60 protein-coding genes and 2 pseudogenes (1 of these 62 running past the window's edge) are annotated in these 56,078 nt (G+C 50.7%); 20 read left to right on the plus strand and 42 right to left on the minus strand.

All coding sequences use genetic code 11. The features are described from left to right. A pseudogene (locus OGX92_RS11460) lies at positions 1-315 on the plus strand (IS1-like element IS1B family transposase); the annotation flags it as partial. Here OGX92_RS11460 and OGX92_RS11465 read toward each other — a convergent pair. The 5 genes from OGX92_RS11465 to OGX92_RS11485 form a co-directional block, all read right to left on the minus strand. Continuing rightward, a complete protein-coding gene (locus tag OGX92_RS11465) occupies positions 250-828 on the minus strand; it encodes a fimbrial biogenesis chaperone (RefSeq protein WP_286586567.1) in 579 nt (192 codons plus the stop codon). The pseudogene OGX92_RS11460 and the gene OGX92_RS11465 sit on opposite strands and share 66 nt — an antisense overlap. Before the next feature lie 22 nt (positions 829-850). After that, positions 851-1,336 carry a Csu type fimbrial protein gene (locus tag OGX92_RS11470; RefSeq protein ID WP_286586569.1) on the minus strand — a complete coding sequence of 162 codons (486 nt, stop codon included), beginning with the start codon at positions 1,334-1,336 and terminating at the stop codon, positions 851-853. A gap of 255 nt (positions 1,337-1,591) precedes the next feature. Further along, a complete protein-coding gene (gene trpS, locus OGX92_RS11475; RefSeq protein ID WP_032943285.1) occupies positions 1,592-2,596 on the minus strand; it encodes a tryptophan--tRNA ligase in 1,005 nt (334 codons plus the stop codon). Positions 2,597-2,811: 215 nt separating this feature from the next. Beyond that, positions 2,812-4,596 (minus strand): diguanylate cyclase, encoded by a 1,785-nt coding sequence (locus tag OGX92_RS11480; protein WP_193133963.1) that lies wholly within the window; start codon positions 4,594-4,596, stop codon positions 2,812-2,814. 118 nt (positions 4,597-4,714) lie between these two features. Then, the gene (locus tag OGX92_RS11485; RefSeq protein ID WP_003832733.1) at positions 4,715-5,824 is read right to left on the minus strand and encodes an AI-2E family transporter; all 1,110 of its coding nucleotides are present in this window, start codon (positions 5,822-5,824) and stop codon (positions 4,715-4,717) included. 288 nt (positions 5,825-6,112) lie between these two features. Here OGX92_RS11485 and OGX92_RS11490 point away from each other — a divergent pair, with 288 nt between their 5' ends. Next, positions 6,113-7,072, plus strand: a complete 960-nt coding sequence (locus tag OGX92_RS11490) for a YbgA family protein (RefSeq protein WP_149335366.1) — start codon at positions 6,113-6,115, stop codon at positions 7,070-7,072. A 12-nt stretch (positions 7,073-7,084) separates the two neighbouring features. Here OGX92_RS11490 and OGX92_RS11495 read toward each other — a convergent pair whose 3' ends face one another. The 7 genes from OGX92_RS11495 to OGX92_RS11525 form a co-directional block, all read right to left on the minus strand. Then, the gene (locus OGX92_RS11495; RefSeq protein WP_126956289.1) at positions 7,085-9,013 is read right to left on the minus strand and encodes a putative bifunctional diguanylate cyclase/phosphodiesterase; all 1,929 of its coding nucleotides are present in this window, start codon (positions 9,011-9,013) and stop codon (positions 7,085-7,087) included. A 17-nt stretch (positions 9,014-9,030) separates the two neighbouring features. Then, positions 9,031-9,525, minus strand: a complete 495-nt coding sequence (locus OGX92_RS11500) for a putative pterin-binding protein (protein WP_286586570.1) — start codon at positions 9,523-9,525, stop codon at positions 9,031-9,033. A gap of 410 nt (positions 9,526-9,935) precedes the next feature. After that, positions 9,936-10,577, minus strand: a complete 642-nt coding sequence (locus tag OGX92_RS11505) for a helix-turn-helix transcriptional regulator (RefSeq protein ID WP_008784655.1) — start codon at positions 10,575-10,577, stop codon at positions 9,936-9,938. Between the two features lie 127 nt (positions 10,578-10,704). After that, positions 10,705-11,673 (minus strand): threo-3-hydroxy-L-aspartate ammonia-lyase, encoded by a 969-nt coding sequence (locus tag OGX92_RS11510; RefSeq protein WP_003832743.1) that lies wholly within the window; start codon positions 11,671-11,673, stop codon positions 10,705-10,707. Positions 11,674-11,700: 27 nt separating this feature from the next. Then, positions 11,701-12,096: a RidA family protein gene (locus OGX92_RS11515; RefSeq protein WP_003832744.1), complete on the minus strand. Its 396-nt coding sequence runs from the start codon at positions 12,094-12,096 to the stop codon at positions 11,701-11,703. 248 nt (positions 12,097-12,344) lie between these two features. Then, positions 12,345-12,653, minus strand: a complete 309-nt coding sequence (locus tag OGX92_RS11520) for a monooxygenase (RefSeq protein WP_003832746.1) — start codon at positions 12,651-12,653, stop codon at positions 12,345-12,347. Positions 12,654-12,687: 34 nt separating this feature from the next. Beyond that, positions 12,688-13,479 carry a PhzF family phenazine biosynthesis protein gene (locus OGX92_RS11525; protein WP_126318226.1) on the minus strand — a complete coding sequence of 264 codons (792 nt, stop codon included), beginning with the start codon at positions 13,477-13,479 and terminating at the stop codon, positions 12,688-12,690. A gap of 129 nt (positions 13,480-13,608) precedes the next feature. Here OGX92_RS11525 and OGX92_RS11530 point away from each other — a divergent pair, with 129 nt between their 5' ends. Next, positions 13,609-14,307, plus strand: coding sequence for an RluA family pseudouridine synthase (locus OGX92_RS11530; RefSeq protein ID WP_284961669.1), 699 nt, complete (start codon positions 13,609-13,611; stop codon positions 14,305-14,307). A gap of 37 nt (positions 14,308-14,344) precedes the next feature. Here the strand turns inward: OGX92_RS11530 and mdtK are convergent, their stop codons facing one another. Then, a complete protein-coding gene (mdtK, locus tag OGX92_RS11535) occupies positions 14,345-15,718 on the minus strand; it encodes a multidrug efflux MATE transporter MdtK (protein ID WP_003832751.1) in 1,374 nt (457 codons plus the stop codon). Between the two features lie 217 nt (positions 15,719-15,935). Here mdtK and OGX92_RS11540 point away from each other — a divergent pair, with 217 nt between their 5' ends. After that, a complete protein-coding gene (locus tag OGX92_RS11540) occupies positions 15,936-16,583 on the plus strand; it encodes a riboflavin synthase (RefSeq protein ID WP_003832752.1) in 648 nt (215 codons plus the stop codon). A gap of 41 nt (positions 16,584-16,624) precedes the next feature. Here the strand turns inward: OGX92_RS11540 and cfa are convergent, their stop codons facing one another. After that, the gene (gene cfa, locus OGX92_RS11545) at positions 16,625-17,773 is read right to left on the minus strand and encodes a cyclopropane fatty acyl phospholipid synthase (protein ID WP_003832753.1); all 1,149 of its coding nucleotides are present in this window, start codon (positions 17,771-17,773) and stop codon (positions 16,625-16,627) included. Between the two features lie 290 nt (positions 17,774-18,063). After that, positions 18,064-19,269 carry a purine nucleoside transporter PunC gene (punC, locus tag OGX92_RS11550; protein ID WP_286586589.1) on the minus strand — a complete coding sequence of 402 codons (1,206 nt, stop codon included), beginning with the start codon at positions 19,267-19,269 and terminating at the stop codon, positions 18,064-18,066. A gap of 112 nt (positions 19,270-19,381) precedes the next feature. Between punC and punR the strand changes: the two genes are divergently transcribed. Next, positions 19,382-20,314: a DNA-binding transcriptional activator PunR gene (punR, locus tag OGX92_RS11555; protein WP_003029215.1), complete on the plus strand. Its 933-nt coding sequence runs from the start codon at positions 19,382-19,384 to the stop codon at positions 20,312-20,314. On the opposite strand, the gene purR is transcribed toward punR, so the two are convergent. Continuing rightward, positions 20,311-21,336, minus strand: a complete 1,026-nt coding sequence (purR, locus tag OGX92_RS11560) for an HTH-type transcriptional repressor PurR (protein ID WP_003832757.1) — start codon at positions 21,334-21,336, stop codon at positions 20,311-20,313. The genes punR and purR overlap by 4 nt on opposite strands. A 297-nt stretch (positions 21,337-21,633) precedes the next feature. Here purR and cydH point away from each other — a divergent pair, with 297 nt between their 5' ends. Beyond that, positions 21,634-21,723, plus strand: a complete 90-nt coding sequence (cydH, locus tag OGX92_RS11565; RefSeq protein ID WP_003029209.1) for a cytochrome bd-I accessory subunit CydH — start codon at positions 21,634-21,636, stop codon at positions 21,721-21,723. A gap of 175 nt (positions 21,724-21,898) precedes the next feature. Next, a complete protein-coding gene (locus OGX92_RS11570) occupies positions 21,899-23,068 on the plus strand; it encodes an MFS transporter (protein ID WP_003832758.1) in 1,170 nt (389 codons plus the stop codon). Positions 23,069-23,107: 39 nt separating this feature from the next. Here the strand turns inward: OGX92_RS11570 and sodB are convergent, their stop codons facing one another. Beyond that, complete coding sequence (gene sodB / locus OGX92_RS11575) at positions 23,108-23,689, minus strand: superoxide dismutase [Fe] (protein ID WP_003029205.1); 582 nt, start codon at positions 23,687-23,689, stop codon at positions 23,108-23,110. Between the two features lie 127 nt (positions 23,690-23,816). Then, a complete protein-coding gene (locus OGX92_RS11580; protein ID WP_003832759.1) occupies positions 23,817-24,647 on the minus strand; it encodes a C40 family peptidase in 831 nt (276 codons plus the stop codon). 334 nt (positions 24,648-24,981) lie between these two features. Here OGX92_RS11580 and grxD point away from each other — a divergent pair, with 334 nt between their 5' ends. Further along, complete coding sequence (gene grxD, locus OGX92_RS11585) at positions 24,982-25,329, plus strand: monothiol glutaredoxin 4 (protein WP_003832760.1); 348 nt, start codon at positions 24,982-24,984, stop codon at positions 25,327-25,329. Positions 25,330-25,382: 53 nt separating this feature from the next. On the opposite strand, the gene rnt is transcribed toward grxD, so the two are convergent. From rnt to OGX92_RS11605, 4 genes are all read right to left on the minus strand, one after another. After that, positions 25,383-26,030, minus strand: a complete 648-nt coding sequence (gene rnt, locus OGX92_RS11590; protein ID WP_003029200.1) for a ribonuclease T — start codon at positions 26,028-26,030, stop codon at positions 25,383-25,385. A gap of 95 nt (positions 26,031-26,125) precedes the next feature. Further along, positions 26,126-26,533, minus strand: a complete 408-nt coding sequence (gene gloA / locus OGX92_RS11595) for a lactoylglutathione lyase (RefSeq protein ID WP_003832762.1) — start codon at positions 26,531-26,533, stop codon at positions 26,126-26,128. 97 nt (positions 26,534-26,630) lie between these two features. Continuing rightward, positions 26,631-27,728, minus strand: a complete 1,098-nt coding sequence (locus tag OGX92_RS11600) for an alkene reductase (protein ID WP_063941544.1) — start codon at positions 27,726-27,728, stop codon at positions 26,631-26,633. Between the two features lie 54 nt (positions 27,729-27,782). Beyond that, a complete protein-coding gene (locus tag OGX92_RS11605) occupies positions 27,783-28,382 on the minus strand; it encodes a TetR/AcrR family transcriptional regulator (RefSeq protein WP_003832766.1) in 600 nt (199 codons plus the stop codon). A 71-nt stretch (positions 28,383-28,453) separates the two neighbouring features. Here OGX92_RS11605 and OGX92_RS11610 point away from each other — a divergent pair, with 71 nt between their 5' ends. From OGX92_RS11610 to sodC, 3 genes are all read left to right on the plus strand, one after another. Continuing rightward, a complete protein-coding gene (locus tag OGX92_RS11610; protein WP_257661698.1) occupies positions 28,454-28,723 on the plus strand; it encodes a DUF1289 domain-containing protein in 270 nt (89 codons plus the stop codon). Between the two features lie 49 nt (positions 28,724-28,772). Next, complete coding sequence (locus OGX92_RS11615) at positions 28,773-29,669, plus strand: aldo/keto reductase (RefSeq protein WP_126956301.1); 897 nt, start codon at positions 28,773-28,775, stop codon at positions 29,667-29,669. A gap of 81 nt (positions 29,670-29,750) precedes the next feature. After that, entirely contained in the window at positions 29,751-30,275 is a 525-nt protein-coding gene (sodC, locus tag OGX92_RS11620; protein WP_003832772.1) for a superoxide dismutase [Cu-Zn] SodC, read from the plus strand. Here sodC and OGX92_RS11625 read toward each other — a convergent pair. The 3 genes and pseudogenes from OGX92_RS11625 to OGX92_RS11635 all read right to left on the minus strand — a co-directional run bounded on the left by OGX92_RS11625 (position 30,251) and on the right by OGX92_RS11635 (position 33,390). Beyond that, a pseudogene (locus tag OGX92_RS11625) lies at positions 30,251-32,291 on the minus strand (FUSC family protein). The gene sodC and the pseudogene OGX92_RS11625 sit on opposite strands and share 25 nt — an antisense overlap. Further along, the gene (locus tag OGX92_RS11630; RefSeq protein ID WP_032934449.1) at positions 32,288-33,151 is read right to left on the minus strand and encodes an efflux RND transporter periplasmic adaptor subunit; all 864 of its coding nucleotides are present in this window, start codon (positions 33,149-33,151) and stop codon (positions 32,288-32,290) included. The pseudogene OGX92_RS11625 and the gene OGX92_RS11630 overlap by 4 nt, the downstream one beginning before the upstream one ends. 2 nt (positions 33,152-33,153) lie before the next feature. Continuing rightward, positions 33,154-33,390, minus strand: coding sequence for a DUF1656 domain-containing protein (locus OGX92_RS11635; protein WP_126318212.1), 237 nt, complete (start codon positions 33,388-33,390; stop codon positions 33,154-33,156). Between the two features lie 192 nt (positions 33,391-33,582). Here OGX92_RS11635 and slyA point away from each other — a divergent pair, with 192 nt between their 5' ends. Then, entirely contained in the window at positions 33,583-34,023 is a 441-nt protein-coding gene (slyA, locus tag OGX92_RS11640) for a transcriptional regulator SlyA (RefSeq protein ID WP_122973940.1), read from the plus strand. Positions 34,024-34,069: 46 nt separating this feature from the next. Here slyA and slyB read toward each other — a convergent pair whose 3' ends face one another. Beyond that, positions 34,070-34,537 carry an outer membrane lipoprotein SlyB gene (slyB, locus tag OGX92_RS11645; protein ID WP_286586571.1) on the minus strand — a complete coding sequence of 156 codons (468 nt, stop codon included), beginning with the start codon at positions 34,535-34,537 and terminating at the stop codon, positions 34,070-34,072. Between the two features lie 274 nt (positions 34,538-34,811). On the opposite strand from slyB, the gene anmK reads away from it, so the two are divergent. The 5 genes from anmK (at position 34,812) to pdxY (ending at position 39,392) form a co-directional block, all read left to right on the plus strand. Continuing rightward, entirely contained in the window at positions 34,812-35,933 is a 1,122-nt protein-coding gene (gene anmK, locus OGX92_RS11650) for an anhydro-N-acetylmuramic acid kinase (RefSeq protein WP_003832781.1), read from the plus strand. A gap of 87 nt (positions 35,934-36,020) precedes the next feature. After that, entirely contained in the window at positions 36,021-36,350 is a 330-nt protein-coding gene (mliC, locus tag OGX92_RS11655; RefSeq protein ID WP_003029170.1) for a C-type lysozyme inhibitor, read from the plus strand. A gap of 59 nt (positions 36,351-36,409) precedes the next feature. Next, positions 36,410-37,066, plus strand: coding sequence for a pyridoxamine 5'-phosphate oxidase (gene pdxH / locus OGX92_RS11660; RefSeq protein WP_003029169.1), 657 nt, complete (start codon positions 36,410-36,412; stop codon positions 37,064-37,066). A gap of 126 nt (positions 37,067-37,192) precedes the next feature. Next, positions 37,193-38,467 (plus strand): tyrosine--tRNA ligase, encoded by a 1,275-nt coding sequence (gene tyrS, locus OGX92_RS11665; RefSeq protein ID WP_003029168.1) that lies wholly within the window; start codon positions 37,193-37,195, stop codon positions 38,465-38,467. Between the two features lie 64 nt (positions 38,468-38,531). Beyond that, positions 38,532-39,392, plus strand: a complete 861-nt coding sequence (gene pdxY / locus OGX92_RS11670; protein WP_286586572.1) for a pyridoxal kinase PdxY — start codon at positions 38,532-38,534, stop codon at positions 39,390-39,392. Between the two features lie 83 nt (positions 39,393-39,475). Here the strand turns inward: pdxY and gstA are convergent, their stop codons facing one another. The 12 genes from gstA to blr all read right to left on the minus strand — a co-directional run bounded on the left by gstA (position 39,476) and on the right by blr (position 49,827). Beyond that, positions 39,476-40,081, minus strand: a complete 606-nt coding sequence (gene gstA, locus OGX92_RS11675; protein WP_286586573.1) for a glutathione transferase GstA — start codon at positions 40,079-40,081, stop codon at positions 39,476-39,478. A gap of 104 nt (positions 40,082-40,185) precedes the next feature. Beyond that, on the minus strand, positions 40,186-41,691 hold the full coding sequence (dtpA, locus tag OGX92_RS11680; protein WP_003832789.1) for a dipeptide/tripeptide permease DtpA: 1,506 nt from the start codon (positions 41,689-41,691) through the stop codon (positions 40,186-40,188). A gap of 613 nt (positions 41,692-42,304) precedes the next feature. Then, positions 42,305-42,940 (minus strand): endonuclease III, encoded by a 636-nt coding sequence (gene nth, locus OGX92_RS11685; RefSeq protein WP_286586574.1) that lies wholly within the window; start codon positions 42,938-42,940, stop codon positions 42,305-42,307. After that, a complete protein-coding gene (locus OGX92_RS11690) occupies positions 42,940-43,632 on the minus strand; it encodes an electron transport complex subunit E (RefSeq protein WP_008784678.1) in 693 nt (230 codons plus the stop codon). The genes nth and OGX92_RS11690 overlap by 1 nt, the downstream gene beginning before the upstream one ends. Positions 43,633-43,634: 2 nt before the next feature. After that, positions 43,635-44,255, minus strand: coding sequence for an electron transport complex subunit RsxG (rsxG, locus tag OGX92_RS11695; protein WP_286586575.1), 621 nt, complete (start codon positions 44,253-44,255; stop codon positions 43,635-43,637). A gap of 9 nt (positions 44,256-44,264) precedes the next feature. Next, the gene (gene rsxD / locus OGX92_RS11700; protein ID WP_003832796.1) at positions 44,265-45,317 is read right to left on the minus strand and encodes an electron transport complex subunit RsxD; all 1,053 of its coding nucleotides are present in this window, start codon (positions 45,315-45,317) and stop codon (positions 44,265-44,267) included. Then, entirely contained in the window at positions 45,318-47,435 is a 2,118-nt protein-coding gene (rsxC, locus tag OGX92_RS11705) for an electron transport complex subunit RsxC (protein WP_286586576.1), read from the minus strand. It lies immediately after the preceding gene. Beyond that, on the minus strand, positions 47,428-48,006 hold the full coding sequence (rsxB, locus tag OGX92_RS11710) for an electron transport complex subunit RsxB (RefSeq protein ID WP_164562823.1): 579 nt from the start codon (positions 48,004-48,006) through the stop codon (positions 47,428-47,430). Before rsxB ends, rsxC begins: the two co-directional genes overlap by 8 nt. Next, complete coding sequence (gene rsxA, locus OGX92_RS11715) at positions 48,006-48,587, minus strand: electron transport complex subunit RsxA (protein WP_003029144.1); 582 nt, start codon at positions 48,585-48,587, stop codon at positions 48,006-48,008. The genes rsxB and rsxA overlap by 1 nt, the downstream gene beginning before the upstream one ends. Positions 48,588-48,663: 76 nt before the next feature. Next, positions 48,664-49,104, minus strand: a complete 441-nt coding sequence (locus OGX92_RS11720; protein WP_003832803.1) for a DUF2569 domain-containing protein — start codon at positions 49,102-49,104, stop codon at positions 48,664-48,666. Positions 49,105-49,195: 91 nt separating this feature from the next. Next, positions 49,196-49,411 carry a transcription modulator YdgT gene (ydgT, locus tag OGX92_RS11725; protein ID WP_003832804.1) on the minus strand — a complete coding sequence of 72 codons (216 nt, stop codon included), beginning with the start codon at positions 49,409-49,411 and terminating at the stop codon, positions 49,196-49,198. Positions 49,412-49,701: 290 nt separating this feature from the next. Beyond that, positions 49,702-49,827, minus strand: a complete 126-nt coding sequence (gene blr / locus OGX92_RS11730) for a division septum protein Blr (protein WP_003029134.1) — start codon at positions 49,825-49,827, stop codon at positions 49,702-49,704. A 241-nt stretch (positions 49,828-50,068) separates the two neighbouring features. Between blr and OGX92_RS11735 the strand changes: the two genes are divergently transcribed. Further along, positions 50,069-51,109 (plus strand): oxidoreductase, encoded by a 1,041-nt coding sequence (locus tag OGX92_RS11735; protein ID WP_286586577.1) that lies wholly within the window; start codon positions 50,069-50,071, stop codon positions 51,107-51,109. 104 nt (positions 51,110-51,213) lie between these two features. On the opposite strand, the gene add is transcribed toward OGX92_RS11735, so the two are convergent. After that, the gene (add, locus tag OGX92_RS11740; RefSeq protein WP_149335359.1) at positions 51,214-52,215 is read right to left on the minus strand and encodes an adenosine deaminase; all 1,002 of its coding nucleotides are present in this window, start codon (positions 52,213-52,215) and stop codon (positions 51,214-51,216) included. Here add and OGX92_RS11745 point away from each other — a divergent pair. Together OGX92_RS11745 and OGX92_RS11750 are read left to right on the plus strand one after the other, a co-directional pair. After that, positions 52,214-52,438, plus strand: a complete 225-nt coding sequence (locus OGX92_RS11745; RefSeq protein ID WP_126318202.1) for a hypothetical protein — start codon at positions 52,214-52,216, stop codon at positions 52,436-52,438. The two genes, add and OGX92_RS11745, sit on opposite strands and share 2 nt — an antisense overlap. A gap of 219 nt (positions 52,439-52,657) precedes the next feature. Then, positions 52,658-53,074 carry a DNA breaking-rejoining protein gene (locus tag OGX92_RS11750; protein ID WP_286586578.1) on the plus strand — a complete coding sequence of 139 codons (417 nt, stop codon included), beginning with the start codon at positions 52,658-52,660 and terminating at the stop codon, positions 53,072-53,074. 44 nt (positions 53,075-53,118) lie between these two features. Here OGX92_RS11750 and OGX92_RS11755 read toward each other — a convergent pair whose 3' ends face one another. The 3 genes from OGX92_RS11755 to malX all read right to left on the minus strand — a co-directional run. Then, positions 53,119-54,468 (minus strand): sensor domain-containing diguanylate cyclase, encoded by a 1,350-nt coding sequence (locus OGX92_RS11755; protein ID WP_286586579.1) that lies wholly within the window; start codon positions 54,466-54,468, stop codon positions 53,119-53,121. A 197-nt stretch (positions 54,469-54,665) separates the two neighbouring features. Then, on the minus strand, positions 54,666-55,838 hold the full coding sequence (locus tag OGX92_RS11760; RefSeq protein ID WP_003832814.1) for a MalY/PatB family protein: 1,173 nt from the start codon (positions 55,836-55,838) through the stop codon (positions 54,666-54,668). 10 nt (positions 55,839-55,848) lie between these two features. Beyond that, positions 55,849-56,078 carry the 3' portion of a maltose/glucose-specific PTS transporter subunit IIBC gene (malX, locus tag OGX92_RS11765; RefSeq protein ID WP_286586580.1) on the minus strand. The gene runs 1,363 nt beyond the window's last position, so only the last 230 of its 1,593 coding nucleotides appear in the window; the start codon falls outside the window, past its right edge; it ends in the stop codon at positions 55,849-55,851.

A 56,078-nucleotide genomic window follows, 5' to 3' on the forward strand; every position in this document is an offset into this window, starting at 1 on the left:
GACAGGCTCCGGAAGACGGTTGTTGCGCACGTATTCGGTGAACGCACTATGGCGACGCTGGGGCGTCTTATGAGCCTGCTGTCACCCTTTGACGTGGTGATATGGATGACGGATGGCTGGCCGCTGTATGAATCCCGCCTGAAGGGAAAGCTGCACGTAATCAGCAAGCGATATACGCAGCGAATTGAGCGGCATAACCTGAATCTGAGGCAGCACCTGGCACGGCTGGGACGGAAGTCGCTGTCGTTCTCAAAATCGGTGGAGCTGCATGACAAAGTCATCGGGCATTATCTGAACATAAAACACTATCAATAAGTTGGAGTCATTACCCATTAATGGATGAACTGAACGATCGATTGATACATCTAGTTGACTACTGATGGGTTGGGTATCTTTACAATTAACAAATACCGGGATGGAGTAACGCAGCAAGAAACGAACCCCATCTTTATCAGCCATATTATTTTCACCAGGGAGTTCATCAACGATAATACGGTAGGCCTGCTCGGTATCACCACTACCTGGCGTTGCTAAGATAACCCGGATCAATTGCTGGCGGGAGACCGGGATTGTGGTCATAGGAGGGCTAACCATTACATCCTGGGTATCGGTCAAGTTGTCTTTATTATTTTGCTGTTTCCACGCATAGACACGGATCTGTGCCCCGATAGTGGCGCTACCCGTGTTACGTACATAGATAGCCTGGGCGGATTCTTTACCACAGAATCCCAGGGTGACCGGGTACACCTGCAAGGTGGCAGCGTATGAATTTATTGTGCAGGCCAGGCTCAAGACGCTAACACCAACCCATAAAATAAATCGTTTCATATGCTGCACCTTTAATATTAAATCAATATGTAACTGTTAATGTAACGGTATCGGTATAGTCCCCAGCAGAGGCCTGTTTCAGGGCATTTGCCGTTACTTTCCCGAAGATGGGCAATGCTTGCTGTTCACCGGTACCGATAGCTGAAATACCATTATCAGCCAGAGAAGTGCCGCCAGGATGGTCGGTAGAAAGGGTATAGGCTACTTTTTTTGCATTGGCGGTGTCGTTAGAACTCATTTCGAAATCGTGAGTTTTATCCGTTCCGAGCATATACCCTGTGCCGTTTGTACAGGTTACATAAGCTTTGGCAGAGGCTGTAACAGCCCCATCATTACTACCGTGTGAGCCAAAATCCATATCATCAACGCTGACCTTGCATGATTTTTCGTCGGTCAGTTTTACCGTCATTTGGTCGCTAACGCTGCCTGAATCATCTGCAAAGACAGCGGATGAAAATAAAATGCTAATCGCAGTCAGAGATAATGCAGTGGCTTTACGGTTAATCATTTTAAAACTCGCTAAGGTTATATAATCGATTTTATAAGGGTGGGGAAAGGCGAGGAAGGATAGAGATTAATGGTTAATTTTGATTATGTAATTGTGCTATGTGTAAATCATGTAAATGGCTGGAAAGGGTATTTACATTCAGTAGGGAATCGTTGAATCACAACCTCGGGTGTCACGTGATATGAGTTGAATTAGCGCCATAAAGAGTCATCCCTCCCGGTGGTTATTTCCCACCGGGAGAGACATCAATCCAGATTAGAACACCGGCAAACCCAGCCCTTGCTTCACTTCTCTTAATGTCTGCTGCGTAATCTCGTGCGCCTGCTCGCTTCCTTTTTTGAGCATCGCCATCAGCATGCCTTTATCCTGAATGTAGGTTGCACGCCGCTCGCGCATTGGCGCGATGAGTTCTTGCAAGCACACTTCCAGCTCGTTTTTGCATGTCCGGTCACCCAGTCCACCCCGTTGGTAATGCGCTTTCATTTCCGCCACTTTTGCTTTATCCGGATGAAAAGCATCGAGGTAAGTGAATACCATATTGCCGTCTATTTGCCCTGGGTCGGACACTTTCAGATGATTAGGGTCGGTGTACATTGCGCTGACCGCGCGGTGAATGGTTTCTTCGCTGGCTGACAGGAGCAATGTGTTACCAAGCGATTTTGACATTTTAGCGTTTCCGTCGATCCCTGGAAGGCGGCTGGTTTCACTCAGCAGCGCTTTGCAGTGCGATAGGACGGGGGCCGGTAACAGGCTATTCATCTTATGCACGATTTCGTTAGTCTGCTCAATCATTGGCAACTGATCGTCGCCGACGGGAACGACTTCGGCTTTGAAGGCCGTAATATCTGCCGCCTGACTGATGGGATAAACCAGAAAACCAACCGGTAACGAGCGGGCGAACCCTTTCTGCGCAATTTCGTTTTTGACCGTAGGATTACGCTCCACGCGAGCCACGGTAACGATGTTCATATAAAGCGCGGTTAACTCTGCGAGAGCAGGCAGTGCCGATTGCAGACAGATGGTAGTAAGTGACGGGTCTATTCCTGCGGCAAGATAGTCGGCAAGTACTTCGGGAATATTGTTGCGGATCTTTTGCGGTGTGCTGCCGTTATCGGTTAACCCTTGTAGGTCAGCCACCAATATAAACTGCTGATAATCGTGTTGCAGCGTGGCGCGCTGGCGCAATGACCCCACATAATGGCCAAGATGCAACGGGCCGGTGGGACGATCGCCAGTGAGGATGATGGTTTTATTGTTCATGTAAGACTCCTTAGTCATAAAACCGAAAGGGGTCTCTAAATGCAAATAACCGCCTTTCGGCGGTTATTTAAAATGAGGAAAACACATTCTGACCGCCTTTAAGAAGGCAGCCACCACAGGTTGTGATTAAAAGCGGTGATATCGTTGTTTGTGTTCATCCAGTTAACATACCACCTGGCGTAGAGGTAAAGCAATGCCCGAAGTGCTGGCCCATATCAGCTCGCTTCCAGCATGCCAAAGCTCACAATGCGCGAACGACCTAACTCTTTCGCGCGGTACAGTGCGACATCTGCGGCGCGTAACAGGTTGTCGCTCTGGGCGTGCTGCGGGTAACTGGCAACGCCAATAGAGACATCCACGTGTCCAATATCGGAAACGCCAAAGCGCAGCGACAGTTCGCGTACGCCGTTGTAGATTTCTGTTGCAAAGCGGTTAGCTGCCTGTTCATCCGTATTGGGCAGTAGTACCAGAAACTCTTCACCGCCGTAGCGGAAGGCCATACCGCTGTCGTGGACAACGCGCTGAATAGTCGCAGCGATACTTTTGATTACACTATCGCCAGCCTCATGGCCAAAGCGGTCATTAATACTTTTAAAATGATCGATATCGATCATCAGGCAACTGATTGGTTCTTTGTTACGCACTGCCTGGCTCATCTGGGTACGCAGTGTATCTTCAAGATGATGACGGTTGCGCAGTCCGGTTAGCGGGTCATAGAGCGCTTTCTCCAGCAGGGCGTCACGCAGACGCTGGTTGGCTAATGCGAGGCCGAGTGCTTCTGCCATCAGCTCCAGATATGCACGGGAGGGGGCGGAATCATCGCTAAGGTTCTGGAATGAGAGCAGACCGATGGCTTCGCCCTGGGCAATCAGCGGAACACACAGGGTGTGGTGCTGGCATGACTCTGGCAGATGGTAGCAGGCGATATCGGGTTCACCTTGTACCGGAGGATGACTCTGGCCGCGGCGCACAGCCCAGCATTCGTCCGGGTGGAACGCATCCGCTTTACCCTGCGGAGAAAGCCATTGTGCAACGCAGCGCATTTGCCAGGGTTCCTGGTCCAGTATGTAAAGCCGCCCGGCAATACCTGGAGCAATATTCGGTGCAAACAGCTCTGCCACATTGATGACATCGGCAAAACCCTCGCAACCCTGCAGACGCTGCGTCATACGCGCCAGCAGATCGCGGATTGCCCAGTCGGCATCTCGTTCTTTCTCAAGTCTCTGACGCGCCAGACCGTTCTCGCGAAATATCCGGATCGCCTGCGCCATGTCGCCTATTTCATCTATCTGGTTAAAGCTGGGCGTCTCAACGGCATAATCCTGCGATGCGAGACGGTTTACGACATCGCTCAAACGCACGACGGGGCGCAGGACGCGACGCTTTAGAATGAAACCGAGAACGAATAAAAACAGCAGCGCCGTCAGGCCGACCATCACTTCAGAGGCTGTCCGCAGCATGCGGGATGACTGGGTTGCATCTTCAATTGTATTGCGTACGCGGTTATCGAGCAGTTGGCGGAAATGATCTATCCGGTCCTGGGCGCGTTCCAGTTCCTGTTCATAGCTTTTCCCATAGAGCAGGGCAATAGCCTGCGACTCTTCTGCGCGCGCGACGCTGGCAAGCGCCGCAGCTTGCTCGTCCTGCAGGGCATCAACAATCTGTAGCCCTTCGTGCAATAGCGCCAGCTCTTCATCCGTTGCCCCAAGGTCTTTGAGCTTTGACAGCCGATGCTCAACAGCTTTCAGCGTCGCTTCTTTCTGACGGTAGGCGTTAAGCACCTCAGGATCTTTTGCAATAACATAGTCGCGCGCCAGGTCGGACAGCGACCAGGCATCGAGTTCGACTTCTTCGGTAAGTTGATCGAACTGATAACGCTGTTCTACCACCTGGCGTTCTGTGTTATCGGCGCTGGATGCCATCAGCATGACAACGCCTGAAGCGATGGTCAGGCATACCGTCGCGCTATAGGCCCAGTTGGTGATTGTGGCAATTCGCACTGATTAGTTCCTTCTGCGACGATTAATGAATACGCATGATTGCAATTATAGGAAACACATGATTTTGCGTGAAAATAAAAAAGGCGGTCCCGAACCGCCTTCTGTTATCGTCCTGCAATCATAAATCTGGAGGATTTTTTCCTTCCTCCATAAAGGCTTCGTCGATTCCTTCCACGTTACCTTCATGGTCACGCCCGGAAAACAGGTTCCAGCAGGTTATGAATAGTGCAGCAATCAGGGGGCCAATCACAAAGCCGTTAATGCCGTAGATCTCCATGCCGCCGAGAGTGGTAATCAAAATCAGATAGTCCGGCATTTTGGTGTCTTTACCTACCAGCAGCGGGCGCAGGATATTGTCCACCAGCCCAACGATAATCACGAAGAAGCCAACGATAAACAGCCCTTGCCATAGCTGGTGGGTGGCGAACAGGAATATTGCTGCAGGTACCCAGACGATCGCTGAGCCCACTGCAGGCACGAGCGAGAGAAACGCCATCAACGCCCCCCACAGAACGCTGCCGTCGATATCCACAATTGCAAACGCGATGCCGCCAAGAATACCCTGAACCAAAGCGACGACCGCCGTGCCCTTGACGGTTGCCCGCGTCACGCCGACGAATTTGGCAAACAGGTGCTGTTTGGCAAAGTCAGAAAGGGGTAATGAGTCCAGAATCTGGCGCACCAGATACGGTCCATCCTTCAGTAAGAAGAACAGCAGATACAGCATGATGCCAAAACTGATAGCAAAGCCGAATGTCCCTTTCCCAATCAGAAATGCACTGCCAGCAAGGTACTGCCCGCCTTGCAGCACGACATCGGACAGTTTTTTCTGGATCTGCGCGACATCATCCAGATTGTGTTCTGCCAGAAACCCTCTGGCCCAGTCAGGAAGGTACGAAAGAATAGAAGTGACGACTTCCGGGAACTGCGTGTCATTCTGTTGCAGTTTGGTGTACACCACGTTCAGTTCAATGGCCAGCGATGACAGGATTACCATCAGCGGGATAAAGACAATCAGACAGATAATGACGATGGTAATCAACGATGCCAGCCCGTTGCGTTCGCCAAGCGCGCTACGCAGTCTGTTTTTTACCGGGTTAAAGATAGTCGTTAATATCGCGGCCCACAAAATGGCGGAAAAGTAGGGGGACAATACATCGAAGAACGCCCAGGTCACGAGGGCAAGTATGAAAATGAAGAAGCCTTTAGTCAGTCCGTTAAATCGCATTAGTGAACCCTGTAATGAGAAGCAGTCCCGACTATAGAACCGTTCAGGGGATTTACCAACTTTAGCTGCAGATATTTAGAATAAAGATGTTGCACTAAGGCTACATTCTTATTGTCCTTGCTTCACTGGCGGGAGAGCTATCCTTGATCTCCTCCCTGAAAACAGTACCAGTCTAAACTGAAGTCTCCGGTCTTTCTTCCATCTCACAGCAGATAACGTACGCTATGATTTAATAGTGAAACCGTCATTTTTTCCCGAAAAGGGTCATCAATTAACGAGGGGGGCGTTATGAACAATCAGCCTGTCATTGGGATTAGTGGATGTTTAACTGGTTCAGCCGTGCGATTCGACGGTGGGCATAAACGGATGGGGTTTGTGATGGACGAGCTGGCTCAGTGGGTGACTTTCAAACCTGTCTGCCCTGAGATGTCTATCGGTTTGCCTGTACCACGTCCCGCGTTGCGTCTGGTTCAAACCGCCCAAGGGAATGTCCGCATCTGTTTTAGCCATGCGCCTGGTGAGGATGTAACCGATAAAATGTCCGATTTCACCAACTCATATCTTCAGGGACTTGGTGGCCTCTCGGGTTTTATCGTCTGTGCTAAATCACCGAGTTGCGGTATGGAAAGAGTGAGACTGTATGACGAGAAGGGAAATCGTGGGCGAAAAGAAGGGACTGGTCTGTTTACTGGCGCATTAATGGAAACCTACCCATGGTTGCCAGTCGAAGAAGATGGCCGCTTGCACGATCCGGTGCTGAGGGAGAACTTTGTCGAACGCGTGTTCGCATTGCATGAGCTTAATAGGCTGCGGGCCAATGGTCTTACTCGCCATGGCTTACTCAACTTTCACAGTCGCTATAAGCTCCAGCTTCTGGCTCATCACCAGGCCGGTTACCGGGAAATCGGCCCATTCGTAGCCTCGCTTCACCAGTGGGATGATTTGGACGCTTTTTTCGTTGTCTATCGTGAAAAGCTCATGACAATCCTCAAAAAGCCCGCCTCACGGAAAAATCACACCAACGTACTGATGCATATCCAGGGCTACTTCCGCGAACGGTTGAACACCCGCCAGCGCGGAGAGTTACGTGACGTTATCCTCAACTATAGCGGTGGGCTGCTGCCAATATTGGCGCCTCTGACGCTACTCAAGCACTATCTGGCTGAATACCCAGACAGCTATCTGCTTACCCAGAACTATTTTGATCCTTATCCGAATGATTTAGCGCTACGGTTGATGATCAAATAGTCTGAGAGCGATTCAACCGTTTCTGATTTTCTCATCGATACAAGGCTGAGGTTTACCAAACAGATATCCTTGGGCGAAATCGCAGCCCAGCGCCTGAAGGCTTTTTAGTTGTTCCTGCGTTTCAACACCTTCAGCAACAGCCTTCATATTGAGGGATTTCGCCATGCCGGTGATCAGTTTGATGATATTAAGTGCATCTTCCTGTGTGGATATTGAATGGACAAACGACTTGTCTATTTTAATTTTATCGAAGGCAAGCCTGCTCAGGCGCGAAAGGGAAGAATATCCGGTGCCAAAATCATCGATGGAGATTTTTACACCCATGGCTCTGAGTTTGTTAAGTGTGTTCATCGGCGTCGTACTCTCAGTGAAGAGAGAGGATTCTGTTACTTCCAGTTCAAGACGATCGGCTGGGAGTCCAGTTTCTTTCAGAATAGACAGTACGATACCGACAAAGGCTTTGCTGCTTAGCTGGACAGGAGAGACATTCACTGAAATTTTAGCCGGAACCGCCCAACAAGCCGCTTCCCGGCAGGCAATTTCAAGCACAGCTTTCCCCATCTCATTAATCATTCCGGTTTTTTCAGCAACAGGAATAAAGTTATCCGGCGACAGGAGGCCCTTTAGAGGATGGAGCCAACGAATTAGGGCTTCATAGCTATAAATTTCCTGACTGAAGGAGTCAACAATGGGCTGATAATAAACCACGAATTCTTTGTTCACTATTGCCAATGCCATATCATGCTCAAGCGTTCTGCTTTCTTGTAGCTTTTCTAACATTCGTTGTCGGAAGACTTTTATCTTACCAGAGCCTTCACCTTTGGCTTCATAAAGGGCCAGATCGGCAAATTTATAAAGATAGTCGGAACGACGTTCAGTGTCTGAGATAACAATGCCAACACAGGTGGTTATGTTGATAATCGTGTTATAAATAGTGTAGGGCTGGCTGATAAATTCACATATTTTCTGGGCGCGCGAAACGGCGTGGCTTTCTGTCAGGCCGCTTGAGAGAAACGCAAATTCATCTCCACCCAGGCGATACAGCGTATCCGAGGTAAGGCTCATCGAAACCAGTCGGTCAGATATCTGGCGTAGCAACATATCACCGGCATCATGACCATACGTATCATTTACTTCTTTGAATCGATCTAAATCAAACAACATCACAGTCACAGAATCGTGATTTTTTTCTGCTCTCTCAATTGTTTTATTTAAATCGCTCCAGAATAGCTGACGGTTATTCATCTCGGTAAGAGAGTCATGGTAGACGTCATATTCCAGTTTAGCATTCTGCATTTGCAGTTTTTCTTTAGATTTCTGCAGTTCTTCGGCAAGACTCTTGACCTGCAGGTGCGCCCGCAGAATATTTCTGTTTTGATAGAAAATGAGCACGCCCAGAATCGCACTCAGTATTATCAGCAGCACAGAGGTTGCAGAATAAATATAGTACAGCGTCTGAATTTTTTGGTTGGCGTTATTGATCGAGTTAACATCTTTGTTTAACGCACCAGATGAAAGACGACCCAGTGGCGCATCCAGAGTATGCATTTTTTTCAGATAAGCCTGGAGTGCTAAACGGTTCATTTTCTCTAGATTAACATCCAGAAAACTAAGGGTATTTTCAAGTTTTACCGCCAGTTCACGGTGCGCTATATTGCTTTCGATGTAGCGCCCCAGGTCTCCTTCTTTTATCAAATCACTCTGGCTAAGCATAATGTCGAGGCGCATGCGTACATCATCGAGATTCATCGTATCATCGATAGTGTAAAGACCAAGCAACGATTCAAATCGGTAATATTGTGATACCAGCTGAGCAGCAGACCAGGAATCGGTGTAGTGAGTCAGTTTCTGTAACTCTTGTTGCCGTTCATGCACGAGGAAAGAGATATACCCGGTAGATATAAAAAGAAAAAAGATGATGCCAGCCAGTATTCTGTTCATGATGTTCCCCTGAACGCTTACTCAATATCCATACTACTGGCCTGCCATGCAGACCTTGAATAATAAATCTGATTATTCAGTTCTGGCATGCTGTCATAGGGGTACACAATGAATAACGGGCCTTTGTCACGGATGCGCATATATTTTCCGTTGATTTTTAACGCAAGGATAGCATTGTATTTTTTGAAATCACTAAGAGGGATTACGGTGGTGTAGTCATTGAGTGCAGTGACCTTAACAACAGAGCCGTTAGCCCCGACATAATCCATGAGCTTTTGTAGCGGAATACCCGTAAAGGTAGTACGCCCATTATACCAGGGGGAGGTGGTCTGGAAACTGACCATGCCCAGCTTCTCAAGGCTGGCGGTATCAAAAACGGCTTTCCCGTCTGCATTTGTATTTTCAATATTACCCGACAGCGTTAAAAGCACTTTACCGGTGGGCCTGGAAAGTTCACCTGCCCATAGCTGGGTGGAGAGTACAAAGCTTACCAACATGACCATTAACCGCATTCTTACCTCACCAATCAGCCGGATGTTAAAGAATTATAATTTAGATATCACGCTATTTATATATATTGCATGGGTATTATTGGTGTAATAACTTCAATGGCTTTTTAACTCTTTTAAATCAGTGGGTTATTTGTTGTCCGTTCTGCTGTGGTGCATTAAAAATGCTGGTGTGTTATTTGAGTAAAGCTAAATTTCACTATGTATGTACAAAAATAAATCATCTATTTACTCAGTGCCAATAAATACGCACGAAAATAAAGGTTTATTTTTTCACTGCGGCTGGATTTGGTTGTTTACTGGTAGGTAACTATATCGGGCACGAAGCCGCCTTTAGTGGAGCGGGAACGCTTCGTGTCGGTAATCAAGGACAGAAATTCTATACGCGGCAAGTGTGGTCTATCTGAACCCGTTTATTCACCCGCCTGAGCTGACTGGCGGGCATACAGATAGGCGGTGGCCCTCGATACGCCCAGATGCTGCGCTACTGTGTCCATAGATTTGCGTACGTTCAGCAAACCGTCCTGGCGTAATTGTTGAATCAGCAGCTTACGGTCTTGAGGTTTAAGGGCTCGGGCCGTCGTCGCGCGTTTAGCGGCAAAGTCATCAATACGCTGGCGGATGACTTCATTACTGCCGGGATCGATATGTTCCTTAATGGGGGAATTTTCAGTTTCAGTAAAACGCGCAAGAGCACTCTGCATACCACGGAACAGCGTCATATCGACATTCAGGCAAAGTGCCGCTACGTATTTGCCGTCTTCGTCCTTGATGCCAATGGAGGTACTTTTCACCGGGCGGCCATCGGCAAACTGATTACTGTAGTTCGCAATGATGCTGGGAAAGTCAGGTGATGCGATTCTCGCCAGGCCAAGCTCGGTTGCTGGCTGGCCGGGTTGACGTCCGGACAGATTATTATGGATGGACAAAATGGCATGTTCAGGATTTTTGAGGTCATGAACCACCACTTCGCAAAATGGAGAGAAGGTCTCACTCAATCCCCTGGCGATAGTATCAATTTGGCTGAGAAGCGAGTTATTGTCGGTTTTTGGCATGCCAGTCTCCTGCGGTGATGTCTGTTGCCATGATTGCGAGCAGTTTACAGTGACCTGGGAGCGTTTTTCCAGACGGGAGTGTACAGACAGTAAAAGTAGGGTATCTGCATGGCAGATACCCTGTTTATCATCCGGCCAGAAATTCACTGTAGCGACTGATATCCACGTTTCCGCCGCTGATGATAATGCCGATTTTCTTGCCGCGAAGTTCAGCTTTACGCGCTCTGGCGGCAGCAAAACCCAGACACCCGGTCGGCTCTACGACGATTTTCATACGTTCAGCGATAAATTTCATTGAGGCAACTAACTCAGCGTCTGAAACAGTCAGAATATCGTTCACGTTTTGCTTGATAATCTGAAACGTATAGTTCCCGAGATGTTGAGTCTGAGCACCGTCAGCAATGGTTTTGGGCGTATCGATATGAACTATTTTTCCACTTCGGAACGACTGTTGACCATCGTTACCCGCCTCAGGTTCGACACCATAGATGATGCAGTCAGGAGACAGATGTCTGGCCGCCAGGGCGGATCCTGAGAGCAGGCCGCCACCGCCCAGACACACGAAAAGGGCGTCTAACTGACCCACTTCTTCAATCAGCTCTTTTGTGGCGGTGCCCTGGCCTGCGATCACGTGCGGATGGTCATAAGGGGGGATCAGCGTTAACCCCTGTTTCTCTGCCAGGTCCCGACCAATTTTTTCACGATCTTCAGTATAGCGATCGTAAGTTACCACTTTTCCGCCATAGCCTTTCGTCGCCGCAACTTTGGCCGCCGGGGCATCATGCGGCATGATAATTGTTGCTGGAATGCCCAACAACTTTGCCGACAGGGCAATGGCCTGTGCATGGTTGCCGGAAGAAAACGTCACGACGCCCGCAGCGCGTTGTTGTGGGGTGAACTGGCGTAGCGCATTCATAGCGCCGCGAAATTTGAAGGCGCCCATTCTCTGGAAGTTTTCGCACTTAAAGAAGACTTCCGCGCCAAATTCTTCGTTAACCGTTCGGGAGGTCATCACCGGCGTTTTGTTAGCATAATCTGCGATGCGCTCTGCCGCAGCGGCAACATCGTTATAATCAGGCAGTGTCATTTCAGTCATTGTTGTTCACCTGTATGTTGTTAAACGTCACGCTTGCGGGGCCAACGCAATAGCTTCAACTTCCAGCGCAAAACCATAATGAAGTTCCGCAACACCTGCTACTGCACGGGATGGACGGAAATCGCCGATCCACTCTCCATAGATTTTGTTAAACGTCGGCCACTGGTTCATATCCGTCACATAGACGCGAACAGACACCAGATGCTGACGTGATGCCCCAGCACCAGCCAGACAAGCATCAATATTCTTGAGTACCAGCCGGGTTTGATCTTCAAAAGAGGCATCCGCTTTTTTCTCGCCGTCGAAAGTGACCGGCAACTGCCCGGAAATGAAGACGAATCCGCCAGCCGTTGTACTGTGCGAGTAATGACCTGCTGGCGGGAAGCTTCCAGCAGATGAGTTCAGTGTAATGTCCGCGGTCATATGAGAATCTCCAGTCGCATTTTGTGATTCATTTTGTATAAAATAATACTGTTTGTATTATTTTATACGCCTTTATGCCACTTCCTGCTAGAGATAGTTTTCGCGAGTGATGATTTTGTGAACTATTGCAAACTTGGCACACGCTATAGCGCAATCGCGAGGTGACGAAAGAGGGGGATCGCTTTTGATGAGGGGAAAGCCGGGGGGAAATGAAGAAACGCCCCGGGAGGGGCGTCTAAGGCAAAAGTTTAGCTGATATGACCGTGGTTAATTTTACTTAACGGTTCATTGATATCGAAGATTTTGAACGTTACTTCCTCCACACCCAGGTGCTTCAGGCGGGCGGTATGCTTTTTGATATAGGCCTGAGCGGTGTCTTCGTTCTGGAACAGGTAGATGCCACCCGCTTCGTGATTTGCTTCGTTCTCGGTCCAGATTTTCCAGATGAACCCCGGCTCCTGGTTGATTGATTCGGCCAGTTCAACGAGCTGATTCGACATCTCAGCCCCAAACGGACCATGAAAATCAAAGTGTATCTGCACGAGTTTGTTCGACATAAATCCTCCATGGATTGGTTATTTTGGGTAAGCGCTAGCGCAACAGCACTTTACCGGTCAGATAAGTTATCGCCTGCCCACTGATATAAACACGCGTTCCTGCTAACTGACAGCGTAAATCCCCGCCGCGTTCAGAGACCTGGCGTGCCAGCATCTGTGTTTTATTCAGTTTTCCAGCCCAGTAAGGGATCAGCATGCTATGTGCCGAGCCTGTGACCGGGTCTTCCGCGACGGCTTCACCCGGGCAAAAGAAACGGCTGACAAAATCGTATTCACCGTCACCCGGCGCGGTGATGCATACCATTTTCCCCAGCGGCAGCATGGCGTGGATGTTTGGGCGCACAGCCTCAACCTGCTGTTGATTTTCCAGCACCACCATGTAATCTCTTGCCACACGCACCTCTTTGTATTCGGTGATGCCTAATGTTTCCAGCAGTAAAGCTGGCGGCACGGCAGATTCGCTTGGCCAGGCTGGAAAATCAAGCGTCAGCCATTCACCGCAGCGCGTGACCGTCAGCGGTCCCACAAAGCGGGTAGCAAATTGGATTTTCGTATCTGGGTAATCCAGATGTTCAAAGATGACATGCGCGGCGGCAAGCGTGGCATGCCCACAAAGATTGATTTCACCCTGAGTGGTAAACCAACGCAGCTCAAAACCATTCTCATCGGCGACAAAAAAAGCGGTTTCTGACTGGTTATGCTGCTGCGCCATCTTTAATAATGTTTCATCGGGCAACCAGTCCGTGAGCGGACAGACTGCTGCGGCATTACCGCCAAACGTCGTGGTGGTAAAGGCATCCACCATGTAAAAATTGATTTGTTGCACAGAGTAACCCTCTCATCGCACTCAGGATAAATCACACTCTACCATGCCAGCCATTGGGTCAATGCTCAGATTCGCCACTGTGGTGAAAATTCGTTATCATCCGTTCCCACACCTCATTCTGGCCGCCTGATGTCTACGATCCTCGATACCTTTATTGCCCCGCCTTGCCATGACGAGATAGAGACCCTCTATCAGGACGAGCATCTGCTGCTCATCAATAAACCCAGCAGGTTGCTTAGCCTGTCGGGCAAAAATCCGCAGAATCTCGATTCGGTACATCACCGGCTGGTACAGATTTACCCTGGCTGCACGCTGGTACATCGGCTTGATTTCGGCACTTCTGGGCTGATGGTGGTCGCTCGTAACAAGGCTATCAACGCCGCGCTTTGCCAGCAGTTCAGCCAGCGTACGGTCACTAAGGTGTACAGCGCGCTGTTATGCGGGCATCTGGAAAACGACGAAGGGGTTATCGATGCAGCGATTGCTAAAGACCCGGCGCTGTTTCCATTGATGTCGATTTGTGCTCTCAACGGCAAACCCGCACGCTCGCGCTATCAGGTTGTCGAGCGTTTTTATCATCGTCAGGAAGAGGGGACGCTGCTCCCCTTGACGCGGGTACAACTGACCCCTGAAACCGGGCGCACCCATCAACTACGGATCCATTGTCAGCAGTTAGGACATCCCATTTTAGGATGTGATTTGTATGGCGGGCGTTTGCTGCCTGGCACTGAACAAACGCCGCGATTGATGCTGCATGCCAGTGAACTGCATTTCAGGCATCCCATTAGTGAAGCGTGGATGAACGCCAAAAATGACAGCCCGTTTTGAGGCGAAAAAAAGCCGCCTGGCGGCGGCTTTTATGAGGTTATCGCGCAGCGCGTTGTAAAATAACCGCTGACGGCTGGCGTTGTAGAAACCGCATCCGCAGCATCATCAGTATCGCCGCAGAGGTCAGGCCGATAATAAAGCCCATCCAGAATCCCGCTGGTCCCATCCGGTCAACTACCAGATCGGTAAGCGCCAGAATATAACCGCTCGGCAGACCCAGCACCCAGTATGCCGTAAAGGTAATAAAGAAAATGGAACGCGTATCTTTATAACCACGCAGGATCCCGCTGCCAATAACCTGGATAGAGTCCGAAATTTGATACACCGCGGCCAGTAACATGAGCTGAGCCGCCAGGGCGACAACTTCCGGGTTATTGTTATAGAGCAGGGCAATATGCTCGCGGAATGTCACGGTGAAAATCGCCGTTACGACAGCCATGCAGACACCAACACCCAGACCCGTTCTGGCTGCAGTTTGCGCATCCAGCGTGGAGCCCTGGCCCAGACGATAGCCGACACGAATGGTGACGGCGGCAGCCAGAGACATCGGCAGGACGAACATTAACGAGCTGAAGTTCAGTGCGATTTGGTGTCCGGCTACGTCGACAATCCCCAGTGGAGAAACCAGTAGCGCGACCACCGCAAACAACGTCACTTCGAAAAATAACGCCAGCGCGATAGGTAAACCCAGCTGTACCAGACGCTTCATTACTGCGGTGTCAGGTTTCTGGAAACCACCCTCATTACGGATATCGCGCATTGAACGCGCACGTTTGATGTAAGAGAGCATGGCGATAAACATCACCCAGTAAACCGCTGCTGTTGCCACACCACAACCCACGCCACCCAGTTCCGGCATGCCTAAATGCCCATAGATGAAAACATAGTTAACTGGAATGTTCACCAGCAGGCCGAGAAATCCCATCACCATCGCCGGTTTAGTCTTTGCTAATCCTTCGCACTGGTTACGGGCTACCTGGAAGAACAGATAACCCGGTGCGCCCCACAGCAGGGCACGCAGGTAGCCAACGGCTTTATCCGCCAGCGCCGGGTCGATGTTATGCATGGAGCGAATAATGTACCCCGCATTCCATAGCACAACCATAATCAGCACGGAGACGCTGCCCGCCAGCCAGAAGCCCTGACGTATTTGATGGGCGATACGGTCGCGGCGTCCGGAACCATTGAGTTGCGCAATTACCGGCGTCAACGCCAGCAGTAGTCCGTGACCAAACAGAATGGCCGGTAGCCAGATGGACGTACCAATGGCGACTGCCGCCATATCCGTCGCGCTGTATCCGCCCGCCATGACGGTATCAACGAATCCCATTGCGGTTTGAGCGATTTGCGCAAGAATCACCGGAATTGCCAGAGCTAATAACTGACGCGCTTCACTTACATACTTTTGCACGTGTACACCACTATATTGTTGTTATTTGAGAGACTAAAAAAGCCGCCTTATATGGCAGCAAGGAGAAAAAGCAGGGGAAATTTCAGTCTATTGTAGCGAGGAATACGTAATTCTCCAGTGAAAAAACAGGCGCTGGTGGCGCATTGCTGGCAACCTGAATTTCCACCTGCTATTGTGCTGTGCAGAGATGTCTTAATTGAGTTCAGGAGTAGGAAGTATGTTTACGGGTATTGTGCAGGGCACCGCAAAATTGGTGTCCATTGATGAAAAACCAAATTTTCGTACGCATGTTGTGGAGTTGCCTGAATATATGCTGGATGCGCTGGAGACCGGCGCATCGGTTGCCCACAATGGGTGCTGCCTGACGGTCACCGAAATTAACGGTAACCAGATAAGCTTCGACCTGATGAAAGAAACGCTGCGTATCACCAACCTGGGCGATCTGAAGGTCGGAGATTTGGTTAACGTTGAACGTGCGGCAAAATTCAGTGATGAGATTGGCGGACATTTAATGTCGGGCCATATTATGACCACTGCCGAAGTGTCGAAAATTCTGACCTCGGAGAATAACCGTCAGGTGTGGTTTAAAGTCCAGGATCCGTCGCTGATGAAATATATCCTGTACAAAGGATTTATTGGTATTGACGGTATCAGTCTGACGGTCGGTGAAGTGACGCCGACGCGTTTTTGTGTGCATTTGATTCCGGAAACGCTGGAGCGTACTACGCTTGGCAAGAAAAAGCTGGGCGCGCGGGTTAATATCGAAATCGATCCCCAAACGCAGGCGGTGGTTGATACCGTTGAACGTGTCCTGGCGGCGCGTGAAAGCGCCATCAGCAACATAACGGGCGAAGCGGGAGCCTAAGCCTGAGAGTAAAGCCCCCGTTGCTACGGGGGCGAAAACGATTAGCGGGGAACGCGCAGACCGTGTTCAACACCGCGGGAAAATACCACTTGCCATAGCTGAATGTCACGAGCACGAAACGCCCCGGCGCAGGCGTTCAGATAATAGCTGAACATCCGTTTGAAACGTTCGGTATAGTTATCGGCGATTTCAGGCCAGGAGTTCATGAAACGCTCGTGCCATGCCATCAGCGTCGTGTCGTAATCCGCGCCAAAATTATGCCAGTCTTCCATCACAAAATGCGGTTCGCTGGCGTTGGCAATCTGGCGAACTGACGGCAAACACCCGTTTGGGAAGATATACTTATTGATCCACGGATCAACGTTATTGTCGGTTTTTTTGGAGCCGATGCTGTGCAGTAAAAAGAGACCATCCGGTTTTAAATTACGATCGACCACCTCAAAATAGGTGGCGTAGTTCTTCGGTCCAACATGTTCAAACATGCCGACGGAGACAATGCGGTCGAATTTGTCGTTCAGGTCGCGATAATCCTGCAGCAAAATGGTGACATCCAGCCCAGCGCAACGTTCCTGTGCCATTTTCTGCTGTTCTGCCGAAATGGTCACACCCACCACGCTCACACCATATTGCGATGCCATAAACTGGGATAAACCACCCCAGCCACAGCCAATATCAAGCACCCGCATTCCTGGCTTCAGTTGCAATTTTTCAGCAATCATTTTGAGCTTCGCCTGTTGGGCAGATTCCAGAGTGTTGGCATCTTTCCAGTAGGCGCAGGAATACTGCATATAGGGGTCAAGCATGCGGGTAAAGAGATCGTTGCCCAAATCGTAATGTTCTTTGCCGACCATCCACGCACGTTTTTTGGTCTGTAAATTGAACAGGCGAGCCGTGGCGATACGTAGCGTATCTTTAAAGTGGCGGGGGAGTTGGTTTTCAAGACCGGCACGCAAGACTTTACTAAAAAACATGTCCAGCCGGTCGCATTCCCACCAGCCATCCATATAACTTTCACCCAACCCTAACGATCCTTCCTGCAATACGCGTTTGAAAAAATCGGGGTTCTTTACTCGAATATCAGCCGGTGCAGGGCCATTAATGGCAATGCCTGCACGGCTCAATAATTCATTGGTAATGCGGTACCAGTCATCATCCGGTACGCTGACGTCTTCTATACATGATGAACTCATAGCTTCTCCATCACTGGTCGGTGATCAGAACCTTAAAACAGCGTAGACGCTTTTTTGGGCTTTGTGAGAAATCTCACGGAATTAATCCGCGAATCTATAATCCGACGTAGAACAGAGGAAGGGAGAAACCCTTGCCGAAAAGGCCATCCGTGGTAAAACGGGAACGTTCTTGTCCCCGTTAACGCATTAAAATTATCGTTTTTTTAACAACTGAAAATCAGTATATGCCTGAATTTTTGACGATTCAACCGATAATTGTTAGCGGGCTAACTAAATGCCCGCAACCATTATTAGTGCGACTCTCCGTGGGCAACTTGCGCATGATCATCTGTTTGCGGGGCGTCAGTTTTCTGCGATTGCATTTTGTAACCCACAGCAGCCAGCAATACTGTTGTCAGCATAACGCTGGTGGTGGTGAGCAGCGGGGTGGCAATCAACCAGGAAACGACAAGGCTTGCCAGGAAGCATAAACCCAGTTGCAGCGTATTCTGCAATGCGGCTGCGCGTCCCGTGGCCTGTGGGAAAGGGCGTAATGCCTGCGCGACAACGATAGGGTAGATTGCGCCGTTCGCAATCGCCATAACGCAGAATGGGATCAGGATTTCAGCCAATGCAACATGATGAATAAAACCGGTCGCCCAGGTGCCTACAACGCTGAAGGCATACAGGATGAGTAACCAGGGCAGCAGCTGATGACCCTGCCATTTTTGCAGCGCTGCACGACAGCCGTAACCACCAATTAAGAAGGCGATAGTTTGCGGAACATAGCTCAGACCAATTACCGCTGGGCTATAACCCATTTCGCTGAGGATGAACGGGGAACCCGTCAGCCATGCGAAAAAGCTCGCGGAACAGGCGGCATAAATCAGCACGTTTCCACGGTAAGTTTTCGAGCGCAGCAAGGTGGCGAAAGTCAGTTTATCCTGGCTGTCATCGCGTGCTTTAGCCGTTGGCTTTAGACGCAGAGCCGGAAGCATCAGAATCAGAGTAATGGCAAACAGAGTGGCAAAAATGGCCTGCCAGGAAAAATGTACCAGTATCCAACTGCCTAATAGCGGGGCGAGTGCAGGAGATAACCCGACCAGCGGCATAATGGTGGCAAAGATGCGGTTTACTTTTTGTGAAGGATAATAATCGGTAACCAGCGCTTGCCAGATAACCGATGCCGCACAGACGCCAACGGCCTGAACAAATCGCAGTACCAGTAGACCAGTGGCGTTTTCAACCCACAGCATGCCCAGGCTGCCCAGTGCGAAGATAGATAAACCCAGCAGCAAAATAGGCTTGCGACCATAGTGGTCCGAAAGCGGTCCCCACAGTAGTTGTGCGACGGCAAAACCGGCTAAGAACAAGCTCAGGCTGGCGCTGACGGCAGATGCAGGTGTTTGCAGATCGGACTGAATAGCAGCAAAGGCGGGTAGATACATATCCGTTGCCAGAAAACCAAGCACGCTAAGACCAGCCAGCCAGACTAAAAACCCTTTCCCAGGTTGCATCATCATTTCTCTTTTTTAGCAGTAGAACAATGCCGCTGAGTGTAGTGAGTGTAATTCTCGCTGTGAAACGCTAATATTTGCTTACTGATTTCAAATTTTTTGCAGGCAGAATATGTGGTCGGAATATTCACTTGAAGTGGTTGATGCGGTTGCGCGTAACGGTAGCTTTAGTTCGGCCGCGCAGGAGCTGCACCGTGTACCTTCGGCGGTAAGCTACACCGTGCGCCAGCTGGAAGAGTGGCTGGCGGTGCCACTTTTTGAGCGACGCCATCGGGATGTTGAATTAACGCCTGCCGGGGCATGGTTTTTAAAAGAAGGCCGCTCTGTTATCAAAAAAATGCAGATCACGCGCCAGCAATGTCAGCAAATTGCTAACGGCTGGCGCGGACAGCTGGCGATCGCCGTCGATAACATTGTCCGCCCGGATCGTACCCGACAGATGATCGTGGATTTCTACCGTCACTTTGATGATGTGGAATTGTTAGTTTTTCAGGAAGTGTTTAACGGCGTGTGGGACGCACTGTCTGATGGACGCGTGGAACTGGCCATCGGTGCCACACAGGCCATTCCGGTCGGGGGGCGCTATACCTTCCGCGATATGGGAATGCTGAGCTGGAGCTGCGTGGTAGCCAGCCATCATCCACTGGCGTCAATGCCTGGACCGCTAAGTGATGACACGTTGCGCAACTGGCCGTCACTGGTGCGCGAAGATACCTCCCGAACATTGCCGAAGCGTATTACCTGGCTGCTGGACAACCAAAAGCGCGTAGTCGTGCCGGACTGGGAATCCTCAGCGACCTGTTTGTCCGCGGGATTGTGCGTGGGCATGGTACCGACGCATTTTGCCAAACCGTGGATCGATAGCGGCAAATGGGTTGCGCTGCAACTGGAGAACCCTTTTCCTGATGCCGCATGCTGCCTGACATGGCAGCAGAACGATACGTCACCGGCATTGAGTTGGCTGCTGGACTATTTAGGGGATAGTGAAACGTTGAACAAGGAATGGCTGCGGGAGCCAGATGAGACTCCCGCACAACAGGCTTAACGGCGGTAATCGCGGAACGGACCGTCGGCAACGGAGCGACGCTCAACCAGGCGCGGATGCACCTCGATAGACTGTGACTCTTCACGTTTATTCACGATACGGTCTAACAGCATGTTGAAGGCCGTTTCACCCAGTGAATCCTTCGGCTGGTGAATGGTCGTCAAGGCCGGCGTGAAGAAGCGGGCGTTGCGCACGTTGTCGTAGCCGATGAGTGAGACATCCTGCGGTACGCGCAGTCCCATTTCGTCAGCGGCGCACAGCGCACCCATTGCCATAATATCGCCACCGCAGAAGACCGCGGTCGGACGATGAGACTGCGACAGAATTTGCTGCATGGCGCGATAGCCGGATTCAGGCTCAAAATCGCCCTGGACAATCCAGTTTTCAGGCACTTTAATCAGCGCTTCTTCCATCGCTTTCATAAAGCCAGCCAGACGCCCGGCCCCGGTGTTACGTTCCATTGGGCCAGGGATCACGCCAATCTCACGATGACCGCGTTCTACCAGATACCGGCCCGCCATGTAACCGCCTTCGAAGGCGTTATCAATGACCGTATCGGTAAAGTCGGCTTTTGCTTCGCCCCAGTCCATGACGACCATCGGGATATGGCGATACTCTTCGAGCATCGAAAGCAGAGACTCCGGATACTCAGAACACATCACCAGCAGACCATCAACGCGCTTTTGCGCCATCATCGACAGATAAGCCTGCTGCTTTTCGAGACTGTTCCATGCGTTACCCAGGATCAGGGTATAGCCTTTCTGGAAACAGTTTTTCTCAACGGCTTCGATAATTTCGGCGAAATAGGCCGCTTCGCTGCTGGTCGCCAGCAAGCCGATAGACTTGGTGTGATTTACCTTCAGGCTGCGGGCAACTGCGCTCGGAGAATAGTGCAGTTCTTTGATTGCTGCCCAGACAGCATTACGTGTTTCTTCCGCGACAAAGCGCGTCTTGTTAATTACGTGTGATACGGTTGTAGTGGAAACGTTTGCTCGCTTCGCTACATCTTTAATTGTTGCCATTACATCTCACTCCAGACCATATCCTAAGCTCCTGAGAATACTCCAGGTAAACGTTTGCCTTTACACACCCTTATCGCAACGTAAGGGTTGCGGCACGCCGGGAAAACGACACGGAACGTCAGGAAGGGGTCAATGGCCGGTACGCTAATCAAGTAAGCGTGGAATTTTGTCTGATCTTAACGAAAAGGGGAAGAGTTAAAAGCAGTTATCAATATAAATCGTGAGAGATTTTTGCTTTCAAGTGTGTAAAAATGCGCAATATCACTTTTTGTGTGGGAATAAAAAGGAGAAAACTTGATGAGCACCGATCTGAAATTTTCGTTAGTGACTACCATTATTGTTCTGGGTTTGATCGTCGCGGGTGGTCTGACCGCAGCGCTGCATTGATTTCCCCGAGGGAGTTAGCTCTCCCTCATCCCTTCGACTCGTTTTTCCCCTCTATTGTTTGCGAATAAGCAAAAGTCTTTTGCAGTTTTGTTAACTTTATTAATTTTGCGATCAATGTCATGCTTTTGACTCTTATTTTATGTCGTGCCACGGCTCGACGATACGGAGTCGAAATATGAAAATCAATTACCCTCTACTGTCGCTGGCAATCGGGGCGTTTGGTATTGGCACCACCGAGTTTTCGCCAATGGGGTTATTGCCCGTCATTGCCAAAGGTGTGGACGTCTCGATTCCGGCGGCTGGCATGCTGATCAGCGCTTATGCAGTAGGTGTGATGGTAGGTGCACCGCTGATGACATTGCTGCTGTCTCATCGTGCGCGACGTAATGCTTTGATATTCCTGATGGCGATTTTCACGCTGGGTAATGTGCTTTCGGCTATCTCGCCGGATTACACCACGCTGATGCTATCGCGTATTTTGACCAGTCTTAACCATGGAGCCTTTTTTGGTCTCGGTTCTGTGGTTGCAGCCAGTGTGGTACCCAAACATAAGCAGGCCAGCGCTGTGGCAACGATGTTTATGGGGTTAACTATCGCCAATATTGGCGGCGTTCCGGCGGCGACCTGGCTTGGTGAAACCATCGGCTGGCGCATGTCGTTTATGGCCACTGCAGGGCTGGGCGTCATTGCGATGGTCAGCCTGTTCTTCTCATTACCCAAGGGTGGAGCAGGAGAGCGCCCGGATGTCCGTAGCGAACTGGCGGTACTTATGCGCCCGCAGGTGCTGTCGGCGTTACTGACTACCGTACTGGGTGCTGGGGCGATGTTTACGCTGTATACCTACATCTCGCCGGTTCTGCATACTATCACTCATGCTACACCGGCATTTGTTACCGGGATGCTGGTGTTGATAGGTGTTGGCTTCTCGATCGGTAACTATTTTGGCGGCAAACTGGCTGACCGTTCAGTCAACGGTACGCTAAAAGGCTTTTTACTGCTGCTGATGGTTATTATGCTGGCCATTCCTTTCCTTGCGCGTAATGAGTTGGGAGCGGCGGTCAGTATGGTGGTCTGGGGCGCGGCGACGTTTGCGGTCGTTCCACCGTTGCAGATGCGTGTGATGCGCGTTGCCAGCGAAGCACCTGGATTATCATCGTCAGTCAATATTGGCGCGTTTAATCTGGGGAACGCACTGGGGGCTGCGGCCGGTGGGGCGGTAATATCTGGCGGCCTGGGCTACAGTTTTGTGCCGGTAATGGGGGCGATTGTGGCGGGTCTTGCGCTGCTGCTGGTGTTCATTTCCGCAAGAAGACAGCCTGAAGAGGCTTTCACTACCGCGAATTAATGCAAAAACGCAGAAGGAAGTCCTTCTGCGTTATCTTTTTTATGCTGCGAAGTTCTTCGCAACAAATTCCCAGTTCACCAGTGCCCAGAAATGTTCCAGGTAGCCAGGACGAGCATTGCGATAATCGATGTAGTAGGCGTGTTCCCATACGTCAACGGTCATCAGCGGCGTCGCGTCGGTGGTCAGCGGAGTACCTGCGTTGGAGGTGGAGACGATAGCCAGTTTGCCATCCGTTCCTTTAACCAGCCAGGTCCAGCCAGAACCGAAGTTTTTGATAGCGGCATCGGTGAATTGCGCTTTGAAATCTGCAAAGCTGCCAAAGGAAGCGGCGATTGCATCGGCCAGTTTTCCGGTCGGTTCACCACCTGCGTTTGGTGCCAGGCAGTTCCAGTAGAACGTGTGGTTCCATACTTGTGCTGCGTTATTGAATACACCGCCTTCAGAGCTACGAACGATCTCTTCCAGTGATTTGCCTTCAAACGCCGTGCCTTTAATCAGATTGTTCAGATTGGTCACGTAAGTTTGATGGTGTTTGCCATAGTGATATTCCAGCGTTTCGGCAGAAATGTGCGGTGCCAGAGCATCTTTGGCATACGGTAATGCAGGTAATTCAAACGACATTGCTTCTCTCCTTATTATTTATATTGAGTACACACAATAGCCTCATTGTGAGTAAGGATAGGGTAGCAAATTGAAAGGTTATGCAAAAGAAGAACTTACCCTACAGTATGTTCTGTAGGGTAAGTTTTTAGCGAATTGTTTTTGGCGTCATTACCCGACGAGCGCCAACATAGTGGCGCTGCCAGTAATCTTCGCTCAGAGAGGTGATTTGAATTTCCTGCCCGCTGCGCGGTGACTGAATAAACTTACCGTTGCCGACGTAGACGCCGACGTGATCGGCTGTGCCGCGACCCTGGGTACGAAAGAATACCAGATCGCCATTTTTCAGTTCGCCACGTTCAATTGGTGCGGCATCACGCAGATGGTACATTTCATTCGCGGTACGCGGAATGCGGAACTTCACCAGATCTTTATAGGCGTAATAAACCAGACCGCTGCAGTCAAACCCGGTTCTTGGCGAGGAGCCGCCCCAACGATAAGGTTTACCGATTTGGTTCATCAAGGTGGACATCGCTGTTTTAGTCGCTTTCTGCACTTTCACTTTATGTGCGTCAGCAAGCGTAGTCGGTGCAGTGGTTTTCACCTTCACGCAGCGTGGTTTATGACCTTTGCGCGGTGTGCATTTTTCCGTCCAGGTAACGGCTGCGGTTTGTGCTGCGGCAGTTTTACCACGGCGATTTGCAGTTTTAGTCGACTTTGCCGGAGTGGCAGTGCGTTTTTTAGAAGAGGAAGCGGTTTTGGTGCTGGTTTTGCTGGTGGTCTTTGTCGCCGTTTTCTTACTGGTCTTTGTTGTTTTTTGGCTGGTTGTTGCGCTTTTCTTTTTATCTACCGTTTTGATGGTGTGAGAATTGGTAGGTGTCGTCCTGGCCTGCTTGGAAGCATGAGCCATAGGCGTAAAGGGCAGTGTAGTAAAAAGCAAAGCACAGAGCGTGATCGAGATTCGGTTTATCCGCGCCACTGAGCAGTCCTCTGGTAAGGCAGGTCTATCGTGCCTGCGTGTGATTTTCAAAACTTGATGATTCTAATCTATAGAAAGAGGGAAAGTTAATAGCTTTTTTTGTTTAAAACTATGTTTCGTAACCGACCGCAAAAAAAAACAGCAATTAACGTTTGAGTTGGTGAACGGATAATCAAATCCACATGTTTGAAGGGGATAAGTGAGATTGTGAATGCAACTTTTAGCGTCAGGGGATAAAATAATAACGCGTAATGAAAATGTTATTTTCCGTTGCCTGTCTGACCCGTTACAATGTCAGACTACTGCCGTAAAAGAAGTTTAAGGAAGCAAGATAATGAGCACCACTATCGAAAAAATCCAGCGCCAGATCGCTGAAAACCCGATTCTCCTGTACATGAAAGGTTCCCCTAAACTGCCAAGCTGCGGTTTCTCCGCACAGGCTGTGCAGGCGCTGTCAGCCTGTGGTGAACGCTTTGCTTACGTTGATATTCTGCAGAACCCGGATATTCGCGCCGAACTGCCGAAATACGCAAACTGGCCGACCTTCCCGCAACTGTGGGTTGATGGTGAGCTGGTTGGCGGTTGTGACATTTTGATCGAAATGTACCAGCGCGGTGAGTTGCAGCAGCTGATTAAAGAAACAGCAGCGAAATACAAAACCGAAGAGCCGGACGCTGAGTAATACCAGCAGAAGTAAAAAAGCGACCTGAAATGGTCGCTTTTTTTATATCGCCGTTACGCTTCTTCAGGCACGGGAAGAGGCCAACCGCCGAGACGTTTCCAGCGGTTAACGATTTCGCAAAACAGCACGGCCGTACGTTCGGTGTCATACAGCGCCGAGTGCGCCTGATTCCCGTCAAACTCCATTCCCGCCGCTAGGCACGCTTTTGATAACACAGTCTGCCCCAGAGACAGGCCGCTTAATGCCGCCGTATCAAAGGTTACAAATGGGTGGAATGGATTACGTTTGAGTGAGGCGCGTTCTGCTGCAGCCATCATGAAACTGTGGTCGAACGTAGCGTTATGCGCCACCATGATCGCCCGATTGCAGCCGCTGTCTTTAATGCCTTTACGCACCATTTTGAAGATGGCATGCAGAGCATCATATTCGCTGACCGCACCGCGTAGCGGATTGTTAGGGTCAATACCGTTAAAGGCGAGCGCTTCCGGTTGCAAATTGGCACCTTCAAACGGCTCTACGTGGAAATGTAACGTCGTGTCCGGCATCAGCCAGCCTTGTTCATCCATTTTCAGTGTGATGGCGGCAATCTCAAGCAGCGCATCGGTTTTGGCATTGAACCCTGCGGTTTCGACATCAATGACGACAGGATAAAAACCACGAAAACGGTCACACAGACCGGAAAGTTGAGCGTTATCGGACATCTGGGTCTCTTAATACGGGAAAATTGCAGCGCGTATTATGGCAAAATGATGAGTATAAAACTATGGGCACAGACGATCTGCGCCCGAGGGGGAGATTAATCGCCCAGGCCGCGCCCGGCGTCTTTCTCTTCGATCAGCTCAATTTTGTAGCCGTCCGGATCTTCAACGAACGCAATCACTGTGGTGCCGCCTTTTACTGGACCTGCTTCACGCGTTACGTTACCGCCATTCTGGCGAATACGTTCACAGGCTTCAGCCGCGTTGTCTACGCTCAGGGCTATATGGCCATAGGCAGTACCCAGATCATACTTGTCGACACCCCAGTTATAGGTCAGTTCGATTACTGCTTCACTGGTTTCAGGACCGTAGCCGACAAAAGCCAGAGAGTACTTGTATTCAGGGTTTTCGCTGGTACGCAGCAGCTTCATGCCCAGCACGTTGGTATAAAACTCGATGGAACGCTGCAGGTCACCCACGCGCAGCATGGTATGGAGTAAACGCATCTTTTTCCCCTTCAAAAATGGCTAATACATTCAAAATGTTGTTTTAGTATAGCGGCGTTGTTACGCCGCTATCAATGGCAGAACGGAGATTGTGACGTTAGAGGGTAGGATAGTCGGTGTAACCTTCCGCGCCGCCGCCGTAGAAGCTCTCGGCACGTTGCGGATTCAGTTCTGCTTTGCGTTGCAGACGCGCCACCAGATCCGGGTTAGCAATATAGGCGCGACCAAAAGCAACGGCGTCGATCAGACCTTTCTCGATCAGCGCTTCTGCTTTTTCTGGGGTGTAAGCACCAGCACCAATGATAGGACCGTGGAAGCGTGCGCGAACTTTTTCGCGGAACGCATCGGAATACGGCTCGCCACCGGCCCAGTCCGGCTCAGACATGTGCAGGTAAGCGATTCCGCGCTTGCCCAATTGTTCAATCAGATACAGCGCATCGGCTTCTTCGTTCGGACCGTTGTCAACGTTCTGGAAAGTGCCAATCGGGGAGACGCGAATACCAATGCGATCGGCACCCCATTCTTTAATACCGGCGTCAACCACTTCCAGCACCAGACGCGCACGATTTTCGACGCTGCCACCGTATTGATCGGTACGCTGGTTAGACGTTGGCGACAGGAACTGGTGCAGCAGGTAGCCGTGGGCAGAGTGCAGTTCAACCATATCGAAACCTGCCACACGCGCATTGGCTATCGCCTGACGGAAGTCATTAACGATACCCGGAATCTCTTCTGTTTCCAGCGCACGTGGCATTGAAGTATCGGCACGCGTTGCCAGGCCGTTTTCATCACGTAGCGAGGTGCGGGTTCCAGCGCTAATCGCGGAAGGTGCAACTGGAGCTTGGCCGTTTGGCTGCAGACTGGCGTGAGAGATGCGTCCGGTGTGCCACAACTGGACAGCAATATGACCTTGCTCAGCGTGTACGGCAGCAGTGATTTTCTTCCATGCGGCAATTTGCGCTTCGCTGTGTAAGCCGGGTGCTCCGGCATAGCCTTTCGCCTGTGCGGAAATCTGCGTCGCTTCGCTGATGATAAGACCCGCGCTGGCGCGTTGACGGTAATACTCGGCCATCAGCGGAGTAGGGATGTCGCCAGGCTCAATACTGCGCAGACGCGTCAGTGGCGCCATAAATACGCGGTTTGCTGCCGTAATGGCACCCACTTTCAGTGGGGAAAACAGTTTTTCAGATGACATGTGATACTCCTGAATAGACCGGTCGTCTAGTAATAAAGAAAATAAAAACGCCTGTTAAACGGCAGGCGTTGTGATGATGTTTTTAACGTGCGCCAGCGCATTTTCCAGCGGAGTGGCGCTACGAGAAATCTTGGCCTGCAGGTTGGCGCCAAGCCACAGCGCATACAGTACCTGCGCCTGCTGTAACGGCTCGCCAACAAAAGACAGACAATGGCTGGCCTGACCTTTCTCCAGCGCCTGCGCTAACAGCACAATAATGTGCCGCGCGCCTTTATCCATCGCAGTGCGCATATCTTCTGACAGATCGCACACTTCGGCAGACAGTTTTACTGTTAAACAGCCGCTAATAATGCCGTGCTGGCTAAACTGGTTCAGGGTTTCCTGATAGTAGGCCAGAATGCGGTCGCGGTAGTTTCCCGCTCCCGTATCAAAGTGCGTAGCCAGTCGCCGATGATAGGCCGCATAGTGGCGTTCCAGCATCGCGACACCGAACGCTTCTTTAGAGCGAAAGTAATGATAAAACGAACCTTTGGGTACTTCAGCGGTTTTCAGTAGTTCGCTTAAACCCATGCCGGTGAAGCCGCGCTGCATACACAGCAGTTCGCCAGTCGCCAGCAGATGTTCGCGTGTATCGTGTTCAGTGATTTTGTTCATGAAAACGAGTGTAATAGACCAGTCGGTCTAATGCAATAGCGCTTGCGAGAAATTCAGTTAACGTCTTCAATATGTATATCAATCTTATTAAAGGAGGGGATGTGGCCGAACAGCTGGAGTTTTTCCCCGTCCAGAGCCCATGCCGTGGAATATGTCAGTCTGACGAACGCGGCTTTTGCCGTGGCTGTTTTCGCAGTCGGGATGAGCGTTTTAACTGGCAAAAGATGAGCGATACCCAAAAGCAGGAAGTGCTGCGGCTTTGTCGTCAGCGCCTGATGCGTAAATTACGAGCAAACAAAGCCAACCCTTCGGAAGAACCGCAACAACCTTCACTCTTTTAAAAGCGTAATTGCGTATACTCGATGCACATTCACTTAAAAGGAAGCTGCTATGGTTCAGCGTATTACTATTGCGCCGCAAGGCCCGGAATTTTCTCGCTTTGTGATGGGGTACTGGCGCCTGATGGACTGGAATATGTCCGCGCGCCAGCTAGTCAGCTTTATTGAAGAGCATCTGGATCTTGGCGTGACCACCGTCGATCACGCCGATATTTACGGTGGATACCAGTGTGAAGCGGCGTTTGGTGAGGCAATGAAGCTGGCTCCGCATTTGCGTGAAAAAATGCAGATTGTGACCAAATGCGGGATCGCGACGACGGCGCGCGCGGAAAATGCGCTGGGCCACTACATCACCGACAGTGCACATATTATTGCCAGTGCAGAAGAGTCGCTGAGGCTGTTGGCGACCGATCATATTGATCTGCTGCTGATCCACCGTCCCGATCCGCTTATGGATGCTGACGATGTCGCCGACGCTTTTAAAAAATTGCACCATAGTGGCAAAGTGCGTCACTTTGGCGTCTCCAACTTTACCCCTTCACAGTTTTCGCTGCTGCAATCGCGTCTGCCGTTTACTCTGGCGACCAACCAGGTAGAAATTTCGCCAGTACATCAGCCGCTCCTGTTGGATGGTACTTTAGATCAACTGCAACAGTTACGTATTCACCCGATGGCCTGGTCCTGTCTCGGCGGTGGTCGCCTGTTTAATGATGATGCTTTCCAGCCTTTACGTAATGAGCTTGCCGTGATCGCAGAAGAGTTGAATGCGCAGTCTATTGAACAGGTGGTATACGCCTGGATTTTACGTCTGCCGTCTCAGCCGCTGCCGATTATTGGCTCAGGAAAAATAGAGCGTGTACGTGCTGCCATTGAGTCTGAATCGCTGAACATGTCTCGCCAGCAATGGTTCCGCATTCGTAAAGCGGCGCTGGGTTACGACGTACCCTAATCGCGTTTTTGGCGCATCTCCGTTCAAATTTGTGTCACTGGTTTACACTTAACAATCAGACACCTTTTGGACGGAGGTCTTATGAAGCGTTTGAGTTTGGCCATTATCACTCTACTCGCCTGTGCAGGTGCGCAGGCTGCCAGTGAAGAAAAAGTGACGATGAATCTGGTCACATCGCAAGGCGTCGGCCAGGCGATTGGTACGGTCACTATTGCTGAAACCGCAAAGGGGCTGGAGTTTACGCCCGATCTGAAGGCGTTGCCGCCAGGTGAACATGGCTTCCATGTGCATATGAACGGCAGCTGCCAACCGGCAATTAAAGATGGGAAAGCCTCAGCCGCAGAATCGGCTGGCGGCCATTATGATCCGCACCAAACCGGCAAACATGAAGGCCCGGAAGGCGCAGGTCATATGGGCGACCTGCCGCTATTGGTGGTGAATAACGACGGTAACGCTACAACGCCGGTCGTTGCGCCGCGGCTTAAAACGCTCGATGAGGTTAAAGGTAAAGCGTTGATGATCCATGTGGGCGGCGATAATATGTCCGATCAACCGAAACCGCTTGGCGGTGGCGGAGCACGCTATGCCTGTGGTGTTATCAAATAATCAACGACTGAGAGTGCCCGGCGGCGGCGCCTGTTCGAGTTGTGAAAGCGAGCAGTGTAGCCGCCAGACCAGTGCCGACAGTTCCTGCGCAGCGGGTTGATGATGGTGGGCAAGCGTATCGCAGATGCGCTGTAGCTCATTCAGTGTGGCATTCAGTGGTCGTTGCTGGACGCCACGCTCGCTCATTACATCGCGCAGCAGCGAGATACACACGTCCCTGACGCGAGCCAGCGGATCGGAACGCGCCTCCCAGGTACGCAGTTGCCACACCACGTGCGAGCAGTTCAGTAAAACGACCCCCCAACGTAATAACCAGCGTCGCGCCAGCGCATCCTGACTGTTGCTGAGCTGGCTGACGTGATGATAGGTCAGTGATTCAAATTCGTTTTCACTGAGTGATGGATGTCGGCTGAGCTGATCGACAAAATCCCGGCGCAGGGCGCGAATATGGCGGCGACTTTTCCGTGCATCCGATCCGGGGCGCAGAATGGCGAAGGCCAGCCATGATAGCGCCACGCCGGTGATTTTCGCCATATTGTCATTCAGGAAATCAGCAAAATCATATACCGGCGGATTGGTCACCGCGATAAACGAACCCATAAATACAATCAACTGCCCCCAAAGACCTGCCAGGGCAGGCATTTGTAGCTTCAACAGTTGCATGGTGGCGAGTAGCGGGAAAAGAAAGAGAATAAACTGCCAGAGGTCGGAAATTTGCACCATCAGGCCAAACTTAACCACAAAGCTAAATAGCGACAGTAGAACCAGCGTACGCATCAGCAAAGAAAGCGACTTGAACGGTGTGGCAACGGCGGAATATAGCACGCTGCTGATCGCAGCGAGCGTGAGTGCGCCAGAGCCTGATTCCCATTGTGCGCCAATGCTCCATGCGCCGATAAGCATCAAAGTGCAGAACGTACGCAACCCGCTCCAGATAGCTTCCGCATTATCGGTATGACGGGCAAGCCCCGGCGTGCGGGCGATATTAATACGCTCGGCGGTAACACCATTTTCCAGTAAATGCAGATAATGGCTGCTGCGCAGGTAGAGCCGACAAAAATAACGCAGTCGTTGCCAGAAGGCGACGTGTCGATAGTCGCGGGCATCGACGGGCTGCAGTGGGGCAATAATACGTGCGACAGTGTAGCTATTCGCATTGGATTTGATTAGTTCGCTGAGCAACTGTTCGATGATTTCCCGGGTATTGGACGGGGGATTAGGCCAGTTCAGCAGCATCCTGCGTAGACTGGAAATCACGCTGGTCATGCGTAACTGCTGGTGCAACAGCGAATTGAGCAAAGCATTCTGGCGACGAAAACGATAATGACTCCAGAAAGCCTGAATACGCAGCAGGTTCATGGTCAGAATCTGCCCGATAACTCCTTCATGGGCTGTGCGAATGGCATCCGTGGTTTCTGGTTGCCAGAGTAGGCTGGCATGTTCCAGTAAACGTGAATGCATGTTTTTCAATGCAGTCAGTAACGTGGTGCCATCGGAGGTGCTGGGCAGGATCATCATCATCACGCCGCCACACAGGATACCGACGATGACTTCACACACACGTGCCTGCGCGATATCCCATAACTGTGTAATTTCCACGGTATTGACCATGGGAAACGCAATGATCGCCGCCGTATAACCCGCCAGTTGAAAGGCGTAGGCAACGTTATTGGTGAAGTGCGCACATGCCCAGGTACAAAAACCGATCCACACTGACATGCTCAGCAAAAACAGCCACGGCTCATTGAGAGTATGACCGGCAATAATCAATGCGGCGGTGGCTCCCAGTAGGCTACCCGCCACGCGACCCAGACTTTTGCTGATAACCCCGCCAACGGTGGGAAAACTAACCACCGCCGCCGAGGTCATCGCCCAATAGGGCTCATCCAGATTCAGATAATAAGCAAAAGTTAACGCCAGGGACATCGCAATGGTGTTACGCAGCGCATAACGCCACTGTGCCGCCGTGGCTTTAAACCACGGCAAATTGCCTGGTGCCAGGCGGGGCAGTTTCATTTACGCTGGCCGATGGATACGCTGCAGGTTGTACCTGACACCAGCGTGACCTCCCGCGGCAGGGCGTCGAATTCGATGCGTACCGGGACACGCTGCGCCAGACGCACCCACGGCACGTTGGGTTTGATGTCGGGAATCAGGCCGGAATCACTTTCCACACTTTGATCGTAGATGGCACGGCCAATACTGGAAACGTGACCCTGTAACTTTATATCACCGCTGTAGAGCGTGATAAGGGCGGGCGCACCCTCGCGAATGTGGCGTAACTTAGTTTCTTCAAAATATCCCATCACATAAAAAGAGTGACTGTCGACAAGGGCAAACAGGGGCTTACCGGTTGAGGCGTAATCACCGGTACGGGTAGACAGGTTTGTGACCCAACCCGCTACGGGGGCTTTGACCACCGTTTGCGTCAGTTGCCACTGGGCCTGGCGCAAACTGGCCTCAGCCGCTTCAACGCTTGCCTGCATGGCTTTTACGTTGAGATTTGCGGTATCCAGATCCTCGGCTGAGATGTAATTTTGCGATAAATGACGGCGGCGGTTGGCTTCGTTATTGGCTTTCGCCAGGTCAGACTGCGCTTTTGCCAGTTGCGCTTGCGCATTCAGTTCAGCAATGTGAAATGGCGTCTTGTCGATAATAAAAAGGACATCGCCTTTATTCACAAACTGGTTATCTTTTATATAGAGTTCGCTAATGCTGCCTGACACTTGCGGCGTGATGCTGACCTGCTCAGCACGTACTTTGCCATCACGTGTCCAGGGCGATTGCATATAGTAATTCCACATCCACCATCCGGCGAAAACTGCGATTGCAGCGACTATAATAGTGGAGAAGTATTTAACGGTTTTAAGCGACATAATCACCACGCTATCAGCATAACAAAGGCCAGACATACGCAAAGCGTAAAGAGCGACAGATCCATTAGCAGGGGATGCCAGATTTCGCCGGAGTAAATCCAGTCGCGCAGCAGGCGATGAACAACCAGCCAGAGAATAAATCCTGCTACAATCGACTTGAAAACAGGAGGGAAGTAGACAGATGCGCCGATCATTAAATCTTGTAGGGGCAATCCTGTTGCATTAAACATAAACTTCACGGGCAAAATCCTTGACGGAAGAGAGCATTGCTATAGGTTTAGCAAAAAAGAGACAATGAGTCTCTGTAACGCATAATGTCTGAAAAAATGTCAGCCGGTAAGCAAATTTGGCAATACATTTGTTTTGGGAATACAAATGCTGCACACTATTCTAAAATCAGCACAATAACTTAGCAAGCTAATTATAAGGAGATGAAATTGGAATCGCCATTAGGTTCTGATCTGGCACGGTTGGTGCGCATTTGGCGTGCTCTGATTGACCATCGCCTGAAACCTCTGGAGTTGACGCAGACGCATTGGGTTACGCTGCACAACATTCATCAGTTGCCGCCGGATCAATCGCAGATTCAGCTGGCTAAAGCGATTGGCATCGAGCAGCCTTCGCTGGTACGTACGCTTGACCAGTTGGAAGAAAAGGGACTCATTTCACGACAGACTTGCGCCAGCGATCGTCGAGCTAAGAGAATTAAACTGACAGAGAAGGCTGAGCCGCTGATCGCTGATATGGAAGCGGTGATCAACAAAACACGTGGAGAAATTCTGGAAGGGATTTCAGCTGAGGAAATTGATCTGCTGATTAAGCTGGTTGCCAAACTCGAACACAATATTATTGAACTGCAGTCACAGGATTGAAACGATAAGTTACGTGTGGCCAGAGCCTGACCACACGTGAATTCGATTAGCGTGGAGACACGGTAAACTGGCTGCCGTTGTTAGCCATAACAACGCGCTGGCCGGCTGAAAACTTGGTCGCACCCTGTTTCTGAACCACCATGATGGTATTACCATCATCCTTACGGATTTCCAGTTCCACACCCTGGGTTTTATTCATCGCACCTTGTACGCCTTGACCCGCTACGCCACCGGCAACTGCACCTGCAGCCGTCGCTAATGAACGACCCGTACCGCCGCCGACGGTGTTACCAAGGAACCCGCCGAGTACCGCACCACCAATAGCACCAATCACGTTTGCGTCATCGCCACCCTGGATTTGCACTGGACGAACATGAACAATCGTACCGTAGGTAACGTTCTGAACTTGTTTCGCTTCGGATGCGGTATATACGTCGCCTGAAAGGCTATCATTGTTAACGCAACCCGCTAAAGATACGCCCATTAATGAAACAATCAGCACACGTTTAATCATTTACAAATCTCCTTTGTCACCACGAAACGCTAATAAAACACCCTTCATGGTTAAATTATATGGCATTTGTGAGCCTAAGGTCACATGTTCTACTGGAACAATATGAAAATCTTAACCGAAATTGGATCAACCGAGTATAAACGAATCATTCATGTAATTGATGTAATTAAACGATCATTGTAATGATTAGCCACCAAAAATCATTAAGGAAGCATGGCATTAGTCGACACTTTATGGTTGAGTGTCAAGGCTAATTTGCTTAAAAGGATGACCTATGAAATCGGGCCGTTTTATCGGTGTAATGTCTGGAACCAGCCTTGATGGCGTCGATGTTGTGCTGGCGACAATAGATGAAACGATGGTTGCGCAGCAGGCGAGTCTGACCTGGCCCATCCCCATTCATGTTAAACAAGCGATTCTGGATATCTGCCAGGGGCAGCAGCTTACACTTTCTCAGTTTGGTCAGTTAGATGCACAGCTCGGTTATCTATTTGCTGAGGCGGTGAATGCGCTGTTGGTGCAAGAAAAATTGAAACCGCAGGATATCGTTGCGATTGGTTGTCACGGGCAAACCGTGTGGCATGAACCGAACGGTGCTGCGCCGCACACGCTGCAAATTGGTGATAACAACCAGATTGTCGCGCGTACCGGGATAACCGTAGTCGGCGATTTTCGTCGACGTGATATCGCCCTTGGCGGGCAGGGTGCACCGCTCGTTCCTGCGTTTCATCAGGCACTGCTGGCACATCCAACGGAACGGCGAATGGTGTTAAATATCGGCGGGATTGCCAATCTGTCTCTGCTTATTCCGCAACAACCCGTTCGCGGATACGACACCGGGCCGGGCAATATGCTGATGGATGCCTGGATCTGGAGGCAATGTGGCCAGCCCTACGACAAAGATGCGCAGTGGGCCATTTCAGGAACGGTGATCTTACCGTTACTGCAGAATATGCTTAACGACCCTTATTTTTCCGCGCCTGCGCCGAAAAGCACCGGCCGTGAGTATTTTAATTACGGCTGGATAGAGCGTCATCTGGCGCAGTTTCCGGGAATTAGCCCACGAGATGTACAGGCGACGCTTGCCGAACTGACGGCAGTAACCATTTCAGAGCAGGTCTTGTTAAGCGGCGGCTGTGATCGACTCATGGTATGTGGTGGTGGCAGTCGTAATCCACTGCTGATGATGCGTCTGGCGGCATTATTACCGGGTACAGAGGTCACCTCAACCGATGAAGCCGGGATCAGCGGTGATGATATGGAAGCGTTAGCCTTTGCATGGTTGGCGTGGCGAACACTGGCCGGATTGCCGGGAAATTTACCGTCTGTGACTGGGGCGTCAGAGCCGAGTGTTTTAGGGGCAATTTATCCTGCCAATCCGCGAACTCAGAGTTAACTGAAATTATTCAGCGCGGTATGCCGGTAAACTAAGGATATTAGGGAGGGTGCCATTACCCTCCAGGACCAGGAAAGTCTTCAGGATATGGCTATGAAAAAACTGTTGTTAGTGTGTCTGCCCGTACTGCTTAGCGGTTGTAGTGTGTACAACCAATTTGTCGAGCGTATGCAAACGGATACGCTTGAATACCGCTGCGACGAAAAACCGCTGACCGTGAAGCTGAACAATACCCGCCAGACGGCAAGCTTTGTTTATGATAATCAGCTATTGAACCTCAAACAGGGCGTGTCGGCATCAGGTGCACGTTATACCGATGGTATCTACGTATTTTGGTCTAAAGGCGACGAGGCAACGGTCTATAAACGAGACAGAATTGTGCTAAATAACTGTCAGTTACAGAACCCGAAGCGTTGAGATTTTCACTTGGGCGGCGCACAATAGCGTCACCCACTGACAATCCGTAGCCAAACATCATGTCTGATAACGACGAATTGCAGCAAATCGCGCATCTGCGCCGTGAATACACGAAAGGCGGTCTTCGCCGCCGCGATCTTCCCGCCGAACCCCTTGCGCTGTTTGAGCGCTGGCTGGGGCAAGCCTGTGATGCCAAACTGGCCGATCCCACCGCAATGGTCGTTGCGACCGTTGATGAAAATGGCCAGCCTTATCAGCGTATCGTGTTACTCAAACATTATGATGACAAAGGGCTGGTGTTCTATACCAACCTTGGCAGCCGTAAGGCGCATCAGATCGAGAAAAATCCACGCATCAGCCTTTTATTTCCCTGGCATACGCTGGAACGGCAGGTGATGGTGATCGGCAAGGCAGAGCGTCTTTCCACACTCGAAGTGGTGAAATACTTCCACAGTCGCCCACGTGACAGTCAGATTGGCGCCTGGGTCTCAAAACAATCCAGTCGGATCTCCGCGCGCGGTATTCTCGAAAGCAAATTCCTCGAACTGAAGCAGAAGTTTCAGCAAGGGGAAGTTCCTCTGCCCAGTTTCTGGGGCGGCTTTCGCGTGAGTATTGAACAAATGGAGTTCTGGCAGGGCGGTGAAAACCGTCTGCACGATCGTTTTTTATACCAACGCGAAGATAACGCGTGGAAAATTGATCGCCTGGCCCCCTAAAGATGCAAATTTCTTGTTTTAAGCGCTGGTGCTGATCAATCCGGCGCTTTATTCTATGTTTCTTTCGCATCAGGCGAAAAGTCGTGTACCGGCAAAGGTGCAGTCGTTTTATACATGGAGATTTTGATGGCAAGCAGTAACTTGATTAAACAATTGCAAGAGCGGGGGCTGGTGGCCCAGGTGACGGACGAGGAAGCGTTAGCAGAGCGACTGGCGCAAGGCCCGATCGCGCTCTATTGCGGCTTCGATCCTACCGCTGACAGCTTGCATTTGGGGCATCTGGTTCCATTGTTATGCCTGAAACGCTTCCAGCAGGCAGGCCATAAGCCTGTTGCACTGGTAGGTGGCGCAACCGGTCTGATTGGTGACCCGAGCTTTAAAGCCGCCGAGCGTAAACTGAATACCGAAGACACCGTGCAGGAGTGGGTGGATAAAATCCGCAAACAGGTTGCACCGTTCCTCGATTTCGACTGTGGCGACAACTCGGCGATTGCTGCGAACAACTACGACTGGTTTGGCGGTATGAACGTACTGACTTTCCTGCGCGATATCGGCAAACACTTCTCCGTTAACCAGATGATCAACAAAGAAGCGGTTAAGCAGCGTCTGAACCGTGACGATCAGGGGATCTCCTTTACCGAGTTTTCTTACAACCTGCTGCAGGGTTATGACTTTGCCTGCCTGAACAAACTGCACGGCGTGGCACTGCAGATTGGTGGTTCTGATCAGTGGGGTAACATTACTTCGGGTATCGATTTGACCCGTCGTCTGCACCAGAATCAGGTGTTTGGTCTGACCGTTCCGCTGATTACTAAAGCTGACGGCACCAAATTCGGTAAGACGGAAGGCGGCGCAGTGTGGCTGGATCCGAAGAAAACCAGTCCATATAAATTCTACCAGTTCTGGATCAACACCGCCGATGCGGACGTTTATCGCTTCCTGAAATTCTTCACTTTCATGGACATTGAAGAGATCAATGCGCTGGAAGAAGAAGATAAAAACAGCGGTAAAGCGCCGCGTGCCCAGTATGTTCTGGCCGAACAGGTTACGCGTCTGGTTCACGGTGAAGAAGGTCTGGTCGCGGCAAAACGCATTACCGAAAGCTTGTTCAACGGCAATCTCAGCGATTTGAGTGAAGCAGATTTCGAACAGCTGGCGCAGGATGGCGTGCCGATGATCGAGATGGACAAAGGTGCCGATTTGATGCAGGCGCTGGTGGACTCTGAGCTGCAGCCTTCTCGCGGTCAGGCACGTAAGACCATTGCGTCAAACGCGGTGACCATCAACGGTGAGAAGCAGTCCGATCCGGAATATTTCTTCCAGGAGAGTGATATCCTGTTCGGGCGCTATACCTTACTGCGCCGTGGCAAGAAGAACTATTGTCTGATTTGCTGGAAGTAAGATTGAGTTAGCAGGGGCGTGGGAAACTACGCCCCTTTATTTTTTCAGGGTTGTGGTAAGTAAAATGAAGAATATCCTCGCCATCCAGTCCCACGTTGTTTTTGGTCATGCGGGCAATAGTGCAGCAGAATTTCCGATGCGTCGTCTTGGCGCAAATGTCTGGCCGCTGAATACCGTTCAGTTTTCAAACCATACGCAGTATGGCAAATGGACCGGTTGCGTTATGCCGCCGAGCCACCTGACTGAAATTGTTCAGGGCATTGCTGATATTGATAAACTCCAGACCTGCGACGCAGTACTGAGCGGCTATCTTGGCTCAGCAGAACAGGGCGAACATATTCTGGGTATTGTTCGCAAAGTAAAAGCGGCAAACCCGCAGGCAAAATACTTTTGCGACCCTGTGATGGGACACCCTGAAAAGGGGTGTATCGTCGCACCCGGAGTGGCGGAATTTCATGTACGCCATGCGCTTCCGGCCAGTGACATTATTGCCCCAAATCTGGTTGAGCTCGAAATTCTGTGCGAGCATGCGGTGAACAATGTCGGTGAGGCCGTTGCAGCAGCGCGTGAACTGATCGCTCAGGGACCTGAAATTGTACTGGTGAAGCATCTGGCACGCGCAGGTATCAGCACCGACCGTTTCGAGATGCTGCTGGTCACCGCTGAACAAGCGTGGCATATCAGTCGCCCGTTAGTCGATTTTGACGCACGTCAACCGGTTGGTGTGGGTGATGTGACGAGTGGCTTGTTACTGGTGAAACTGCTGCAGGGCGCGTCTTTACAGCAGGCGCTTGAGCATGTGACTGCGGCGGTGTACGAAGTGATGATCACTACCAAAGAGATGCATGAGTATGAGCTACAGGTCGTGGCCGCGCAGGACCGTATCGCCAAGCCTGAACACTACTTTAGCGCAACTCAGCTGTAATCGATGCCCGATGGCGCTCACGCTTATCGGGCATATTTTTAGCTGTAGGCCGGGTATGTGCAAGTGCCACCCGGCAACAACAATTAATTTAAGCCTTCTGCTTTAAGCGCAGCAGCAACCGCCGGGCGTTCAGCCATTCGCGCCATATAGGCGTCAATATTACTTAATCCTACCATATTCAGCTTAACCGCATAGGCCCAACGCAGTACGGTAAACAGATATGCATCGGCGATGCTGAAGCGCGGGCCGCAGATCCATTGGTTATCTTTCAGCGAGTCGTTCACATACTGCATTTTTTTCTCCAGTAGCGCGCGAACGGTTGGCTTGAAGTCTTCCGGCGTATCGGGACGGAACAGTGGCGTAAAGCCTTTATGCAGTTCTGTCGCAATGTAGTTAAGCCATTCGATAGTTTTGTAACGGGAGAGGCTGCTGGTAGGGGCTAGGAGCTGGCGGTCTGGCACGCTGTCCGCCAGGTATTGCATGATGGCGACACCTTCGGTAAGTAGCGTACCGTCATCCAGCAACAGTGCGGGAACTTGCCCTTTTGGGTTTACCGCGAAAAAATCATCGCCATTTTCCAGACGTTTCTTCATCAGATCAACACCATCCAGCGTGAAATCTTTACCGCTCTCACGAAGTGTGATGTGGGAAGCGAGAGAACATGCGCCCGGTTTGTAGAACAGTTTCATCGGTAACTCCTTTTGACTGAGGTATATCGTATGGTAGTGCTACCTCAGGCAAAAAAAAAGCCGCTAACAACAGTTAGCGGCCTGAAAATGAGTTTCCCTGAGAATTACGCTGTCGCGGCCTTAGAGGCTTTCTCATTGACGTCATCGTCCTGAGTCATACGGTTCAGTTTCGGAGCCGTCAGCAGCATCAGAACAGCGATAACAGCCGTTGCGACACCAATCTGCAGGAACACGCGACCGTAGACTTCAAGGGACATCAGCGGGTCAGTCACGTTCTCTGGTACAGCCATCATGTTAGCGACGTAGCCACCGATGATGTTTGCACCGGCAGTGGTCAGGAACCAGCTACCCATGATGAAGCCCATCAGGCGTTGCGGAACCAGTTGCGCCACCATTGCCAGACCCAGACCGGAGATCATCAGCTCACCGATACTTTGCAGACCGTAGCAGATAATCAGCCAGTTAACGGAAACGATGCCCGCATCGGTAGCGAATTTCGCGCCCAGTGGCAGGATCAGGAATGCACCGGAACACAGCACCATACCAATCGCAAACTTGGTCGGCATCGGCAGGGTATCGCCCATCTTGTTATAGATAGCGGCGAGGATTGGGCTACCAATGATGATCCAGAACGGGTTCAGTGCCTGGTACTGTTCAGGTTCGAAAGCAATGCCAAGAATAGAGTGCTCAACGTTACGAATCGCAAAGAAGTTCAGTGAGGTCGGCATCTGGCTGTACAGCACGAAGAAGATAATCGCTTCCAGCATCAGAATGAAGGCGACGATCATTTTGCGACGCGCAGCACCTTGCATGGTGAAGGCTTCTTTACCGAAGATGAACACGATACCCAGCGCAATGACGCCCAGAACCATACGTGCGATCTGCTGGTTGTGCAGCAACCAGGTTGCAATCGCGATCAGTACCACAACGCCAGCAATGGTCAGCAGCAGGTTACGGAAGTTGATCGGTTCAAAGTCAGGTTTAGAACCGTACTGTTTAACCCAGCGCTGACAGAATGCGAAGTTAACAACGGTAATCAGCATACCCACGACGCTCAGAGCGAACGCGGTGCTCCAGCCGTAACGCGCAGCTAACCATGGCGTTGCCAGCATAGAGAAGAATGAACCGATGTTGACGGACATGTAGTACATGGTAAATGCACCATCAAGACGCGGGTCATCTTTGGCATAGCAGGTAGAGAGCAGGGAGGATGGGTTTGCTTTAAACAGGCCGTTACCGACAGCGATGGCCGCCATGCCCATATAAACGATACCCGCATCGTGACCGGACCATGCTACCAACGCATAACCGATGGCCAGCACAACGGCACCCAGCATAATGACACGTTTTGTTCCCAGAACTTTATCACCTAACCAGCCGCCAATGGCAACCAGACCGTACACCAGGGCGCTAAAGGACGAGAAAAGGGTGATGGAATCCGCTTCTGACATACCCAGCTGTTTAACCAGGTAGACGGCCATAATCCCTTGCAGGCCGTAATAACCAAAACGTTCCCACAGCTCAATAGAGAAAATGAGATAGAACGCTTTTGGTTGTTTGAAGGCGTTTAAACTTACGCTTTCTGTTGGTTTATTGTTTGCAGTAGACACTTTTACCTCTTTTTTTACATCCCATATCAACGGGGGTGTTCAGGTACGTGATGAGTCAAGTTCATCCGTCCGATTGTTATAGTGGGAGGGGAAACGGCAAGTAATGTTCACTATCTTGACCCTTCAGACAAGTGGTTTGTAATAATCTGTTACATATATCATGACTGGTGAAATCGTCGGGGCGGTGAAATGTTATCTAGCGTTAAATTTCTTCATTTCTAAAATGGCAGATTTTTACACTGTTTAATCACCGTCAAAACCGCAATGTGGCGATATGTTCTGCTATTTAAGGTTGAATCCAGTGATATAGGCCATTATCTGAAAAATAGGCAGTGTAATGTTTTGTTTGGAAACTGTGCAGTTAGGTCATCCAATTGTCACCTTAACTAAAAAATAAAAATTTATTAACATTGTGTTAGCTGGATGATCTGGATCACGTATAGATAGAAATTTCTTTTGCTAAAAAAACGATTAACCTGCTCAGGTGTTAATTAACAAGAATATTGCATTAGATATGAGCAATTGAATGGCATCATTGTCGGGAAAATAAACGCTGGGGAGTGCATAACTAATCGTTATGTATGTAAGGGCCGAGGAGGATGCCCCGGCAGTATTAGATATCGACTTTCTCTTTTAATTCGCAGAGATCTTCAATAATACAGGAACCACAGCGCGGCTTTCTGGCGATGCAGGTGTAGCGGCCGTGAAGAATTAACCAGTGATGGCAATCGACTTTAAATTCACTAGGTACGACTTTCAGCAGCTTCTCTTCAACCTGCTCGACATTTTTACCCGGGGCGAATTGCGTGCGATTACAGACGCGAAAAATGTGGGTATCTACAGCGATAGTGGGCCAGCCAAAGGCGGTATTTAACACCACATTAGCTGTCTTTCGCCCAACTCCGGGGAGAGCTTCTAACGCCGCACGGTCTTCAGGTACTTCACCATTGTGTTGTTCCAGCAGAATGCGGCAGGTTTTAATTACGTTTTCCGCTTTGCTGTTAAACAAACCGATTGTCTTGATGTAGGACTTAACACCTTCAACACCGAGCTCCAGCATCGCGGCAGGCGTATTGGCGACGGGATATAGCTTAGCCGTCGCTTTATTGACACTGACATCGGTCGCTTGTGCGGAGAGTAAGACTGAAATCAACAGTTCAAACGGCGATGTAAAATTAAGCTCGGTTGTCGGATGCGGGTTGTTATCCCGCAGGCGCGTCAGTATTTCCAGACGTTTTGCTTTGTTCATTACGCATTCCCTGTTTCACCCGCGGGACTGTCCACGACAGCTGCCTCGGCACGACGTTTCTTCATTTTCTCATCAATCAGATACTTCACTGCCAGCATCAGACCCAGGCCAATAAACGCGCCCGGTGGCAGCATGGCCAGCAGAAACGGCGTATCAGTATGGAAGATCTCAACGCGCAAGACTTTGGCCCAGCTACCCAACAAACCGTCTGCACCATCAAACAGTGTACCGTTACCAATTATTTCACGCAGCGAACCCAGAACAAACATGGCACCGGTTGCGCCCATGCCGATAGAGAAACCATCAAGTGCGGATAACGCAGGGCCCTTTTTGGCGGCGAAGGCTTCTGCACGGCCAACAACAATACAGTTAGTCACAATCAGCGGGATGAAGATGCCCAGAGATTGATACAGGCCGAAGGCGTAGGCATTGATCAACATCTGCACCGCGCTCACCACGGAGGCGATGATCATGACATAAATCGGAATGCGAATTTCAGGCGGTGTCCAGCGACGGAGTGCTGAAATCGTCAGGTTGGTCAGCGTCAGGACGAGCGTAGTCGCGAGTCCCAGACCCAGCGCGTTAGTGGCGGTAGAGGTGACGGCTAACAGCGGACACATCCCGAGTAGCTGCACAAGCGCGGAGTTATTTTTCCATAACCCCTGGACAATAACGTCTTTAATTTCGCTCATGGTTATTCTCCACAGGCGCTAAGTTGAGGGAGTTGCGCAGGCAGTGTCTGCGCATACATGCCGGCACGTTTAACCGCGTTAACTACCGCACGGGGTGTAATGGTTGCGCCAGTAAACTGGTCAAAGTCGCCGCCATCTTTTTTCACTGCCCAGTGAGAGTCATTACCCGCCGCGATTGTTTTACCGCTAAAATGGGTGATCCAGTCGGACAGTCGCAGTTCGATTTTGTCGCCCAGCCCCGGCGTTTCATGGTGTTCGGTAACCCGCGTACCCAACACGGTACCCGTGAAATCGACACCCACCAGTAGTTGAATCGCTCCGGAATAACCATCTGGCGCCGTAGCTTCAAGAATTGCTGCAACGGGGCGATCGTCCTGGCGGGCAATATATACACGGTGCGTACCTTTGCCTAACGCCGGCGCATTGACCAGATAACAACTTTCAGACAAGTTATTATTGTAGCGATCGCCAGGCAGAACCTGATCGAACAGCGTTTTTTGCTGTATCGCGGCCTGTTCATCAATGGTTGACTTGGTTAATTGATTGATTGCTGCAGTTAACCCCGTCGAGCCCGCGGCAAACAGCGCCAGCGTAATACCGTGTTTACGAATCGTTTTCAGCATAGGGACTCCTTAGCGATGTCCGTACACGCGAGGGCGAGTGTAATAATCAATCAGGGGAACCGTGATATTCGCCAGCAATACGGCAAAAGCCACGCCATCAGGATAACCGCCAAAACTGCGAATCAACCATACTAACAGGCCAGCAAGTGCGCCAAAAATCAGGCGACCGCGGTTGGTTGTTGATGCCGTAACGGGATCGGTAAGAATAAAGAACGCACCTAACATTGTCGCGCCGGAAAGGAGGTGCAACTGAGGCGAGGCCAGCGATTCTGGCGAAAATATCCAGCCCAAAGTGGCACAAACGGCGAGTGACAGCAGGAAGCTAACCGGGATATGCCAGCGAATCGCTTTTTGCCATAACAGCACGATACCGCCCACCAGCCAGGCAAGGTTCACCCACTGCCAGCCAGCGCCTGCCAGCATGCCGCTGTAGATCGGGTATTGCATCACCTGCTCAACGGTACGTCCTGCATGCAGGGATGTCTTAAAGGTATCAAGAGGCGTTGCCTGACTGATACCATCGATGCCCATACGCAGCGAATTCATATCCCCACCGCTGGCGGTATGTCCGTTAAAGATAACGTTCAGGGCGTCAAAAAAACCAGGCACCGTGGCCGCAATTTCATGCGGCGGCAGCCAACTGGTCATCTGTACCGGAAATGAGATGAGCAGCACGACATAACCAATCATGGCAGGGTTAAACGGGTTCTGCCCGAGCCCGCCATACAGCTGTTTCGCAATGATAACCGCAAATACCGTGCCTAATACCACCATCCACCATGGCGCGAGGGGCGGAATACTGACGGCCAAAAGCAACCCGGTGAGTAACGCAGAGTTGTCTTTTAAAATCGGCACAATGGGTTGTTTACGCAGTTTAAGCACACCCGCTTCGGCAGCAATAGCGCTGATGGATGCGAGAACTATCTGGAACAACGTGCCCCAGCCAAAGAACCACAGCTGAGCGGCGATCCCCGGCAATGCAGCAAGTAATACCAGCATCATGATACGCGATGTCTGGCGCTGGTTATGGGTATAAGGGGAGCTTGCTATTCTGAATACCATTTATTCCTCGTTTACAACCTGCTGCTGTGCGGCTTTCTTAGCCTGAGCGCGTGCGATAGCGGCCGCGACGGCGGCTTTACGTGGATCAACCGGCTCGGCTGTTTCAGTTACCGCCTGCTGCTCGAGCTTGCGGGCCTTGGCGCGGGCGATTGCTGCTTCCACGGCGGCTTTACGCGGATCAACCGGTTCGGCCGTTTCCGTTACCGCTTCTTGCTCAAGTTTGCGGGCTTTGGCGCGGGCGATTGCCGCTTCGACGGCGGCTTTACGCGGATCAGCCGGTTCGGCCGTTTCCGTTACCTGTTCTTGTTCAAGTTTGCGGGCTTTGGCGCGGGCAATTGCCGCTTCCACGGCGGCTTTACGCGGATCAGCCGGTTCGGCCGTTTCCGTTACCAGTTCTTGTTCAAGTTTGCGGGCTTTGGCACGGACAATTGCCGCTTCCACGGCGGCTTTACGCGGGTCTGTACCCGTGCTGCTGCCATCACTTTGCGGCGGATTTTCCTTACGGGAGGCACGAGCTTGCGCCTTACGCGCCTCGCGTGCGGCAATCACGGCACTATTGTCAGGTTTTACGCCTGCCTGAATGACCACTGGCTGTAGCGCCTGAGCCTGCTTTTCTTTTACACGAGCCAGCGCGGCAGCAATGGCATCATGATCTTTGGCCGCCGGCTGAGCAGCAGCGCTCTTATGGCGTTCAAGACGCGCTGCTTTTTCACGTTCAAGGCGCGCCTGGCGGGCTTCAAACCGAGCTTTCGCTTCAGCGGCGCGTTTTTCTTCCTGGCTAATGGCGTAAATCTCGGCTTTTTCCTGACGGAAATATTGCACCAGCGGAATATTGCTTGGGCATACCCAGGCGCAGGCACCGCACTCAATGCAGTCGGCGATATTATGGGCCGTTGCCTTGTCGTGCTGTTGCCCTTTACTGAACCAATAAAGTTGTTGTGGCAGGAGATCCGCCGGACAGGCATCGGCGCATGCGCTACAGCGAATGCAGCCTTTCTCTTCCGGTGTTTCACCCATTTCACTGGCAGAGGGTGCCAGAAGACAGTTGGTTATCTTCACCACCGGGACATCCAGCCACGGCAGCGTAAAGCCCATCAGCGGCCCGCCCATAATCACCATCTGGTCGGCGGAAGGGCAGAAGCCCGCATCGTTGAGCAGATGACGAACCGGCGTGCCTAAACGCGCCCAGACGTTGCCCGGACGGCTGACGGCTTCACCGGTAAGCGTCACGACACGTTCGGTGATCGGCTCTCCGTCAATTACTGCCCGTTTAATTGCATAGGCGGTTCCGACGTTTTGCATCAATACGCCGATATCAGAGGAGCGTCCGCCGTGGGGAACCTGCTTGCCGGTCAGGATTTGTGTTAACTGCTTGGCCCCGCCGGACGGGTACTTGGTGGGGATCACGCGTAGGCTAATGTCGTGTGAATCAGCCAGCACCGCGCGCAGCATAGATATTGCCTGCGGTTTGTTATCTTCGATACCAAGGAGGATCTCGCGTGGCTGAAGAATGTGCGCCAGGATGCGGATACCTTCGACGACCTGAGCGGCACAGTCCTGCATCAGGCGGTCATCTGCCGTAATGTACGGCTCGCATTCGGCGGCGTTAATGATCAGGGTTTCAATTTTATCTCCACCGCCCTGCAGTTTAACGCCGGTGGGAAAACCCGCGCCACCCAGTCCGGCTACGCCGTACTGATGAATACGCGCAATCAGCTCTTCCCGGCTGTGGGAGCGGTAGTCGGTCCAGCCGTCTCGCTCAATCCAGCGGTCTTCGCCATCGGCGTCTATGATGACGCTCAGCTCAGCGAGTGCCGAAGGATGTGCGGTGGAATGCGGCGCAATAGCAACCACGGTGCCTGATGTTGGCGCATGGACTGGAAGCATTTTGCCACGCCCGCGGGTTAAGGCCTGACCACGCAGCACGGTGTCACCCACGTTTACGCACAGTTCACCCTCCGCACCAATATGTTGTTTCAGCGGAATAACGAAACGCGGCGCCAGCGAAACCTGTCGCAACGGCGTTCCGTTTGACTGGGTTTTCATTTCTGGTGGATGAATGCCGCCATCAAAGTCCCAGATTTTATTTTTTCTGAATGCAGAGAATAACTTAAACATGTTGTTCCACGGGAATGATGCGCACAGGGATGGTGTTTAAATCCCATTTCCAACTATCGGGTGTCTCGGCTACCGGGCGTAATTCAATACATTGCGTCGGGCACGGGTCAACGCACAGGTTGCACCCGGTGCAGAGATCGCTCATTACCGTGTGCATGGAGCGGGTCGCGCCCACGATCGCATCGACCGGGCAGGCCTGAATACACTTAGTGCACCCAATACAGTTATTTTCATCAATGACCGCCAGCATTCGCACCGGCGTAACGCCTTGTTCATCGCCATCAATAGGTTGCGGGTCGACGTTCAGCAGAGCGGCAATTTTTAACATCACCGCTTCGCCACCGGGGGCGCAACGGTTAATTTTTTCACCCTGAGAGCCTATCGCTTCAGCGTAAGGATGACAGCCCGGATAGCCGCACTGTCCACACTGGCTTTGCGGGAGAATTTCATCAATTTTCTCCACGACCGGATCATCTTCAACGGCAAAACGTCGCGAGGCGTACCCCAAAATAGCGCCGAACGCCAGACCCAGTAGACTCACTGCGGCAACGGCAATCCAGATAGCATTCATTACAACTTCACCAAACCACTAAAGCCCATAAAGGCCAATGACATTAAACCAGCAGTAATCAGCGCAATCGCATTGCCGCGAAACGGCGCTGGGACATCCGCTACGGCGAGACGTTCGCGGATCGCAGCGAACAGTACCATCACCAGCGAGAAGCCGACGGCGGCGGAAAAACCGTATAGCGCCGACTGTAAAAAGTTATGGCCGAGGTTGATGTTCAGTAGCGCCACACCTAACACTGCGCAGTTAGTGGTGATCAGCGGTAGGAAGATTCCCAGCAGGCGGTACAGCGCAGGGCTGGTTTTACGCACAACCATTTCGGTAAACTGCACGACGACGGCGATAACCAGAATAAAAGCCAGCGTGCGCAGATAGATGAGATTGAGCGGGATTAGGATCCAGGTATCAATCAGCCATGCGCAAATGGAGGCCAGCGTCATGACAAACGTCGTGGCAAGGCCCATACCCATTGCGGTTTCCAGTTTTTTGGAAACACCCATAAACGGGCAGAGGCCCAGAAACTTGACCAGTACAAAGTTATTGACCAGTACAGTTCCGACAAACAGCAGCAGGTAATCAGTCATTTTTCGGCCTGAAATAAAAAAGCCGCCTATTATCTGACAATCTACAACAGGCGACAACAGGTTAACTGTAGGGTTATTACGGGTTCACAAACGTCGATTTAACGCGCTGCGATCGTTTGAAGTAGGGCACCAACAGTGCTGCGGCCAGTAATGGGAACAGCAGTTGGCGCACGGCAAAAGCGTCTGGAACGGGTGAAAACGCAAACGCTTTAATCGCCAGCAACACGGAGATCAGCAGCCACAGAATGTAATGCTTAGGCACACAGGCTCGGCGTTTGAAAAACGCAATCGTCAGCCACAGTGTGTAATACCACATGGCGATTGCGGTAACAAAAGAGACGCCCCATAACAGCAAGTTTGCCGTACTTTGCTCACCCAGCGTTTTGAAGGTTTGCGGTGTAGCCAGCGCAGTGACATAAAGTAATAACGCCAGCGAAGCGCTCAACAACGCGACTAACAGCCAGGCCAGTGGCCCAAGTAGCCAGCCTCCGATACGTTGTGCCGGTGTGGTAGTCATCTCTTCTCCAGGTTTACGCGCGCAATCAATCATGCCATTCATTTTGGGGCAATTATTATAAAGCTTTTAACGTTGAGCGCTACTTTCTTCTTTATTGCACGTAATGCCAGACTGATTTAGGTACCTGACCAACATCAAACAGACGGCCTCCGGATATAAGCTCCGCACGGCGATGGTCTGCGGCACGGTACATATTGATGATGTCGCTATCGTCGGTGAGCGTGTAGTTTAGATGGTCGAACAGCTTTTCCAGACTTTCGAGTGAACTGATTTTGCGGAATTTTAATAAGTAATCCTGAACAGTCATAAATGCAGATCCATATTAATAAAATAATACCAACGGAGTAGAAAATATAAAAATAAACAACGTGCACAGGTAAAAGCGGATTTACGTGCAAATTTAAGAAGAGTGTTCATACCTGTGAAAAGCAGGCGCTATGCGCGTCTTTGGCAAGGGTAACGCGCTTAGCGATCGCTGGCAATATGCAGCGGAGCGGGATGCGGCATAATTCCCTTTTTTTGACAGAAAGCGATCTTTTCCTGGCAAGCCCTGCAACTACCAATGTTAATTGCCGGGCAATAAAAGGCTGCGGATGCTTATTTCTTCTGCACTGCGGCAACGGGCTCTGGCGGCTGGTAATTGTCAATATGATTGGCAACACCCAGCAGGATCACGGAGACGGCGAGAACAATCCAACCTGTTAATTCAATAAGACGATTCATTACTGATGACATTTGCTTTGATTTATCCATAAACACAGGCTGCAAATGTTACTAATCTCTCATTAATACAGCAAGATGATTGGGAACGATTTCTACCTCTTTTTCGCTGCAAGTTAAGCATAAGTGGCATATGTTTGACTTAAGTTAAAAAACAACCTTTGTAGCGCAAAGGTTATTAAACTATTGAGACGTTGCAAGGTATGGTGTGAAATAGGTCAGTCCTGAATTGAGAGGCAATAATATGAGTGACAACATCCGCGTTGGGCTAATTGGCTATGGTTATGCCAGCAAAACCTTCCATGCCCCACTGATTGTGGGCACGCCGGGCCTGGAACTGGCTGCGGTTTCCAGTAGTGATGAAGCAAAAGTGAAGGCAGACTGGCCTACGGTGGCGGTTGTTGCTGAGCCTAAGCATCTTTTTAACGATCCAAAGATCGACCTGATTGTGATCCCCACGCCTAACGACACGCACTTTCCGTTAGCGAAAGCTGCGCTGGAAGCGGGCAAACACGTGGTTGTTGATAAGCCTTTTACCGTGACACTGTCACAAGCTCGTGAGCTGGATGCGCTGGCGCGCAGCCTCGGGCGCGTGCTGTCTGTGTTCCATAACCGTCGCTGGGACAGTGATTTTCTGACGCTGAAAGCTCTGCTGGTGGATGGTGTTTTGGGAGAGGTGGCGTATTTCGAATCCCATTTCGATCGTTTCCGCCCGCAGGTTCGTGATCGTTGGCGTGAACAGGGCGGTCCGGGAAGCGGTATCTGGTACGATTTAGCACCGCATCTTTTGGATCAGGCGATTAACCTGTTTGGTTTGCCCGTCAGCCTGACGGTAGACCTTGCCCAGCTGCGCCCGGGCGCGCAGGCGACGGATTACTTCCATGCCATCCTGACGTATCCGCAGCGTCGTGTGATCTTGCATGGCACCATGCTCGCTGCCGCAGAATCGGCCCGCTATATTGTGCACGGATCGCGTGGCAGCTATGTGAAGTATGGTCTTGACCCGCAGGAAGAGCGCCTGAAAAATGGCGAACGACTGCCACAGGAAGACTGGGGTTATGATATGCGCGATGGCGTATTGACGCGAGTAGAAGGCGAAGAGCAGGTCGAAGAAACCTGGCTTACTGTACCGGGCAACTATCCGGCGTACTATGCTGGCATTCGTGATGCGCTAAATGGTAACGGTGAAAACCCGGTACCGGCGAGACAGGCTATCCAAATTATGGAGCTGATTGAGCTGGGCCTCGAATCCGCGAAACATCGTTCGACGCTGTGCCTTGCCTGATTAGGTAAATGGCGCAAGGCGATACCTTCCTGGCATCGTATCCGGCCTACAATCAAAACCAACGTAGGCCGGATAAGCGTTAGCGCCATCCGGCACTTTACCTGTTACGCTGCGGCGACTTTCTCGCGCAAGGCTCGTTTTTCTTCGTTACTCAGGAATGCCATTTCCAGACCGTTGATTTGGGCCTGACGTATCTGTTCACGCGTTAACCCTGCCGCGGGGGCGGCAATGGTGTACTCGTGAATAATATCCACACCTTGAACAGCCGGGTCGTCCGTATTCAAACTGGCGATAACGCCATGCTCAAGGAACGTTTTCAGCGGATGGTTCGCTAGTGAGGCAACGGTGCTGGTCTGAATGTTTGATGTCAGGCAGGATTCGATGCCGATATGGTGCTCGGCGAGGTAATCCATCAACGCACGATCTTCAACGGCTTTAACGCCGTGACCAATACGCTCAGCGCCTAGCTCTTTAATGGCCTGCCAGATGCTTTCTGGTCCCGCGGCTTCGCCCGCATGAACGGTAATACGCCAGCCGGCGTCGCGAGCCTGGTTGAAATGGGACAGGAACAGGCTGCCCGGGAACCCCAGTTCGTCACCGGCAAGATCCAGTGCCGTAATATGGTCTCGGTGGGCTAACAGCGCATCCAGTTCCTGCAGGCAGGCGGCTTCGCCAAAAGTACGGCTCATAATGCCAATTAAGCGTGCTTCGACGCCAAAGGTCTTGCAACCCTCGCGTACACCTGCGATGACGGCTTCAACCACACCTGCAACCGGGAGCTGATGCGTCATCGCCATGTATCCTGGGGAAAAACGCAGTTCAACATAGTGCAAGCCGTTACGTGCGGCATCCTCAATATTTTCAAATGCCACGCGACGACACGCATCCAGCGAGGCCAGTACCTTCACGCCCCAGTCGAGCTTGGATAAAAAGCTCACTAAATCCGGCTCAGTTGATGTGACTTGCACATGAGGGATCAGCGTTTCCAACGTTTGTGCCGGAAGCGTTAAGTTGAACTGACGACCCAGATCCAGGATCGTTTGTGCACGGATGTTACCATCAAGGTGGCGATGGACGTCGGTCAGGGGGAGGGAAGTATCAATCATGGTCGCACTCGTGTATTTAGGTAAAGTGCAGGCCATTATACAACAGAAAAATGTTCCTCTAAAAACTTTAAAAAAAGCAGTGCAGAGTTCGGGGTTATGGGGAAGCAAGTATCGCCAAATTGTTGACCATGCTGTTAGCGCTCCAACAGAGTGGTGTTCCGACGGCCTGATCCTTGAGACCGTATCACGCTGCTTTTGCCTTGCGGTGGCAAGATGGGCGTAAAGTAAGCAATAACGCATTTCCTGCAGCATGTGTGTAATGAAGGGATTTTATTTTAAGATTATTTACCTCGTTTTTATATAATTACTGCCTGTCAGTGTTATTTTATTCAGATATTTATTGAGTAACATTGCTAATAGCGAAAAATGGACACTTTCCAGTTTATGAATGTGCAGCGAGGTATGTTATAAAAATACAATAACGACTGAGGGTATTAATAAAGTGAAAAGTGTAAAGCTAATTGTTAGTACAATGTTCTGTGGAAGTTTGCTGCTGGCAACTGTGCCTACGCATGCGGCGTATAAAGCGGATGAAACGCATGTAATCCAGTTTAAGAAAGGTACCAGTGGCGCAGATATCAAGGGGACAATTACGGGCGATAAAACAAAAGATTATACGTTTGTCGCCAAAAAAGGGCAGACCATGCAAGCAGTTTTGAAAAGCGCCTGGCCTCATCCTTTCATGAGTATTATTGCGCCGGGCGAAAAATTCATTTTTGATGGCATGATGAGTGGTGACACTTATAAAAATACACTGCCTGCCAGCGGTAAGTATACCATCAGAATATATCAAAAAGGCGCGGCGAAGGATGAGGGAAAAACCAACGCATTCCAGCTGCACATGAAAATTACCAACTGATCATGAGGAAAAGATCGCCCTGGTGGTGATCTTTTCCTTTGCTATTAAACTTCTTCACCAGAATAGGCCACAACGCAATTACGGCCTCGGTTTTTTGCCATATACAGGGCGCGGTCTGCGCAATCAGCAAGTTGTTCAGGGGCTGAACGGTTATCAACTGAGGTTACGATACCCAGGCTGATGGTGATGATGCGTGGAAAATCACCTTTAGTCGTGGTCTGAGTTTGTTGTTCTACGTGTTTTCTGATTCGCTCTGCGATGTTAAATGCTGCATCAGCGTTAGTTTCAGGTAGCAAAATAGCAAACTCTTCTCCGCCAATACGCGCCACGATGTCGTTACGCCGACTCAGTCGCTGCATAATTTCTGACAGTTTAATTATCACTCTGTCACCCTGCAAATGTCCCCAGGTGTCATTGACCGACTTAAAGAAATCAATGTCGCAAAATACAATGCTCAGGGGTTTATGGGTTGCTGTCATTTTAATCTCATTGCTGAGTGCGTTATAAAAATAGCCACGGTTGAAAAGTCGGGTCATCGGGTCGCGGACTGAATTTTCATAGGATAATTCATAGGCCTGACGTGAGGCTTTGTAGCGCTTGAAAATATCAGACATGAGCACGATCATCACGGCCATTGCGCTAAGGCACTCCAGGCCTCTGGCGAGATACCATCCAGCGGAGTCTATATGCGTGTACTTCAGCATAATGATGACACTTAACAGATTGCTCAGGGCAACCAGTGACATACTTACCCAAAACTGTGTTTTTAGCTGGGTTAATTTTGCCCCTAATAAAACGATACAGGTCCACAAGATAATGAGGACATAAATAAAGCTACCACGCCAGGGTCTAAGCCATTCAAACGTTTCTGTATCAACCAACTGAAACGATATTGGCGTAATACGGATGGAGTAGAGGATAGCCATTACCAGATGCAACATGCACCATAAATAAGTGGCGTAAATAACTGTTTTACCATGCTTTTCTTTTTTATTCTTAAACGTATATAAATAGTATGTTGCAAAAAACAGCCCCGTAATTAACATGTTCCTCATAAAGTATAAAATAGCAATGTCATTGTAGATGACACCAGGAAGGCCGTTTTTATAAAAATAAATATAGAGCGCAAGAAATAAGAAAACCCCCGAGAAATAAAACGCGCAGGCCAGGGGTAAAAGATATTTTTTGCGCCGATAACTCATGTAATTCATCGTCATAAAGCACCCCGTCTGAATGTGCAATACACCAGCAAAGGTTGCAATAACCGGATAAAAAGAGAGGCTATAACGCTGATTACTAAAAGGGATATACCAAAGAAAAATGGATGTCGTTAAGGACAGGAGTAAAAAAAAAGTTAAATTCTTTTTGTGAATGTTTATTTGTGTTGTATTCATGATTTTTATGTATATAAAACAGCGCTATATTTCGGCTATCTTCTCAGCTTTGTATTTTGTCTTTTTGATTTTTATTGCTGTTGATTTTTACTGGCAGGAAAAGTCAGGGAGGAATTGGTACTAAAAAAACGATAGAAAACAGATTTGTTTTTTTATATTAGGAGTTGCGCAATGAGTTCTTCATTGCGCAAGACTATTTAACGTATTGTGCGGATGGCGTTAATCAACCCCTGAACGCCTTTTTCAAGTTTGGAACGTGGACATCCGGCATTGAGGCGCACAAAACCTCGTCCTTCTTCTCCGTATGTGTATCCGGGCATGATGGCGACTTTCTGCTGATGGATGAGTGCTTCCTGCAGTGCATGGTCATCAAGGTTGAGTGGACGCAAGTCAATCCATGCCAGATAGGTGGATTGCGGAACCTGCCAGTTCAGTTCGGGGAATGCGTTATTCAGCTCATGCGCGATGTAATGCAGGTTACTGACAAGGTAATCCCGCAGCGCATCAAGCCAGCTAGCGCCCTGTTGGTAGGCTGCGATATGTGCGCTAAGCGCGAGCACTGCAGGTGAGGAAAGACCATCCCGACCCTTTAACGCACTGAGGTAATCGTTGCGACTCTGCTCATCCTCAATAATCCCGTAAGCCCCGGTTAACGCCGGAATATTGAAGCTCTTTGAACCGGAGGTGAACAGCGCCCAACTGTCGCGCGCGACGTTACTCCACGGGATGTGCGGCTGGTCTGCCCATACCATATCCATATGGATCTCATCAGAGATGACTTTTACACCGTGGCGCTGACACAGTTCCGCCATGGTTTCCAGTTCATCGCGCGTCCACACCTTACCGGTTGGGTTGTGCGGACTGCAAAGCAGAAGAATTTTACTTTCAGGCCGGGAGAGCGCTTTTTCCAGCGCAACCATGTCGCAAACCCAGCCGTCAGCGCGCTTTTCAAGTCCGACAGCGCATACCTGGCGCTGATTACCTTCAATCGCTTTGTAAAACGCGTCGTACGCCGGTGTATGAATTACCACCGCATCACCCGCAGAAGACCACTGGCGGATCAGCTCCGACACCATATAGATGACCGAGGGGCCATAAACCAGCGACTGAGGGTCGATTTGGGTATTATGACGCGTAAGAAACCAATGACTAATTGCCGCCAGAAATTCATCATTTTTCCAGCGGCTGTAACCCAGCACGCCATGTGACAGGCGCTGAGTCAGCGCCTCCAGAATGCAAGGTGCGGTGGCAAAATCCATATCAGAGATGGTGAACGGCAGCAGGTCGGCTGAACCAAAACGGTCGGCAACGTAATCCCACTGGGTACACCAGGTACCGTGCCTGTCCACCACCTTTGAAAAATCAAACATACTGTTGTCCTTATGCCTGTACGGTGTTCATCAGAACGGCGATCTCGTCTTTCACTGACTGGACCTGCGGACCAATAACGACCTGAAGGTTATGCTGATTGAGTTGTACTACGCCAATGGCGCGATTGTCCTTCAGCGCTTGTACGTTAACAAGCGACATATCTTTCACTGACAAGCGCAGACGGGTAATGCAGTTATCCAGGCTGACAATGTTTTCCGCACCGCCCAGCGCCGCCAGAA

The organism is Citrobacter sp. Cpo089 (assembly GCF_030332695.1).
Taxonomy (GTDB): domain Bacteria; phylum Pseudomonadota; class Gammaproteobacteria; order Enterobacterales; family Enterobacteriaceae; genus Citrobacter; species Citrobacter portucalensis.

Bases quoted from the DNA above. Each gene is read 5' to 3' on its own strand.
- nth (WP_286586574.1), bottom strand. From the start codon at position 42,940: ATGAACAAAGCAAAACGTCTGGAAATACTGACGCGCCTGCGGGATAAC.
- pdxY (WP_286586572.1), top strand. From the start codon at position 38,532: ATGAAGAATATCCTCGCCATCCAGTCCCACGTTGTTTTTGGTCATGCG.
- mliC (WP_003029170.1), top strand. From the start codon at position 36,021: ATGGCTATGAAAAAACTGTTGTTAGTGTGTCTGCCCGTACTGCTTAGC.
- OGX92_RS11465 (WP_286586567.1), bottom strand. From the start codon at position 828: ATGAAACGATTTATTTTATGGGTTGGTGTTAGCGTCTTGAGCCTGGCC.
- anmK (WP_003832781.1), top strand. From the start codon at position 34,812: ATGAAATCGGGCCGTTTTATCGGTGTAATGTCTGGAACCAGCCTTGAT.
- OGX92_RS11570 (WP_003832758.1), top strand. From the start codon at position 21,899: ATGAAAATCAATTACCCTCTACTGTCGCTGGCAATCGGGGCGTTTGGT.
- OGX92_RS11720 (WP_003832803.1), bottom strand. From the start codon at position 49,104: ATGACTACCACACCGGCACAACGTATCGGAGGCTGGCTACTTGGGCCA.
- rsxB (WP_164562823.1), bottom strand. From the start codon at position 48,006: ATGAATGCTATCTGGATTGCCGTTGCCGCAGTGAGTCTACTGGGTCTG.
- rsxA (WP_003029144.1), bottom strand. From the start codon at position 48,587: ATGACTGATTACCTGCTGCTGTTTGTCGGAACTGTACTGGTCAATAAC.
- sodB (WP_003029205.1), bottom strand. From the start codon at position 23,689: ATGTCGTTTGAATTACCTGCATTACCGTATGCCAAAGATGCTCTGGCA.
- OGX92_RS11470 (WP_286586569.1), bottom strand. From the start codon at position 1,336: ATGATTAACCGTAAAGCCACTGCATTATCTCTGACTGCGATTAGCATT.
- gloA (WP_003832762.1), bottom strand. From the start codon at position 26,533: ATGCGTTTACTCCATACCATGCTGCGCGTGGGTGACCTGCAGCGTTCC.
- pdxH (WP_003029169.1), top strand. From the start codon at position 36,410: ATGTCTGATAACGACGAATTGCAGCAAATCGCGCATCTGCGCCGTGAA.
- cfa (WP_003832753.1), bottom strand. From the start codon at position 17,773: ATGAGTTCATCATGTATAGAAGACGTCAGCGTACCGGATGATGACTGG.
- OGX92_RS11500 (WP_286586570.1), bottom strand. From the start codon at position 9,525: ATGCGGTTAATGGTCATGTTGGTAAGCTTTGTACTCTCCACCCAGCTA.
- OGX92_RS11540 (WP_003832752.1), top strand. From the start codon at position 15,936: ATGTTTACGGGTATTGTGCAGGGCACCGCAAAATTGGTGTCCATTGAT.
- add (WP_149335359.1), bottom strand. From the start codon at position 52,215: ATGATTGATACTTCCCTCCCCCTGACCGACGTCCATCGCCACCTTGAT.
- punC (WP_286586589.1), bottom strand. From the start codon at position 19,269: ATGCAACCTGGGAAAGGGTTTTTAGTCTGGCTGGCTGGTCTTAGCGTG.
- blr (WP_003029134.1), bottom strand. From the start codon at position 49,827: ATGAATCGTCTTATTGAATTAACAGGTTGGATTGTTCTCGCCGTCTCC.
- OGX92_RS11600 (WP_063941544.1), bottom strand. From the start codon at position 27,728: ATGTCATCTGAAAAACTGTTTTCCCCACTGAAAGTGGGTGCCATTACG.
- OGX92_RS11735 (WP_286586577.1), top strand. From the start codon at position 50,069: ATGAGTGACAACATCCGCGTTGGGCTAATTGGCTATGGTTATGCCAGC.
- OGX92_RS11490 (WP_149335366.1), top strand. From the start codon at position 6,113: ATGAACAATCAGCCTGTCATTGGGATTAGTGGATGTTTAACTGGTTCA.
- OGX92_RS11630 (WP_032934449.1), bottom strand. From the start codon at position 33,151: ATGTCGCTTAAAACCGTTAAATACTTCTCCACTATTATAGTCGCTGCA.
- purR (WP_003832757.1), bottom strand. From the start codon at position 21,336: ATGGCAACAATTAAAGATGTAGCGAAGCGAGCAAACGTTTCCACTACA.
- grxD (WP_003832760.1), top strand. From the start codon at position 24,982: ATGAGCACCACTATCGAAAAAATCCAGCGCCAGATCGCTGAAAACCCG.
- OGX92_RS11530 (WP_284961669.1), top strand. From the start codon at position 13,609: ATGTCTACGATCCTCGATACCTTTATTGCCCCGCCTTGCCATGACGAG.
- slyB (WP_286586571.1), bottom strand. From the start codon at position 34,537: ATGATTAAACGTGTGCTGATTGTTTCATTAATGGGCGTATCTTTAGCG.
- trpS (WP_032943285.1), bottom strand. From the start codon at position 2,596: ATGAACAATAAAACCATCATCCTCACTGGCGATCGTCCCACCGGCCCG.
- OGX92_RS11615 (WP_126956301.1), top strand. From the start codon at position 28,773: ATGGTTCAGCGTATTACTATTGCGCCGCAAGGCCCGGAATTTTCTCGC.
- punR (WP_003029215.1), top strand. From the start codon at position 19,382: ATGTGGTCGGAATATTCACTTGAAGTGGTTGATGCGGTTGCGCGTAAC.
- OGX92_RS11605 (WP_003832766.1), bottom strand. From the start codon at position 28,382: ATGAACAAAATCACTGAACACGATACACGCGAACATCTGCTGGCGACT.
- rnt (WP_003029200.1), bottom strand. From the start codon at position 26,030: ATGTCCGATAACGCTCAACTTTCCGGTCTGTGTGACCGTTTTCGTGGT.
- OGX92_RS11610 (WP_257661698.1), top strand. From the start codon at position 28,454: ATGTATATCAATCTTATTAAAGGAGGGGATGTGGCCGAACAGCTGGAG.
- OGX92_RS11515 (WP_003832744.1), bottom strand. From the start codon at position 12,096: ATGACCGCGGACATTACACTGAACTCATCTGCTGGAAGCTTCCCGCCA.
- OGX92_RS11485 (WP_003832733.1), bottom strand. From the start codon at position 5,824: ATGCGATTTAACGGACTGACTAAAGGCTTCTTCATTTTCATACTTGCC.
- rsxC (WP_286586576.1), bottom strand. From the start codon at position 47,435: ATGTTTAAGTTATTCTCTGCATTCAGAAAAAATAAAATCTGGGACTTT.
- OGX92_RS11690 (WP_008784678.1), bottom strand. From the start codon at position 43,632: ATGAGCGAAATTAAAGACGTTATTGTCCAGGGGTTATGGAAAAATAAC.
- OGX92_RS11745 (WP_126318202.1), top strand. From the start codon at position 52,214: ATGGTCGCACTCGTGTATTTAGGTAAAGTGCAGGCCATTATACAACAG.
- OGX92_RS11495 (WP_126956289.1), bottom strand. From the start codon at position 9,013: ATGAACAGAATACTGGCTGGCATCATCTTTTTTCTTTTTATATCTACC.
- tyrS (WP_003029168.1), top strand. From the start codon at position 37,193: ATGGCAAGCAGTAACTTGATTAAACAATTGCAAGAGCGGGGGCTGGTG.
- ydgT (WP_003832804.1), bottom strand. From the start codon at position 49,411: ATGACTGTTCAGGATTACTTATTAAAATTCCGCAAAATCAGTTCACTC.
- OGX92_RS11510 (WP_003832743.1), bottom strand. From the start codon at position 11,673: ATGACTGAAATGACACTGCCTGATTATAACGATGTTGCCGCTGCGGCA.
- cydH (WP_003029209.1), top strand. From the start codon at position 21,634: ATGAGCACCGATCTGAAATTTTCGTTAGTGACTACCATTATTGTTCTG.
- OGX92_RS11505 (WP_008784655.1), bottom strand. From the start codon at position 10,577: ATGCCAAAAACCGACAATAACTCGCTTCTCAGCCAAATTGATACTATC.
- OGX92_RS11520 (WP_003832746.1), bottom strand. From the start codon at position 12,653: ATGTCGAACAAACTCGTGCAGATACACTTTGATTTTCATGGTCCGTTT.
- slyA (WP_122973940.1), top strand. From the start codon at position 33,583: ATGAAATTGGAATCGCCATTAGGTTCTGATCTGGCACGGTTGGTGCGC.
- sodC (WP_003832772.1), top strand. From the start codon at position 29,751: ATGAAGCGTTTGAGTTTGGCCATTATCACTCTACTCGCCTGTGCAGGT.
- OGX92_RS11755 (WP_286586579.1), bottom strand. From the start codon at position 54,468: ATGAATACAACACAAATAAACATTCACAAAAAGAATTTAACTTTTTTT.
- gstA (WP_286586573.1), bottom strand. From the start codon at position 40,081: ATGAAACTGTTCTACAAACCGGGCGCATGTTCTCTCGCTTCCCACATC.
- rsxG (WP_286586575.1), bottom strand. From the start codon at position 44,255: ATGCTGAAAACGATTCGTAAACACGGTATTACGCTGGCGCTGTTTGCC.
- rsxD (WP_003832796.1), bottom strand. From the start codon at position 45,317: ATGGTATTCAGAATAGCAAGCTCCCCTTATACCCATAACCAGCGCCAG.
- OGX92_RS11760 (WP_003832814.1), bottom strand. From the start codon at position 55,838: ATGTTTGATTTTTCAAAGGTGGTGGACAGGCACGGTACCTGGTGTACC.